The organism is Streptomyces sp. NPDC001770 (assembly GCF_053596135.1).
Window position 1 is genome coordinate 57,545 of the sequence record NZ_JBSFFN010000027.1, and the last position, 55,507, is coordinate 113,051.

At 71.5% G+C, this 55,507-nt stretch carries 52 protein-coding genes, 1 tRNA gene and 1 pseudogene (2 of these 54 cut by a window edge); 25 read left to right on the plus strand and 29 right to left on the minus strand.

Annotated features, from left to right (window positions below):
- The 3 genes from ACWCSV_RS23060 to ACWCSV_RS23070 form a co-directional block, all read right to left on the minus strand.
- Positions 1-91, minus strand: partial view of a phage holin family protein gene (locus ACWCSV_RS23060; RefSeq protein WP_451145076.1) — the start only. 380 nt of this gene lie to the left of the window's left edge; the window shows 91 of its 471 coding nt (coding positions 1-91); the start codon lies at positions 89-91; the stop codon falls past the left edge of the window.
- Between the two features lie 151 nt (positions 92-242).
- Entirely contained in the window at positions 243-830 is a 588-nt protein-coding gene (locus tag ACWCSV_RS23065; RefSeq protein WP_451145078.1) for a phosphatase PAP2 family protein, read from the minus strand.
- Positions 831-898: 68 nt separating this feature from the next.
- Positions 899-2,011 (minus strand): YihY/virulence factor BrkB family protein, encoded by a 1,113-nt coding sequence (locus tag ACWCSV_RS23070; RefSeq protein ID WP_451145080.1) that lies wholly within the window; start codon positions 2,009-2,011, stop codon positions 899-901.
- A gap of 319 nt (positions 2,012-2,330) precedes the next feature.
- Here ACWCSV_RS23070 and ACWCSV_RS23075 point away from each other — a divergent pair, with 319 nt between their 5' ends.
- Together ACWCSV_RS23075 and ACWCSV_RS23080 are read left to right on the plus strand one after the other, a co-directional pair.
- Positions 2,331-3,113: a dienelactone hydrolase family protein gene (locus tag ACWCSV_RS23075; RefSeq protein WP_451145082.1), complete on the plus strand. Its 783-nt coding sequence runs from the start codon at positions 2,331-2,333 to the stop codon at positions 3,111-3,113.
- A 79-nt stretch (positions 3,114-3,192) separates the two neighbouring features.
- The gene (locus ACWCSV_RS23080) at positions 3,193-3,600 is read left to right on the plus strand and encodes an HIT family protein (RefSeq protein ID WP_451145084.1); all 408 of its coding nucleotides are present in this window, start codon (positions 3,193-3,195) and stop codon (positions 3,598-3,600) included.
- Between the two features lie 134 nt (positions 3,601-3,734).
- On the opposite strand, the gene ACWCSV_RS23085 is transcribed toward ACWCSV_RS23080, so the two are convergent.
- On the minus strand, positions 3,735-4,112 hold the full coding sequence (locus ACWCSV_RS23085; protein WP_451145086.1) for a hypothetical protein: 378 nt from the start codon (positions 4,110-4,112) through the stop codon (positions 3,735-3,737).
- Between the two features lie 219 nt (positions 4,113-4,331).
- On the opposite strand from ACWCSV_RS23085, the gene ACWCSV_RS23090 reads away from it, so the two are divergent.
- Entirely contained in the window at positions 4,332-5,021 is a 690-nt protein-coding gene (locus tag ACWCSV_RS23090) for a GNAT family N-acetyltransferase (RefSeq protein WP_451145088.1), read from the plus strand.
- A 79-nt stretch (positions 5,022-5,100) separates the two neighbouring features.
- On the opposite strand, the gene ACWCSV_RS23095 is transcribed toward ACWCSV_RS23090, so the two are convergent.
- Positions 5,101-5,292 (minus strand): DUF397 domain-containing protein, encoded by a 192-nt coding sequence (locus ACWCSV_RS23095; protein ID WP_451145090.1) that lies wholly within the window; start codon positions 5,290-5,292, stop codon positions 5,101-5,103.
- Positions 5,289-6,224: a DUF5753 domain-containing protein gene (locus tag ACWCSV_RS23100; RefSeq protein ID WP_451145092.1), complete on the minus strand. Its 936-nt coding sequence runs from the start codon at positions 6,222-6,224 to the stop codon at positions 5,289-5,291. The genes ACWCSV_RS23095 and ACWCSV_RS23100 overlap by 4 nt, the downstream gene beginning before the upstream one ends.
- A 182-nt stretch (positions 6,225-6,406) precedes the next feature.
- On the opposite strand from ACWCSV_RS23100, the gene ACWCSV_RS23105 reads away from it, so the two are divergent.
- Positions 6,407-6,856: an ATP-binding protein gene (locus ACWCSV_RS23105; protein WP_451145094.1), complete on the plus strand. Its 450-nt coding sequence runs from the start codon at positions 6,407-6,409 to the stop codon at positions 6,854-6,856.
- Positions 6,857-6,957: 101 nt separating this feature from the next.
- Here ACWCSV_RS23105 and ACWCSV_RS23110 read toward each other — a convergent pair whose 3' ends face one another.
- The 3 genes from ACWCSV_RS23110 to pdhA are packed head-to-tail and all read right to left on the minus strand — an operon-like array spanning position 6,958 to position 10,591.
- Complete coding sequence (locus tag ACWCSV_RS23110; RefSeq protein WP_451145174.1) at positions 6,958-8,439, minus strand: dihydrolipoamide acetyltransferase family protein; 1,482 nt, start codon at positions 8,437-8,439, stop codon at positions 6,958-6,960.
- Between the two features lie 17 nt (positions 8,440-8,456).
- Entirely contained in the window at positions 8,457-9,437 is a 981-nt protein-coding gene (locus ACWCSV_RS23115) for an alpha-ketoacid dehydrogenase subunit beta (RefSeq protein ID WP_451145096.1), read from the minus strand.
- Positions 9,438-9,439: 2 nt separating this feature from the next.
- Entirely contained in the window at positions 9,440-10,591 is a 1,152-nt protein-coding gene (pdhA, locus tag ACWCSV_RS23120) for a pyruvate dehydrogenase (acetyl-transferring) E1 component subunit alpha (RefSeq protein ID WP_451145098.1), read from the minus strand.
- 348 nt (positions 10,592-10,939) lie between these two features.
- Between pdhA and ACWCSV_RS23125 the strand changes: the two genes are divergently transcribed.
- The 3 genes from ACWCSV_RS23125 (at position 10,940) to ACWCSV_RS23135 (ending at position 13,196) form a co-directional block, all read left to right on the plus strand.
- Positions 10,940-11,602: a response regulator gene (locus ACWCSV_RS23125; RefSeq protein ID WP_451145100.1), complete on the plus strand. Its 663-nt coding sequence runs from the start codon at positions 10,940-10,942 to the stop codon at positions 11,600-11,602.
- An 85-nt stretch (positions 11,603-11,687) separates the two neighbouring features.
- Positions 11,688-12,113, plus strand: a complete 426-nt coding sequence (locus ACWCSV_RS23130; RefSeq protein WP_451145102.1) for a pyridoxamine 5'-phosphate oxidase family protein — start codon at positions 11,688-11,690, stop codon at positions 12,111-12,113.
- A gap of 66 nt (positions 12,114-12,179) precedes the next feature.
- Positions 12,180-13,196, plus strand: a complete 1,017-nt coding sequence (locus ACWCSV_RS23135; protein ID WP_451145176.1) for a phosphotransferase — start codon at positions 12,180-12,182, stop codon at positions 13,194-13,196.
- Between the two features lie 45 nt (positions 13,197-13,241).
- Here ACWCSV_RS23135 and ACWCSV_RS23140 read toward each other — a convergent pair whose 3' ends face one another.
- Positions 13,242-14,855: a protein kinase domain-containing protein gene (locus ACWCSV_RS23140; RefSeq protein ID WP_451145104.1), complete on the minus strand. Its 1,614-nt coding sequence runs from the start codon at positions 14,853-14,855 to the stop codon at positions 13,242-13,244.
- Positions 14,856-15,283: 428 nt separating this feature from the next.
- On the opposite strand from ACWCSV_RS23140, the gene ACWCSV_RS23145 reads away from it, so the two are divergent.
- The 3 genes from ACWCSV_RS23145 (at position 15,284) to ACWCSV_RS23155 (ending at position 18,649) form a co-directional block, all read left to right on the plus strand.
- On the plus strand, positions 15,284-16,936 hold the full coding sequence (locus tag ACWCSV_RS23145; protein WP_451145106.1) for a protein kinase domain-containing protein: 1,653 nt from the start codon (positions 15,284-15,286) through the stop codon (positions 16,934-16,936).
- Between the two features lie 264 nt (positions 16,937-17,200).
- Entirely contained in the window at positions 17,201-17,869 is a 669-nt protein-coding gene (locus tag ACWCSV_RS23150; RefSeq protein WP_451145108.1) for a hypothetical protein, read from the plus strand.
- 234 nt (positions 17,870-18,103) lie between these two features.
- Positions 18,104-18,649: a bacterial proteasome activator family protein gene (locus ACWCSV_RS23155; RefSeq protein ID WP_451145110.1), complete on the plus strand. Its 546-nt coding sequence runs from the start codon at positions 18,104-18,106 to the stop codon at positions 18,647-18,649.
- Positions 18,650-18,865: 216 nt separating this feature from the next.
- On the opposite strand, the gene ACWCSV_RS23160 is transcribed toward ACWCSV_RS23155, so the two are convergent.
- Together ACWCSV_RS23160 and ACWCSV_RS23165 are read right to left on the minus strand one after the other, a co-directional pair.
- Positions 18,866-19,861: an NAD(P)H-quinone oxidoreductase gene (locus ACWCSV_RS23160; protein WP_451145112.1), complete on the minus strand. Its 996-nt coding sequence runs from the start codon at positions 19,859-19,861 to the stop codon at positions 18,866-18,868.
- 46 nt (positions 19,862-19,907) lie between these two features.
- Positions 19,908-20,633: pseudogene (locus ACWCSV_RS23165) on the minus strand (potassium channel family protein); the annotation flags it as partial.
- Positions 20,634-20,930: 297 nt separating this feature from the next.
- Here ACWCSV_RS23165 and ACWCSV_RS23170 point away from each other — a divergent pair.
- Positions 20,931-22,010: a potassium channel family protein gene (locus tag ACWCSV_RS23170; protein ID WP_451145178.1), complete on the plus strand. Its 1,080-nt coding sequence runs from the start codon at positions 20,931-20,933 to the stop codon at positions 22,008-22,010.
- Positions 22,011-22,156: 146 nt separating this feature from the next.
- On the opposite strand, the gene ACWCSV_RS23175 is transcribed toward ACWCSV_RS23170, so the two are convergent.
- The 5 genes from ACWCSV_RS23175 to ACWCSV_RS23195 all read right to left on the minus strand — a co-directional run bounded on the left by ACWCSV_RS23175 (position 22,157) and on the right by ACWCSV_RS23195 (position 28,407).
- Positions 22,157-23,695 (minus strand): molybdopterin molybdotransferase MoeA, encoded by a 1,539-nt coding sequence (locus tag ACWCSV_RS23175; RefSeq protein ID WP_451145180.1) that lies wholly within the window; start codon positions 23,693-23,695, stop codon positions 22,157-22,159.
- Positions 23,696-23,748: 53 nt separating this feature from the next.
- A complete protein-coding gene (locus tag ACWCSV_RS23180; protein WP_451145114.1) occupies positions 23,749-24,624 on the minus strand; it encodes a DUF6457 domain-containing protein in 876 nt (291 codons plus the stop codon).
- Between the two features lie 101 nt (positions 24,625-24,725).
- Positions 24,726-26,165: a dihydrolipoamide acetyltransferase family protein gene (locus tag ACWCSV_RS23185; RefSeq protein ID WP_451145116.1), complete on the minus strand. Its 1,440-nt coding sequence runs from the start codon at positions 26,163-26,165 to the stop codon at positions 24,726-24,728.
- The gene (locus ACWCSV_RS23190; protein WP_451145118.1) at positions 26,165-27,187 is read right to left on the minus strand and encodes an alpha-ketoacid dehydrogenase subunit beta; all 1,023 of its coding nucleotides are present in this window, start codon (positions 27,185-27,187) and stop codon (positions 26,165-26,167) included. Before ACWCSV_RS23190 ends, ACWCSV_RS23185 begins: the two co-directional genes overlap by 1 nt.
- Entirely contained in the window at positions 27,184-28,407 is a 1,224-nt protein-coding gene (locus tag ACWCSV_RS23195; protein WP_451145120.1) for a thiamine pyrophosphate-dependent dehydrogenase E1 component subunit alpha, read from the minus strand. The genes ACWCSV_RS23190 and ACWCSV_RS23195 overlap by 4 nt, the downstream gene beginning before the upstream one ends.
- Positions 28,408-28,676: 269 nt before the next feature.
- Between ACWCSV_RS23195 and ACWCSV_RS23200 the strand changes: the two genes are divergently transcribed.
- Entirely contained in the window at positions 28,677-29,192 is a 516-nt protein-coding gene (locus ACWCSV_RS23200) for an Lrp/AsnC family transcriptional regulator (RefSeq protein ID WP_451145122.1), read from the plus strand.
- 22 nt (positions 29,193-29,214) lie between these two features.
- Here ACWCSV_RS23200 and ACWCSV_RS23205 read toward each other — a convergent pair whose 3' ends face one another.
- Positions 29,215-29,841: a TetR/AcrR family transcriptional regulator gene (locus tag ACWCSV_RS23205; RefSeq protein ID WP_451145124.1), complete on the minus strand. Its 627-nt coding sequence runs from the start codon at positions 29,839-29,841 to the stop codon at positions 29,215-29,217.
- Between the two features lie 123 nt (positions 29,842-29,964).
- Here ACWCSV_RS23205 and paaN point away from each other — a divergent pair, with 123 nt between their 5' ends.
- Entirely contained in the window at positions 29,965-31,674 is a 1,710-nt protein-coding gene (gene paaN / locus ACWCSV_RS23210) for a phenylacetic acid degradation protein PaaN (RefSeq protein ID WP_451145126.1), read from the plus strand.
- A gap of 56 nt (positions 31,675-31,730) precedes the next feature.
- On the opposite strand, the gene ACWCSV_RS23215 is transcribed toward paaN, so the two are convergent.
- From ACWCSV_RS23215 to ACWCSV_RS23225, 3 genes are read right to left on the minus strand one after another with little or no spacing between them, the layout of a single operon-like run.
- Positions 31,731-32,444, minus strand: coding sequence for a TrmH family RNA methyltransferase (locus ACWCSV_RS23215; protein WP_451145128.1), 714 nt, complete (start codon positions 32,442-32,444; stop codon positions 31,731-31,733).
- Entirely contained in the window at positions 32,441-33,748 is a 1,308-nt protein-coding gene (locus ACWCSV_RS23220) for an HTTM domain-containing protein (RefSeq protein ID WP_451145130.1), read from the minus strand. The genes ACWCSV_RS23215 and ACWCSV_RS23220 overlap by 4 nt, the downstream gene beginning before the upstream one ends.
- Positions 33,745-34,914, minus strand: a complete 1,170-nt coding sequence (locus ACWCSV_RS23225) for a DUF5819 family protein (RefSeq protein WP_451145132.1) — start codon at positions 34,912-34,914, stop codon at positions 33,745-33,747. Before ACWCSV_RS23225 ends, ACWCSV_RS23220 begins: the two co-directional genes overlap by 4 nt.
- Positions 34,915-35,064: 150 nt before the next feature.
- On the opposite strand from ACWCSV_RS23225, the gene paaA reads away from it, so the two are divergent.
- Genes paaA through ACWCSV_RS23250 form a run of 5 tightly spaced genes read left to right on the plus strand, consistent with a single transcriptional unit; the run spans position 35,065 to position 38,778 of the window.
- Positions 35,065-36,141, plus strand: coding sequence for a 1,2-phenylacetyl-CoA epoxidase subunit PaaA (paaA, locus tag ACWCSV_RS23230; protein ID WP_451145134.1), 1,077 nt, complete (start codon positions 35,065-35,067; stop codon positions 36,139-36,141).
- Positions 36,138-36,428: a 1,2-phenylacetyl-CoA epoxidase subunit PaaB gene (gene paaB / locus ACWCSV_RS23235; protein ID WP_390959109.1), complete on the plus strand. Its 291-nt coding sequence runs from the start codon at positions 36,138-36,140 to the stop codon at positions 36,426-36,428. The genes paaA and paaB overlap by 4 nt, the downstream gene beginning before the upstream one ends.
- A gap of 56 nt (positions 36,429-36,484) precedes the next feature.
- On the plus strand, positions 36,485-37,186 hold the full coding sequence (gene paaC / locus ACWCSV_RS23240; RefSeq protein ID WP_451145182.1) for a 1,2-phenylacetyl-CoA epoxidase subunit PaaC: 702 nt from the start codon (positions 36,485-36,487) through the stop codon (positions 37,184-37,186).
- Entirely contained in the window at positions 37,180-37,677 is a 498-nt protein-coding gene (gene paaD / locus ACWCSV_RS23245) for a 1,2-phenylacetyl-CoA epoxidase subunit PaaD (RefSeq protein ID WP_451145136.1), read from the plus strand. Before paaC ends, paaD begins: the two co-directional genes overlap by 7 nt.
- A complete protein-coding gene (locus ACWCSV_RS23250) occupies positions 37,678-38,778 on the plus strand; it encodes a 2Fe-2S iron-sulfur cluster-binding protein (RefSeq protein WP_451145138.1) in 1,101 nt (366 codons plus the stop codon).
- A 174-nt stretch (positions 38,779-38,952) separates the two neighbouring features.
- On the opposite strand, the gene ACWCSV_RS23255 is transcribed toward ACWCSV_RS23250, so the two are convergent.
- The 4 genes from ACWCSV_RS23255 to ACWCSV_RS23270 all read right to left on the minus strand — a co-directional run bounded on the left by ACWCSV_RS23255 (position 38,953) and on the right by ACWCSV_RS23270 (position 43,408).
- Positions 38,953-39,297 carry a rhodanese-like domain-containing protein gene (locus tag ACWCSV_RS23255; RefSeq protein WP_451145140.1) on the minus strand — a complete coding sequence of 115 codons (345 nt, stop codon included), beginning with the start codon at positions 39,295-39,297 and terminating at the stop codon, positions 38,953-38,955.
- Positions 39,298-39,351: 54 nt separating this feature from the next.
- A complete protein-coding gene (locus ACWCSV_RS23260; RefSeq protein WP_451145142.1) occupies positions 39,352-40,380 on the minus strand; it encodes a hypothetical protein in 1,029 nt (342 codons plus the stop codon).
- Between the two features lie 59 nt (positions 40,381-40,439).
- Positions 40,440-42,035: a DUF2252 domain-containing protein gene (locus ACWCSV_RS23265; RefSeq protein WP_451145144.1), complete on the minus strand. Its 1,596-nt coding sequence runs from the start codon at positions 42,033-42,035 to the stop codon at positions 40,440-40,442.
- Positions 42,036-42,268: 233 nt separating this feature from the next.
- Positions 42,269-43,408, minus strand: coding sequence for a hypothetical protein (locus ACWCSV_RS23270; RefSeq protein WP_451145146.1), 1,140 nt, complete (start codon positions 43,406-43,408; stop codon positions 42,269-42,271).
- A gap of 133 nt (positions 43,409-43,541) precedes the next feature.
- On the opposite strand from ACWCSV_RS23270, the gene ACWCSV_RS23275 reads away from it, so the two are divergent.
- On the plus strand, positions 43,542-44,006 hold the full coding sequence (locus ACWCSV_RS23275; protein ID WP_451145148.1) for a MarR family winged helix-turn-helix transcriptional regulator: 465 nt from the start codon (positions 43,542-43,544) through the stop codon (positions 44,004-44,006).
- Positions 44,007-44,245: 239 nt separating this feature from the next.
- Here ACWCSV_RS23275 and ACWCSV_RS23280 read toward each other — a convergent pair.
- A tRNA-Leu gene (locus tag ACWCSV_RS23280) sits at positions 44,246-44,328 on the minus strand.
- 315 nt (positions 44,329-44,643) lie between these two features.
- Here ACWCSV_RS23280 and ACWCSV_RS23285 point away from each other — a divergent pair.
- From ACWCSV_RS23285 to pknB, 6 genes are all read left to right on the plus strand, one after another.
- Positions 44,644-45,558 (plus strand): FhaA domain-containing protein, encoded by a 915-nt coding sequence (locus ACWCSV_RS23285; protein WP_451145150.1) that lies wholly within the window; start codon positions 44,644-44,646, stop codon positions 45,556-45,558.
- A 10-nt stretch (positions 45,559-45,568) separates the two neighbouring features.
- Entirely contained in the window at positions 45,569-46,084 is a 516-nt protein-coding gene (locus ACWCSV_RS23290; RefSeq protein WP_266706652.1) for an FHA domain-containing protein FhaB/FipA, read from the plus strand.
- Positions 46,085-46,216: 132 nt separating this feature from the next.
- Entirely contained in the window at positions 46,217-47,704 is a 1,488-nt protein-coding gene (locus ACWCSV_RS23295; RefSeq protein WP_451145152.1) for a Stp1/IreP family PP2C-type Ser/Thr phosphatase, read from the plus strand.
- Between the two features lie 23 nt (positions 47,705-47,727).
- On the plus strand, positions 47,728-49,146 hold the full coding sequence (locus ACWCSV_RS23300) for an FtsW/RodA/SpoVE family cell cycle protein (protein ID WP_451145154.1): 1,419 nt from the start codon (positions 47,728-47,730) through the stop codon (positions 49,144-49,146).
- Positions 49,143-50,597: a peptidoglycan D,D-transpeptidase FtsI family protein gene (locus ACWCSV_RS23305; protein ID WP_451145156.1), complete on the plus strand. Its 1,455-nt coding sequence runs from the start codon at positions 49,143-49,145 to the stop codon at positions 50,595-50,597. Before ACWCSV_RS23300 ends, ACWCSV_RS23305 begins: the two co-directional genes overlap by 4 nt.
- Before the next feature lie 186 nt (positions 50,598-50,783).
- Positions 50,784-52,787: a Stk1 family PASTA domain-containing Ser/Thr kinase gene (gene pknB, locus ACWCSV_RS23310; RefSeq protein ID WP_451145158.1), complete on the plus strand. Its 2,004-nt coding sequence runs from the start codon at positions 50,784-50,786 to the stop codon at positions 52,785-52,787.
- Positions 52,788-52,929: 142 nt separating this feature from the next.
- Here pknB and ACWCSV_RS23315 read toward each other — a convergent pair whose 3' ends face one another.
- The 3 genes from ACWCSV_RS23315 to ACWCSV_RS23325 form a co-directional block, all read right to left on the minus strand.
- On the minus strand, positions 52,930-53,670 hold the full coding sequence (locus ACWCSV_RS23315; RefSeq protein ID WP_451145160.1) for a class E sortase: 741 nt from the start codon (positions 53,668-53,670) through the stop codon (positions 52,930-52,932).
- Between the two features lie 65 nt (positions 53,671-53,735).
- Positions 53,736-55,088 carry a class E sortase gene (locus ACWCSV_RS23320; RefSeq protein ID WP_451145184.1) on the minus strand — a complete coding sequence of 451 codons (1,353 nt, stop codon included), beginning with the start codon at positions 55,086-55,088 and terminating at the stop codon, positions 53,736-53,738.
- 227 nt (positions 55,089-55,315) lie between these two features.
- A protein-coding gene (locus ACWCSV_RS23325) for an aminodeoxychorismate/anthranilate synthase component II (RefSeq protein WP_451145162.1) crosses the window boundary here: on the minus strand, positions 55,316-55,507 show its 3' portion. It continues 447 nt past the right edge of the window; only the last 192 of its 639 coding nucleotides appear in the window; the start codon falls outside the window, past its right edge; it ends in the stop codon at positions 55,316-55,318.

The window sequence follows — 55,507 nt, forward strand, 5'->3', positions numbered from 1 at the left end:
CCGCCGGGGCGCGCCGGGCGCCGTCCGGTCCGCCGGTCCTGGTGCCGTCTCCGGAACCGCGCGGCCCGGCAGGGTACTCAACCGTGCTCATGTCCGTTCACCACTTTCCCCCGCGGCGCCGGCACCCGGGAAGGAGAAACCATTCGCCGCATATCACTGGATTGTCATGAATGGGTCGCATCGCGGGTACCCCGGGCGGAACGCCGTATGCACGCGCCGGCCGTCGCGGTCGCCGTCCCCGCTCAGAGCAGTCGGCGCCACCAGAGCTTCGGAGCCCGGTGGACCAGCCAGGCGCTCGCCAGACCGAGGGCGGCACCCACGGCCACATCGCTCGGATAGTGCGCCCCGGACTGCACCCGCTCGACCGCCACCGCCGCTGCCGGTACGGCGCAGAGCGCGCCCACGACCGGGGAGACGGCGGCGACCGCGGCGGTGAACCCCACGGCGGCGGCGGTGTGGCCCGAGGGGAACGACGAGCTGTCGGGCCGGTCGTGGACGCCGTCGTGCGGGATCAGCTCGGCGGGCGGTCTCCGCCGCTCGTAGAGCTGCTTGCCCACGCCGTTGGCGAGGAGTTCCGCGAGCCCCATGGCGGCCAGTCCGGCGACCGCCGCCTTCCGCTGCCGGCCGCCGCCGACGGCGGCCATGATCCCGGCGGCGGCCCACCACAGCTTGGTGTGCTCGGCCGCCGACTCCACGGCGGGCAGCACCTCCCGCGTCACCGGTGACCGCCAGCGCGCCACCCGGTGGGTCAGCAGGCGGTCCCCCCGCCGCAGGGCCGCCATCCCGGTCAGGTGGCTCCAGTCCGTGCCGTCGTCCGCTGTCCCGTACACCGGTGCCCCGTCCTTCTCCCGCGCGTCCAGGGGCCCCGGCCGGGTCGGCCGTGGCCCGGGTCGTGGATTCAGCCGAGCCGGCGACGGTCCTCGTCGGACCACTTGGAGGTGTCGCGCGGTTCGACGTACGGCTCCTCCGTCTCCGGGAGCCCGCCGACGATGGCCCGCTCCCGGCTCAGCTCCGCGTCGAATTCGAGGCCGAGGAGAATCGCCAGGTTGGTGATCCACAACCACACCAGAAACACGATTACCCCGGCGAGGGTGCCGTACGTCTTGTTGTACGAAGCGAAGTTGGCGACGTACAGCGCGAACCCCGCCGAGGCGACCAGCCAGATCAGGAGCGCCAGGAAGCTGCCGGGGGTGATCCAGCGGAAGCCCCGGCCGCGGGCGTTGGGCGCGGCCCAGTAGAGGATCGCGATCATCAGGATGACGAGCACGGCGAGTACGGGCCACTTCGCGATCGACCACACCGTCAGCGCGGTGTCCCCGAGGCCGAGCGTCTCGCCCGCCCGGCGGGCGAGGGGGCCGGTGAAGACGACGATCAGCGCGCTGATCACCGCCATCACCATCAGGACCACGGTCAGCCCGAAGCGCAGCGGCAGCACCTTCCACACCGGGCGGCCCTCGGGCAGGTCGTAGACGGCGTTGGAGGAGCGGATGAACGCCGCGACGTAGCCGGAGGCCGACCACACCGCCAGCACCAGGCCCACGACGGCCATGACCGACCCGACGCCGCCGTTGTTCTGCAACTGCTCCACGGCGTCGGTCAGCATGTCGCGGGCCGGTCCGGGCGCGAGCTTCTTCAGGTTGTCCATGACCTTCCGGGTGGTCGACTCCCCGGCGAGGCCGAGGATCGAGACCAGCACCAGCAGGGCCGGGAAGAGCGCCAGGATGCCGTAGTAGGTCAGTCCGGCCGCCCGGTCGGTCAGCTCGTCGTCCTTGAACTCCCTGCCCGTCCGCTTCAGCACCGCCCCCCACGACCGCTTGGGCATGCCGGTCGGGCTGTCGGGGGCGTTGGCCTCCACCTCCGGGCCGGGGCCCACGTTCTCGTCCTCGGGCCCGGACCCGCGCTTCCGTGAGGAAGCCTCCGCGTCCTGGTCCCGGCCGGCGAGGTGGTGTCCCGCGAGATGGTGCCCGCCGGGTTCTTCCTGGTCATCGGGTGATTCGGGGGTCGGTGCCATGCATCACGAGTAACCCCGTCACCGGATCGGAAACGGCCCTGCCCCCCGCACCGGTGAGGCGACCGGCCATCCGGCCCAGCCCGTACCGGCGGCGGAGGCGTGGCCGGGCGGCGGACCGGCGTGGGGGCGGCGGAAAAGGATGTGCGGCAGGGAGGGACGGGCTGATACTTTCTGTTCGAGCCGTGACGCCGTACAAGGAGGTGAGACCCATGAACGCAGTAGCGATGTGGGTGCTCCCCCTGCCGTCACGGCCGGGCGATTGACGTAGGTGTCGCCGGGAGCGCCTTGACATACCAGGCACTCCCGAAGGGCAACACCCATGAACGCTCAGCAGCATCCCCACTCCCTGCGGTTCACCGCCGAGTCCTCCTCGGACGGCGTGCGCGAACGCGACTTCACCGTCGCCGGCGTCCCCGGCGTCCTCTGGTCCCCCGCCTCCGGCACGGCCGGGAACGCACCCCTGATCCTCATGGCCCATGCCGGCGGCAACGACAAGAAGCACCCGGCGATGGCGAACCGCGCCCGCCTCTTCGTGACCGGCTGCGGCTTCCATGTCGCCGTACTCGACGCGCCCAGCCACGGCGACCGGCCGCGCACGGCCCACGACGAGCAGGAGCGGGCCGCGCTGGCCGAGGCGCGGGCGGCCGGCGAACCGGTGATGCCGGTCGTCGTGCGCTACAACCAGCACCTCGCGGAGATCGCCGTACCCGAGATGCGGGCGGCCCTGGACGCGCTCCAGGAACTCCCGGAGATCGGCACCGGACCGGTCGGCTTCTTCGGCATCCGGATGGGTACGGCGTTCGGCGTGCCGCTCGTGGTCGCCGAACCCCGGATCAAGGCGGCGGTCTTCGGCCTGTACTGGTCCGAGCTCGTGCTCACCGCGGCCCAGCGGATCACCATCCCGGTCGAGTTCAGCATCCAGTGGGACGACGAGTACATCCCGCGCGAGGACGCCCTCGCGCTGTTCGACGCCTTCGCCTCCTCGGAGAAGTCCCTGCACGCCAACGCGGGCAAGCAGGGCGACCAGCCCAGGTTCGAGACCGCCGGCGCGGTGGAGTTCTTCGCCCGCCACTTCGGCCGGACGGCCGGCTCCGGGGCCTGAGCCCGGCGGCACGCGGTCGCGGCCGCCCGTCCGGTTCTCCGGGCGGGCGGCCGCGGTCGCGTCTGCCAGGGTCGGACCCATGAACTGTGTCTTCCGCGCCCTCGTCGAGGCCGGCTCGGCCCGGTGGGTCGCTCGCGGGCCGGTGGCCTCCGCCTTCGCCCCGCTCACGCCGACAGCCCCTGGTCACACCCTGGTCGTCCCGACCTCGCACTTCGCCGACCTCTTCGACACCCCGCCGGAGGTCCTCACCGAGACCATGGCGCTGGTGCGGCGGGTCGCCGGCACGATGCGGTCGGCGCTGCGGGCGGACGGGGTCAACGTCCTCGACGCCGGCGGCCCCGGTTCGGAGCAGTCCGTGCCCCACCTGCACTTCCACGTGATCCCCCGGTGGCACGACGACGGCTTCTCGACCTGGCCCACCGGCCGTTCGCGGCACCGGGTCCAGGGCGACCCGATCGCGCGGCTCGCCTCGGCCGTCGCCGGGTGACCGGCGTCCGTCACGCCTTCCGTCGCACCTTCCGGGTCAGAAGAGCGCCAGCGGACCGACCGGGATGCCGGTCGGGCCGTGGATGCGCGGGGGCGCGAGCCGGGCGCCCGCCGGCGGCCTGCGGGAACCGCACCTCACTCCGGCAGGCAGGAGCGAAACCGGCGGAGCAGCTCCAGTGCGGCAGGACTCTCCCCGTCGAAGTTCTGGGCCCGTTGCCCGGCGGGAAGATCCAGCCCCCGCATGCGGGCACCGTGGCAGCGGAAGCAGAACGCGATCTCGAAGAGCTGATCGGCGGAGTCGTACGCACGGATCCCCCAGCCCGGGAGGAAGCAGCGGTGCAGCTCACCGCCCGGCAGGCCGGCGATCAGGGACAGGACCCGCTGGGCCTGGTCGCCCTCCCAGAAGGCGGCGGTGTCGCCCGCCAGGTCCTTCGAAGTGAGGTGCCTGGCGGGATCGGTGATACGGACGACCTCGACGAACTCGGCCTTCCCCCGGGTGAGCGGCGGCATCATCCCCGGACTCTCCGATCACGGCTCTTCGATCACCCTCCGAAACAGACCCTGAGGATCAAGTCCCACCCTATCGGCGGTGGTTGCGGTGAAGATCACGGTCCGGAGCCCAGGTTCGCGAAGTGCGGGCCTGGCAGAACTCCCCACGACGCCCAAGGGCGACGGACAGCGGGGGCCGGTAGCCCGCCCGTACGCTGCTTGCGGTCGTGCTCTAATCGCCCGGTGACGAACACCGAATCAGAGCTGATACGACGCTGGTTGAACGGCTGGTCCGTGGCGCGCTCCCTGCCCGAGGCCGAGCCGGTCGGGACCGCCCGGGGCGGCGACGGCCTGCGGTCCGAGTGCGGCCAACGCAGCCGCGAGGTCGAGGTGTTCGCGCTGCGCGCCGACGAGGATCCCGAGTCCGTGGCGCGGCTGGCGGCAATGGTCGCCGTCACACAGAAGCACACCTGGCTCACGGTGCCCACACTGCGCCCGGGCGCCGTCGAAGCCGTCGTCGCCGCCGCCGGACTGGAGGTGCTCCACCGGTCCGAGTGGCTCATGACGACCGACCTGACCGCGCACCCGCAGCACGCACCCGCCGCGCCGTACGAGCGCGAGATCCACACGGAGGGCCCGGTCACGGTCGTCACCCTCCGCACTCCCTCCGGGGAGCCGGCGGCGAACGGCACCATCGCCGTGGTCGGCGCCGACGCGGTCGCCGATCGCATCGAGACGTACGCGGCACACCAGCGACGCGGCCTGGGCAGCGCCGTGATGAGCACGCTGGCGGAGGCCGCCGTGGCCCAAGGCGCCCGTACCGGTCTCCTCATCGCCAGCGAGGAAGGCCAGCGTCTCTACTCCTCCCTCGGCTGGCGCCGCGAGGCCGACGTCCTGATCGCCCGGGGGCCGGTGGCTCCCGCCAAGGGGTAGGACCACCCCACGCCGGCCCATCCACCCCTGCCGTACGGCGCTACGCACACGGCTCCGGCCGTCCTGGACAGCAGGCCGATCAGGACGCGGGGTTCTCCGAGCGGCACAACCCGGCACCGAAGGCGGCCCAGGCGACGGGCGCGACAACGATCACGGGGCCGTGGGGGCGCTTGGAGTCGCGCACGGCCACGGAGCCGGGGACGTTGCGGGCGACTTCGACGCACTCCTGCTCGGAGCTGCTGTAGCTGGACTTTATAAACCGATAGGTCACTGGTAACCGATCCCTTTGCTCAGTTCCTTGATGAACTCCCCTGTGTCGTGCGGAGACAAGCTGGCTCTACAGAGAGCGGTGAAGGCCTCCACGAATGCGGCGCTCTCCTCCGCGTCCTCAACCCAGATCTCGGAGCGGGGAGCGTCCATGTGAACCACATCCATGGCCTCGTCCTCCCTGAAAGAAAGGATGTTGAACGGGCCCGTCACGCCCATGTGGCCACCCGCTCGAAACGGAAGCACCTGAATATGGATGTGATCCATCTCGGCGAGCTCGCAAAGCCGCTCCAACTGCCTGCGCATCACCTGCGGCCCTCCAATGAGCTGACGAAGCGCCCCCTCCCAGATGACCGCGTGCATGCGCAAGGGGTCATCAGCGAAGAGTCTCTGTTGACGCCTCGCCCGGGTGGCAACGACAGCTTCCAGCCTGGCCGGGTCCTCCCAACGCATCTCAGCAACGCACATGGCCCTCGTGTACTCGGGAGTCTGAAACAACCCCGGAATGAGCGCTAGCTGCCATTGCCTGGTGCGCAGGGCGCCGTCCTCCATGGCGATGTACTCACCGTGCTTACTGGAGTGAACGGTGCCGTTCCACCAGCCCCTGACCTTGCGCCGCTCCCGGTCCAGGGCCGCAACCTCCAACTGGCGTTCGACAAAGTGCTGGTCGTCCACGCCATAGAAGTCGCACAGAGCCCGGATGTCCGGGTCCCGCATCGGAACCCATCCCCGCTCCATCTTCACGATCTTCGAGTTGGTCGCACTGATCGCCTGCGCCGCCTGCTGTTGGGTCTTCCCTGCGGCATCTCGCAAGCGGAGTAGCTCACTACCGAGCCTACGTCCCAGCACAGTTGATGTCCGGTTGCCAAGTTGAGGTGCTCGATTCACGGGCCCAGTGTCTCGTTCTGCCGCCTGGGCGTCGACTACGTCACCCATTGGAGACAATTGTCTCCGTTTCACTTGTGTCGAAGTTCGAGGCATCGCTACTTTCAGTACTCCACCGCTCGCTCAGCGAGGCCACCGGCGGAAGTGCACCGTCCTGCCCTGCGCCGGAGACGTACCGGCCCCAGGCCCCGGCACGGCATCGCCACCGCCCGTTTCCACGGAGGTACGTGTCCATGACGCCCGCCCAGGAGATCCCCGCCCCCGACCCCGTTCTCCGTGAGGACGTGGTCAGTTACACACCCACGGCCGGCAGCGTCAGGCTCAGTCGGCGCCGGGCCGCGCGGCTCGTCGCGGAGTGGGGGCACGACGACCTGGCTGACGACGTGGCGCTGTTGGTCAGCGAGTTGACCACCAACGCGGTGCTGCACGGCGGAGTACAGGGCCGCCTCTTCCGGGTTCGCCTCCTGCTCACCGCGACCACCCTGCGGATCGAGGTCAGCGACGCGCGGACGGAACGGCTGCCGGATACCCGCAAGCCCGTGGACACCGACTGTTTCGGGCGGGGGCTGCTGATCGTGGCGAACCTCGCCGACACGTGGGGCATCGAGCGCCGTACGGTCGGCAAGACGGTTTTCGCCGAGGTGTCCCTCGCAGGAAGGACCGGGCCCCTCTTCCTCCCGTAGATCCGTGCGCCGCCGGGCCGCTCCGCCTCCCGCACCCGGAAACGGAAAGCGGGCCCGCACGCTGCTGCGCGCGGGCCCACCCCTCGTACACGTACCGGCCGTCAGGCCCAGGTGATCAAGCGCTTCGGCTGCTCCAGGATCGCGGCGACGTCCGCCAGGAACCTGGACCCCAGCTCGCCGTCGATCAGGCGGTGATCGAACGACAGCGCCAGCGTGGTGACCTGACGGGGCTTCACCTTGCCCTTGTGGACCCACGGCTGGAGCTTGATCGAGCCGACCGCGAGGATCGCGGACTCGCCCGGGTTGAGGATGGGCGTGCCGGTGTCGACGCCGAAGACACCGACATTGGTGATGGTGAGCGTGCCGCCCGCCATCGCCGCCGGGGAGGTCTTGCCCTCACGGGCGGTTACGACCAACTCGCCTAGGGCGGACGCGAGTTCGGGCAGGGTCTTGTCCTGCGCGTCCTTGATGTTCGGCACGATCAGTCCGCGCGGGGTGGCGGCGGCGATGCCCAGGTTCACGTAGTGCTTCTGGACGATCTCCTGATTCGCCTCGTCCCAGGCCGCGTTGACGCCCGGGTTCCGCTTGACCGCGACGAGCAGGGCCTTCGCGATGAGGAGCAGCGGGTTGACCCGGACCCCGGCGAGGTCCTTGTCCTCCTTCAGCTCCGCGACGAGCTTCATCGTGCGGGTGATGTCGACCGTGACGAACTCGGTGACGTGCGGCGCGGTGAAGGCGCTGGTGACCATCGCCTGCGCGATGGCCTTCCGTACCCCCTTGACCGGGATACGGGTCTCCCGCGCACCCGGTACCGGGGCGACCGGCTGCGGTGCCGACGCCGGGGCGGTCTCGTACGGCGCGCTCTCGTCGAGCGACTCCGCCACCGCGGCCTGGACGGCGGCCGTGCCGTTGACCGACACGGGGGCCGGGGCGGTGGCCGCGGGGGCCGGAGCGGCTGCGGCGTGCACGTCGTCGCGGGTGATGACACCGTCCGGGCCGGTCGGGGTGACCGCCGCCAGGTCGATGCCGAGGTCCTTCGCGAGCTTGCGGACCGGGGGCTTGGCGAGCGGACGGCTCTTCGCCACCGCCTGCGCGGCACCGGTGCCCTGGCCGTTCAGCTCACCCTGGACCGCCTGGACCGCGGCAGCCGCCGGCTGCTGGGCACCCTTGCGGGGGCGGCGCTTGGTGGAGCTCTCGGAGACGCCGTAACCGACCAGTACGGACTGGCGGCCCTTGGGCGCCTCCTCCGCGGCCGGGGCAGGCGCGGCTGCGGGCTCCGCCGGAGCGGTCACCGCCTCCTGGGCGGGCGCGTCGGCGGGCGAACCGGGCGCCACGTCCACCGCGATGATCACCTGGCCCACGTCGACCGTGGTGCCCTCGGGGAAGCGCAGCTCGTGCACCACCCCGTCGAACGGGATCGGCAGCTCCACGGCGGCCTTCGCGGTCTCGACCTCGCAGACGACCTGGCCGTCCGTGACGGTGTCGCCGGGCTGGACGAACCACTTGAGGATCTCCGCCTCGGTGAGTCCCTCGCCCACGTCGGGCATCTTGAACTCACGGAAACGGACCGATGTGTCGGTCATCGTCACGACCCCTCTCCTCAGTACGCCAGCGAGCGGTCGACGGCGTCGAGCACCCGGTCGAGACCCGGCAGGTACTCGTCCTCCAGCCGGGCCGGCGGGTACGGCACGTGGTAGCCGCCGACGCGCAGGACCGGTGCTTCGAGATGGTAGAAACTGCGCTCGGTGATCCGGGCGGCGATCTCCGCGCCGGAGCCGTAGAAGACCGGGGCCTCGTGCACGACGACCAGCCGGCCGGTCTTCTCGACCGAGGTCTGGATGGCGTCGAAGTCGATCGGGGACATCGACCGCAGGTCCAGGACCTCGACCGACTTGCCCTCCTCGGCGGCCGCCGAGGCGGCCTCCAGGCAGACCTTCACCATCGGCCCGTACGCGACGAGCGTGAGGTCGCTGCCCTCGCGGACCGTGACGGCGCGGTGGAGCGGGACCGGGATGGCCTCGGTGTCGACCTCGCCCTTGTCCCAGTAACGCCGCTTCGGCTCGAAGAAGATGATCGGATCGTCGCTCTGGAGAGCCTGCTGCATCATCCAGTAGGCGTCGTGCGCGTTCGACGGCGAGACGACCTTCAGACCGGAGACGTGCGCGAACAGCGCTTCGGGCGACTCGCTGTGGTGCTCGACCGCGCCGATGCCGCCGCCGTAGGGGATGCGGATCACGACGGGCAGCTTGATCGTGCCGAGCGAACGGGCGCGCATCTTCGCGAGCTGCGTGACGATCTGGTCGTACGCGGGGAACACGAAGCCGTCGAACTGGATCTCGACGACGGGGCGGTAGCCGCGCAGGGCCAGGCCGATCGCCGTACCGACGATGCCGGACTCGGCGAGCGGGGTGTCGATCACCCGTCCCTCGCCGAAGTCCTTCTGGAGCCCGTCGGTGATCCGGAAGACGCCGCCGAGCTTGCCGACGTCCTCACCCATGATCAGGACCTTGGGGTCGGTGTCGAGGGCATGGCGCAGCGACTCGTTGAGCGCCTTCGCGATGGACATCTTTTCCGCGGCCATGGTCAGTTCCCCTCCTCGACGAACGATGCCTGGTAGGCGATGAACTCGGCCCGCTCCTCGTCGACGAGCGAGGAGCCGTCGGCGTAGACGTGGTCGAACATCGCCATGGAACCGGGGTCCGGCATGGCGCGGACGGCCTCACGCACGCCCTTGCCGAGGGCCTCGCTCTCCGCCTCCAGGGCGGTGAAGAAGGCCTCGTCCGCGAACTTCTCCTTCTCCATGTACGTGCGCAGCCGCAGGATCGGGTCCTTCGCCTCCCACGCGGCGCGCTCCTCGTCGGCCCGGTACTTCGTCGGGTCGTCGGAGGTGGTGTGCGCGCCCATGCGGTAGGTGAACGCCTCCACGAGGGTGGGGCCCTCACCACTGCGGGCCCGCTCCAGCGAAGCCTTGGTGACCGCGAGGCAGGCGAGCACGTCGTTGCCGTCGACCCGGACGCCGGGGAAGCCGTAGCCCTGGGCGCGCTGGTAGAGCGGCACGCGGGTCTGGCGCGCGGTGGGCTCGGAGATCGCCCACTGGTTGTTCTGGCAGAAGAACACGACGGGGGCGTTGTAGACCGCGGCGTAGGTGAACGCCTCGGCCACGTCGCCCTGGCTGGTGGCGCCGTCACCGAAGTACGCGACCACGGCGGAGTCACCGCCGTCCTTGGCGACACCCATGGCATAGCCGGTGGCGTGCAGGGTCTGCGAGCCGATGACCAGCGTGTACAGGTGGAAGTTGTTGGTGGCCGGGTCCCAGCCGCCGTGGTTCACACCGCGGAACAGGCCGAGCAGGTTCGTCGGGTCCACGCCCCGGCACCAGGCGACGCCGTGCTCGCGGTAGGTGGGGAAGACGTAGTCGTCGTCGCGCAGCGCCCGGCCGGAGCCGATCTGCGCGGCCTCCTGGCCCAGCAGCGAGGCCCACAGGCCCAGCTCGCCCTGGCGCTGGAGGGCGGTCGCCTCGGAGTCGAAACGACGGGTCAGCACCATGTCCCGGTACAGCCCGCGCAGCTCCTCGGGGGAGATGTCGATGCTGTAGTCCGGGTGCTCCACCCGCTCGCCCTCGGGCGTCAGGAGCTGTACGAGCTGAGGCTCGGAACTCTGCGGTGCCTTCGCGGCGCTGGTGCGCCTGCTGCTACTGCGTCGCGGCTTACGCGCGGCAGTGCTCTCCACGGTCACGTGCGTGCTCCTCCGTCGGTCCGGACCCCGGGGTCTGCCGGGATACCAGTGCGGCTCGCCTGTGTCCGGACCCGTGCACGGGGTGGGTGCCGCTCGGCCGGGAACAGGCGTGACAGGTGCCCCGGCGAGCGCCCTGTCACAGGCACGTTACCCAGTGGGCCGCATATACGCGAAACCCTCTCTGACCTGCGATTTTGCTTGGATTTCCAAGTAAATCGCGAAAAACCCGAACTCTCGCTGGTCACAGCACTGGTAACAGCCTCGCAGGCGGCCGGAACAACGGCACGTTATCCCGGGGGACCCGCGCAGGGAAGGGCGGAGCGGAGCGGAGTGTGTGAGACTGCGAATGTGTCCGAAGACGGAAAAATCACCGTATTTCTACTCGACGACCACGAGGTAGTCCGTCGGGGCGTCCACGACCTGCTCGCGGTGGAGGACGACATCGAGGTCGTCGGCGAGGCCGGTACCGCCGCCGACGCCCTGGTCCGCATCCCCGCCACCCGCCCGGACGTGGCCGTGCTGGACGTGCGCCTGCCGGACGGCAGCGGGGTGGAGGTGTGCCGGGAGATCCGCTCCCGGAACGAGAACATCAAGTGCCTGATGCTGACCTCGTACGCCGACGACGAGGCTCTGTTCGACGCGATCATGGCCGGCGCCTCGGGGTACGTACTGAAGGCGATCCGCGGCAACGAGCTGCTCAGCGCGGTACGCGACGTGGCGGCCGGCAAGTCGCTGCTGGACCCCGCGGCCACCGCCCGCGTGCTGGCCCGGCTCCGCGACGGCAAGGACGGCAAGGGCGACGACAGACTCGCCAACCTCACCGAGCAGGAGCGCAAGATTCTCGACCTGATCGGCGAGGGGCTCACCAACCGGGTCATCGGCGAGCGCCTGCACCTCGCGGAGAAGACGATCAAGAACTACGTCTCCAGCCTCCTGTCGAAGCTCGGCATGGAGCGCCGCTCGCAGGCCGCCGCGTACGTCGCCCGGATCCAGGCCGAGGGCGAGCGCTGAGGGACCGGACCGGGGACCTTGGTCCCGGTGCGCCCGGGGCCCCGGACCCTTACGGACGGGCCGGGCGGCATCGGACAGTGGAGGAATGTCTCCAGAGGAATCGCAGGCCATCGAGTTGCTGCACCGGGTCCCTTACGGCCGGCTGGCGACCAGCAGGCGTGCGCTCCCGCTGCTGGCCCCCGCCCGCCACATCGTCCACGACGGGCTCCTCGTGCTGCGCATGCACGGCGGACTCGGCCACCACGAGGCCTGCGACGGCAGCGTCGTCGCCTACGGGGCCGACAACCTGAACACCGCCGCCCCGGGCGACCGGGACCTGTGGGCCGTGCAGTTCACCGGCACCGCCGAGCTCCTCGAACCCTCCCGCGCCCAGCGCGCCCGCTTCGGCGCCCTGCCCGCCGAAGTCAACGGCGAGGCCTTCGTTCCGGTCTACCTCCGGCTGCGTCCGCAGTTCGCCTCAGTGCACACTCTGGGCTGGAATTCAAGTCCGCATCCGGGGCACGTGGGGTGATCTACCATCTGGTAAGTGCCGCGCTCATATGTAACCCACCCTCCCCAGCCTCCGGTCGGCGAGGTCATGCGCCGCTATCCCGCGGTCGGTGAACCGCTCGCCTGCGAGCCGATCACCAAGGGACTTCTCAACCACGGATACCGCGTCTCCACCACGCGCGGCGCGTACTTCCTCAAGCACCACCTCGACAAGCAGCACCTCGACGACGCCACCGGCGAACGCTCCCTCATCGCCCGCCAGCACCGGGCCACCATGCGCCTCCAGTCGATCGGCGTCCCCGTCGCACCGCCGCTGGCCGACACCGACGGCGAGACCGTCACCGTCATCGACGGCCACTGCTTCGCCCTGCACCCCTGGGTCGACGGCCGCCACCGCATCGGCGCCCAGCTGACACCCGCCCAGTCCCAGCGTCTCGGGGCGCTCCTCGGAGCCGTACACACCGGTCTCGAACAGGTCATGGGCCCCGGCAGCGGTACGCCCACCACGCGCCGCGGACACGGCAGCCCGGACCCGGCCGACACCTTCGCCCTCATCGACGAACTGCTCGACGCCGCCCGGGGCGTGCGCCCCCGCGACACCCCGCTGGACGCCTTCGACGAGCTCGCCGTACACCGCCTCGTCGAGCGCCGGGCCCTGCTGGAACGCCACGCCCACCGCCGCCCGCCCACCCCCGTGGGCCCCGCCCACGGCTGGGTGCACGGCGACTTCCACCCGCTGAACCTGCTCTACCGGGGCAGCGACCCCGTCGCGATCGTGGACTGGGACCGGCTCGGCGTCCAGCCCCGAGCCGAGGAGGCGGTACGCGCCGCGGCGATCTTCTTCGTCCAGCCGGCCGGAAAGCTGGAACTCGACAAGGTCAAGGCGTACGCCCGCGCCTACCGCGAGGCAGCCCAAGTCGGCTCGGCGGAACTCGCCGCCGCGGTCCACCGGGTCTGGTGGGAGCGGCTCAACGACTTCTGGATACTGCGCTGGCGCTACGCCCTGGGAGACCGAAGGGCCGACCCGCAGTTCCCTGCGGTGTCGGCCCTGGTGGTGTGGTGGACCCGGGAGTACGAGGCGGTGAACGAGGCGTTCACGGGCTGAGCGCCCCGCACCGGACGGGCGGGGCGCTCGACGGTTGTCCCGGGGTCAGTTGGCGCTGCCGACGGTGGCGGAGGTGCCCGCCGTGTCGGTCGAGCCGGTGGGGTCGGCAGTCGCGCCGCCCCCGATGATGCCGCCCAGCGAGCTGTCGTCCTCGCCGTCGTCCGTCGGGTCCGTGGTCGGCTCCGTGGACGTGTCGCCCGTCGGCTCCCCGGCTCCCCCGCCGTTCGACGTGGCGGGCGCCTCCGTGGTCTGGGTCGGCTTCGGGGTGTACGACGGCTGCGTGTTCGTCGGCGTCGGCGTCCAGGTCGGGTCCTCGGACCACTGCGACTGCCCGCCCGAGGAGTCCTCGGGTGCCTGCGACTCCTTGGTCGGCTCGTCGCTCGGCTCGGCCGACGTCTCGTCCGGGGACGGCGAGGACGACGTGGTCGGCTCGACCCGGCCCTTGTCGGTGTCGCCACCGCCCGCCGCGTTGACGGCGATCGCGACCCCGACACCGATCGCGACCAGCGCCAGCACCACGAAGAGCCACATCTTGCTCTTGCCGCCGCCGTTGCCCTGGCCGCCGTTGTAACCGCCGTAGCCGCCGTCGTCCGGGTTCATCGGAGGCAGGATCGGCCCCTGCGAGGTGTCCCCGTGCGACCCGTAGCCGCCGGCTCCCATCACCTGGGTGGAACCGGCGAAACCCTGCGCCGGAGTGTGGCCGCCGTCGTACCCGGCGACCGGCCCGGTGTTCCACGTACCGGTGTGGCCGCCCTGCACCTGGAGCATCTGCAGGCCGTACTGGACCAGCCCGCGCATCTCCTCCGCGCTCTGGAACCGGTCGTCCGGCTCCTTCGCGAGCGAGCGCATCACCAGACCGTCCAGCTCCGGCGGCACCCCGTCCGAGACCTCGGACGGCGGGACCGGGATGTCCTGGACGTGCTGGTACACCACGGAGAGCGGCGTCTCACCGGTGAACGGGGGCCGCAGCGCCAGCAGTTCGTACAGCAGGCAGCCGGTCGCGTACAGGTCGGAGCGGTGGTCGACGGCCTTGCCGAGCGCCTGCTCCGGGGAGAGGTACTGCGGGGTGCCCATGACCATGCCGGTCTGCGTCATCGTCGACTGCGCGCCGTGCAGCGCGCGGGCGATGCCGAAGTCCATGACCTTGACCGCGCCGGAGTTCGTGATGATGACGTTCGCGGGCTTGATGTCCCGGTGCACGATGCCGTGCTGGTGCGAGTAGGCCAGCGCCTCCAGCACACCGGAGACGATGATGAGCGCCTGCTCGGGCGGCGGCGCCTCCGCGCTGATCAGCAGGTCGCGGATGGTGCGGCCCTCGACCAGCTCCATCACGATGTAGGGGACGGTCTGACCGCCCACGACGTCCTCGCCGGAGTCGTACACGGCGACGATCGCGTGGTGGTTGAGCCCGGCCACCGACTGTGCCTCGCGGGTGAACCGCGCCTTGGACACCGGGTCCTCGGCGAGATCGGAGCGGAGCAGTTTCACCGCGACGGTACGTCCCAGACGGACGTCCTCCGCGGCGTAGACCTCCGCCATTCCGCCCCTGCCGAGGCGGTGGGTCATCCGGTAACGGCCGTCCCCGACGACGCCGCCGACGCCCCAGGAGTCGGTGCCATCCGAGACTCCGCCGCCGTTTGCTTCGGAATCGGGTGCCATCAGTCCTCGCCGTCGTATCTGTCCGCGCGTCCGCGGGTCCTCACGGTGCCTGGTTCCTGCGTCAGCCGCATGGACGGCTGTACTGCCACGCCACGCTACAGCCTCCACCGCGCCCCTCGGTCCGGTGCGAAACCGGTCATCCGATCGGCGGGCGTGGCGCACGCGCACATTCTGGGTGGTTCCTGTAACGCTTCCGAGACGGTTCGTGTGGTCAGGGTCACGGAACCGGCACCTGGCTTGACGTGTCCCACCCCTCGGGCAGACTTGGCACGTACTACGGATCTTCGCGGATTCCGGGGGCCCGGCGCCCCCTGTTCACCGAAGATTCGGTTCGCCGAAGCCTCGGTCGCCGAAGCTCCGGAACAGATTTCCGCGATTGCCGCGACATCGGGGTGACGCGCCACCGGCGCGCCGAGGGGGAGCACGTCATGAGCCAGGACGGTTCGCAGGGCCGCTATGCGGGCGGAGCCGTCGCCGGCGGCCGGTACCAGCTCCGTGATCTGCTCGGCGAAGGCGGCATGGCCTCCGTCTACCTCGCCTACGACGCGGCGCTCGACCGCCAGGTGGCGATCAAGACGCTGCACACCGAGCTCGGACGCGAGCAGTCGTTCCGCGAACGGTTCCGCCGCGAGGCCCAGGCCGTCGCGAAGCTCCAGCACACCAACATCGTCTCCGTCTTCGACACCGGCGAGGACGAACTCGGCGGCGCCCTGATGCCGTACATCGTCATGGAGTACGTGGAGGGCCTGCCGCTCGGTTCGGTGCTGCGCCAGGACATGGCCGCCCAGGGCGCGATGCCCGCCGACAAGGCCCTCAAGGTGACCGCCGACGTGCTGGCCGCCCTGGAGACCAGCCACGAGATGGGGCTCGTCCACCGCGACATCAAGCCCGGCAACGTCATGGTCACCAAGCGCGGCGTCGTCAAGGTCATGGACTTCGGCATCGCCCGCGCCATGCAGTCCGGCGTCACCTCGATGACCCAGACCGGCATGGTCGTCGGCACACCCCAGTACCTCTCCCCCGAGCAGGCCCTCGGCCGCGGTGTGGACGCCCGCTCCGACCTCTACTCGGTCGGCATCATGCTCTTCCAGCTGCTCACCGGGCGCCTCCCCTTCGACGCGGAGTCGCCGCTCGCCATCGCGTACGCGCACGTGCAGGAACAGCCGCCCGTCCCGTCCACGATCAACCGGGCGGTCACCCCCGCGGTGGACGCGCTCGTCGCCCGCGCGCTCCGGAAGAACCCGAACGAACGCTTCCCCAGCGCCGCCGCGATGCGCGACGAGATCTTCCGGGTGCTGAACGCCTCGGGCCAGGCCGCCGCCCCGGTGATCGTCGCCGGCGGTCCCACCAACAGCGGGTCGGGCGTCGGCGCGACGGTCTTCCCGCCGGTCGACCAGCAGGCCGCGCCGGGCCCGTACGGCGTCCAGACCCCGTACCCGGCGCACCAGCAGCAGCCCGGCCCGTACGGAGCGCCGACCCCGGCGCCGAGCTACGGCTACCCGCAGGCCGCTCCTCCGGCGTACCAGCAGACCCCGCCGCCGTACGCGGTGGCGCAGACCTCCCCGGCCGCCGGACAGATGGCACACGGCGGCACGGGCACCGGGGGTACGGGCATCGGGGGCGGGGACGGCAGGTCCCGGCGGAACCCGGTGGTCATGGGCTCGGTCGCCGTCGCCGGCATCGTCGTCCTCGGCGTGGTGGCGACGCTCCTGCTCAGCGGTGGCGACGGCGAGGACCCGACGCCCGGCCCCACCGACGCCTCGGGCAGCAGCGCTCCGGTGGTCGCCGGGGAGCACAAGGGCCCCGAGCGCAACCGCACCATGGACACCCAGGACTGCACGGACCCGAACACGGACGTCCGCGACACCGAGAAGGTCGCCGCGCCGGACTTCGTCTACAAGGACCTGCTCTCCGCGAAGGCCTGCGCCGACGCCGCCGGGTGGACCCTCAAGGTGATCGAGGAGCCCGGCAACACCTACGCCGAGGACCAGGTCGTCAAGCAGTTCCCGACCGCCGGTACGGCCATCGACCCGGTCAACGCCCACATCGAGCTGAGCGTCTCCACGGGCGACCCGTCCTGAGTCGGGCCCCCTCGGGAACGCCCGCTCCGAGCTCCCTCGGCCGGGCCTGGCCCGCCGTTCACGCCTCGACCGGATCGGCCGTTCATACGTGGACCGGATCGGCCGTTCGGTGGGAGGCGGGTCCGCCGTCACCGTGGCGGATGACATCCCTCCATCCGGGATGCCGGGAATGTGCGGGCGTGTGACGCTGAACCCATGGCTCCAGGTCCTCCTCCCCCGCGGTCTCCGTGGACGTCGAGGTCGGTCGTCTCCCTCCTGCTCGCCATGACCGCCGCGCTGGGCCCGGCAGCCTGCGCAGCCGCGTCCCCGTCTCCCCGTACGAGCGCCGCAGCGCCCTCGGGCACCGCCTCCCCGGCGGCGGGCCCCGCCTTCTCCACCTTCTCCGGCGCTCCGGGGACACACCTCCCCCACCGGTCGCCTCCCCCGCCGACCGCGTCGCCGTCGTCGTTCTCCCCGTCTCCGCCCGGTGCCTCAGCGCCCAGGGCGTCCGCCGGCACCCCCGCTCCGGCAGGACAGGCCGCTCCCACGCTCCCGGCCACCACTCCGCCCGTCGCCCCGCCGCCCCTCACCCCGTCCCTCACTCCGCCTCTCGACCCGTCCGCCACGCCGTTCGCCACGCCCTCTCCACGTGAGCAGCCGTTCGCCGGGCGGCCCGCAGGCGAGGGCCGGGTCCGCCCCGGCCGGTCACTGTCGCCCCAGGAGCTCGCCGAGGCCATCGCCGCCCTGGAGGACGAGGAGACCCCGGCCACCCCGTCCGCCCCCGCCTCCGCCGCGCCGCCCTTCCCGTCCTCGGAGCCCGTACCGGCCACGCGCCCGCACGCGCTGGGTGCCCGCGCGACCGAAGGGCTCCGCAGCCTCTCCCTGGGCAGCGGAATCGCCCTGGTCGGCATCGGCCTGGCCTTCCTCGGAGCCCGGATGCGCCGCGCGGACTGAGCGGCGCCCGCGCCGACCCGATGTGCGCCGCACGGGCCGGGGGACAGACGGCACGTAGCCGGGGGACAGACGGCACGTAAGGGGCGGAACGGGATCCGCGTCCGGCCCGGTGCCCGAAGATCTCGGCCACATCCCGGGGGACCGATCACGCATTCAGGTACGTAGGGGACGGTGGATCAAGCCCAAGAAGGGGCACCACCCTTCTGTACGGCGCATGTGCGAGACAATGGCGGCATGGAGATGCCGAGGAATGACCGGTCGCAGGAGCACCCCCAGGTCCTCGTAGTGGGACAGGACGGAATGGCTGTCGGCGGCGGTGCCAGTGGCGACGAGTCCCGCGAGGTCCCAGTGACGGAGATGGTCGAACAGCCCGCGAAGGTCATGCGCATCGGCAGCATGATCAAGCAGCTCCTCGAGGAGGTCAGAGCGGCACCTCTCGACGAGGCGAGCCGCGTCCGGCTCAAGGAGATCCACGCCAGTTCCGTGAAGGAGCTGGAGGACGGTCTCGCGCCGGAGCTGGTGGAGGAGCTGGAACGCCTCTCGCTGCCCTTCACGGAGGAGTCGGTCCCCTCGGAGGCCGAGCTGCGGATCGCACAGGCCCAGCTGGTGGGCTGGCTGGAGGGCCTGTTCCACGGCATCCAGACCGCCCTGTTCGCCCAGCAGATGGCGGCCCGTGCCCAGCTGGAGCAGATGCGGCGCGCTCTGCCCCCCGGCTCCGGCGACGACGAGGGGCCCGCCGGAGACCCGCACGGCGCGATCCGCTCCGGCCCGTACCTGTAGGGACAGCCCTCACCGAACAGCGCGGTCACGCGCGGAGCCCGGAAGAGCCCGGTCCCACACCATCCGGTGCGGGACCGGGCTCTCGTCATGAACTCCGGGCTTCCCGGTCCCGCGGTCGGGCCCGGCTCGTGCGGTCGCGCCTGGCTCGTGCGGTCGGACCCGGCTCGTGATCGTGAGGTCGGGCCTCGTTCGTGCGATCAGAGCTGGCTCGTGCGGTCAGGCCTGGTTCGCGGCGGGTGCCAGGAGCAGGACCTTGCCGATGTGCTCGCTCGACTCCATCACCCGGTGCGCCTCGGCGGCCTCGGCCATCGGCACCGTACGGTCCACGATCGGGCGGACCACTCCGGCCTCGATCAGCGGCCAGACGTGCTCACGCACCGCCGCCACGATCGCCGCCTTCTCGGCGAGCGGGCGGCCCCGCAGCGACGTCGCGGTGACGGCGGCCCGCTTGGTCAGCAGGGCGCCCAGGTTCAGTTCGGCCTTCGCACCGCCCTGGAGGCCGATGATGGCGAGCCGCCCGTTGGTGGCGAGCGCCTCGACGTTCTTCGCCAGGTACTTCGCGCCGACGATGTCCAGGATGACGTCTGCGCCCGCGCCGTCCGTCGCCTTGCGGATCTCCTCCACGAAGTCCTGCTCGCGGTAGTTGATCAGGATGTCCGCGCCCAGTTCCGCGCAGCTCGCCAACTTCTCCGCGCTGCCCGCGGTCACCGCGACCCGGGCGCCGACCGCCTTGGCCAGCTGAATCGCCATGGTGCCGATGCCGCTGGAACCGCCGTGCACGAGCAGCGTCTCGCCAGGGCGCAGGTGGGCCACCATGAAGACGTTGGACCAGACCGTCGACGTCACCTCGGGAAGCGCCGCCGCCGACACCACGTCGAGCCCCGCCGGCACCGGCAGCAGCTGCCCGGACGGCACCGCGACCTTCTCCGCGTACCCGCCACCGGCGAGAAGCGCGCAGACCTCGTCACCCACCGCCCAGCCGCTCACCCCGGGGCCCAGCGCGGCGACCCGCCCCGCGCATTCGAGCCCCGGATACACGGGAGCGCCGGGCGGCGGGTCGTAGAAGCCCTGGCGCTGCATGACGTCGGCGCGGTTCACCGCGCTGGAGAGCACCTCCACGAGGACTTCGCCCTCGCCGGGTACGGGATCTGGCACCTCGGTCCAGACGAGCGCTTCGGGGCCACCGGGTTCCGGGATCGTGATCGCATACATGGCGGCGAGGCTACTCCGTACCTGCCCGTTACGGCCGTTACAGCCGTTACATCCGCTGCGGGCCCTGGGGCGGCCGGTTCGGGATCAGCGGAGAGGGCAGCGGCGAGGCGCGCACGACCACCACCACCCGGTCCGTCATCTGCAAGGGACTCGCGGCCGGATCGTCGTAACTGAGCATCCGGTGGCCCCGCACCACGTTCACCACCAGGTCGTCGGTGTCCCGGACGCTCCGTCCCACCTCGCTCTTTATGACCGGCCGCTCGATCAGATCCAGGCCGCTGCCGTGCTGGATGAGGTCCTCCAGCACCGTGCCCGCGCTGGGACTGAGCGCCGAGAGACCCAGCAGACGGCCGGCCGCGCTGGCGCTCGTGATGACGGCGTCCGCACCGGACTGCCGGAGCAACGGGGCGTTCTCCTCCTCGCGCACCGCGGCGACGATCTTCGCGCTCTGGTTCAACTGCCGTGCCGTCAGCGCCACCAGGACGGCGGTGTCGTCGCGCTGGGTGGCGATGATGATCTGACGCGCCTTCTGGACCTCGGCCCGCAGAAGCACCTCGCTGCGCGTGGCGTCACCCTGTACCCCGGTGAACCCCTGGGCGTTGACCGCGTCGACCACCTTGCCGGACGGATCGACGATGACGATCCGGTCCTTCCGCAGGCCGGTCGCGCAGAGCGTCTGCACGGCCGAACGGCCCTTCGTACCGAAACCGACGACCACACTGTGATCACGCACGTTGCTTCTCCAGCGATTCAGCGATTCAGGGACTCGGGTGCTCGGGCCTCCGGGCGTCCGGCGTCCGGGGGTGTGCGGCGGGCTGCCCTGACCGGTGGGCTGCGCGGTACGGCGCAGCTCTCAGGGTACGGAAGGACGAGGTACCCAACCGCCGCGCGGAACCCTTTACGCTTCTCTCCGCCGGTGACGGTGCACGGCTGGTGGAGACACGGCCCGTGCGACGCACTTCGGCCACCGTCCCCGTCGTCGATCCACGACCATGGGCCACGACGTGACCACCTGCCCGCCGCCGCCAGAGGACATGCCTTGAAGGACGAGAACCAACCAGCAGCCAGGATGGGCAGGTTCTCCATCCTGCGGACCCTCTGGCACCGCTCGCGCTCGGACGCGCGGGAGGACGCCGAGGCCAGCCGCGCCATCACCATGCCCACGCAGGGCGCACTGCCGCCGCTCCAACAGGTGCTCCGGCGACTGACGATGGCGCTGCTGGTGCTGGCGGTGACCGTGGTGATCGTCTGGTCCGACCGATCCGGCTACAACGACACCTCCGACAGCAGCGTCGACCTGCTCGACGCGGTCTACTACGCGACCGTCACCCTCTCCACCACCGGCTACGGCGACATCACCCCGGTCAGCGACGGTGCCCGCCTCATCAACGTCCTGGTCATCACACCCCTTCGGGTGCTTTTCCTGATCATCCTGGTCGGCACCACCCTCGAAGTCCTCACCGAGCGGACCCGTCAGCAGGTACGCATCCACCGGTGGCGTTCCCGTACCCGCGACCACGTCGTGGTGGTCGGCTACGGCACCAAGGGCCGTCACGCCATCGAATCGCTGATCTCCACGGGCATCACCAAGGACAAGATCGTCGTGGTGGACCCGCAGCAGAAGGCCGCACACGCGGCCGGCGACGACGGCCTGGTGGCCGTGGTCGGCGACGCCACGCGCTCCGAGACGCTGCTCAAGGCCGAGGTACCGACCGCCAGCCGGGTCATCATCGCCCCTCAGCGCGATGAGACGGCCACCCTGATCACCCTGACCGCCCGCCAGCTCAACAAGCACGCCACCATCGTCGTCGCGGTCCGCGAGGACGAGAACGTCCCGCTGCTCAAGCAGAGCGGCGCGGACACCGTGGTCACCAGCTCCAGTTCGGCCGGCCGCCTGCTCGGGGTCTCCATGGCCAGCCCTCCGGTGGCCAGGACCCTGGAGGACCTGATGACCCACGGCAGTGGGCTGGACCTCGGAGAACGCGCGGTGACCGAGGAGGAGATCGGCCGCCCGCCGCGCGACTGCGCCGATCTGATCGTCGCGGTGCTCCGCAACAGGAGACTGCTCGACTACACGGACCCCACTCTCACCAGCCTGCAGCGCGAGGACCGTCTCATCACCATCAGCCGTTCGGGACCGGCCCACTGACCCTCTCTCCGGCCCCATGAAGTGGCCGGCATGTTTCACGTGAAACACCCGAACGGCTCCGCCCCGCGACCGTTTCACGTGAAACGGTCGCGGGGCGGGGGCGGACGTGCCCCGGGACGCCCCCGGGACGCGCCCCGGAACGAGCCCTACGCCCAGGGCAGATCCAGGATCTCCACCTCGGTACCGGGCCGCACTCCGCCCGGCGGCACCACCGCCATACCGTCGGCGGTGGCGATCCCCCGCAGCATCGCGGGGCCGTTGTAACGCAGCGGTACCGCATGGTCCCGGACCGCTCCGTGCCCGGCCCGATGCACCACGGGCACGAGCCGGGTGTCGTGCGGGTGCCCCTGCACCGCCTCCTGTACGGGCGCCCGGTACGGCTCCTGCTCGACGCGCCCCGCAAGCCCGCCGAGCAGCGGAAGAGCGAGTGTGAGAAGCCCGGAGACCGCGGCGAGCGGGTTGCCCGGCAGCCCCACCAGCCACGGCCCGTCCGGCGCCAGTCTGGCCAGCAGCATGGGGTGCCCCGGGCGTACCGCCACTCCGTCCACCACCAGTTCGGCGCCGATCTCCGCGAGGATCGGGTGCACATGGTCGACCGGACCGGCCGCCGTACCGCCGGTCGTCAGCACAAGGTCCGCGTCGGTGGTGGTGAGCGCCTGCCGCAAGGCCTCCGGGGCGTCGCCCAGGCGGCGCGGCTCGGCGACATCGGCGCCCGCAGCGCTCAGCCACGGGCCGAGCATGGGCCCGAGCGCGTCCCGGATGAGTCCGCCGTGCGGGAGCCCCGAGGTGAGCAGCTCGTCACCGAGCACCAACACCTCCACTCGGGGACGCGGCACGACGACCAGCGCGTCGTAACCGGCGGCGGCGGCCAGGCCGAGCACCGCAGGGGTCACCAGCGTCCCCGGCGCCAGCAGTTGCTCGCCGGTGCGGCACTCCTGGGCGCGCGGCCGGATGTCCTGGCCGGGAACCACCGCGTGCCGGGCGTGCAGCATCCCCTTGGCCTCGTCCACCTCCGCGTGCTCCGAGCGGATGACCGCCGTCGCCTCCACGGGCATGCGGGCCCCGGTGGCGATCCGTACCGCCTCGCCGTCCGGCAGCCGGCCGAGGCCGCCGTCCCCGGCGAGCAGCCCCGAGCCTCCGTGGAAGTGCCAGGGGCCCGGGCCGGTGACGGCCCAGCCGTCCATGGCCGAGGTGTCGAAGGACGGCAGATCGGTCAGCGCCGCGAGTCCCTCGGCCAGTACATGGCCCAGGGAGCGGTCGAGCGGCAGCCGGATCGCGTGATGCGCGCCCCTGCGTCCGGCGCGCACGGCCAGCGCCCGGGCCTGCTCCCAGGTCGCGGCGGGGAGACGGTGAACGGGCGCGCCACCACGGGCGGGCTCTGCGGCCGCGTCCTTTGCGGGTACGGACGGCTCCGGCGGCCACTCAGGCGAGGGGGCACGGCGCGAGGGTTGGTTCCGCGAGGGTTGGTTCCGCGGGGGTTCGCGGCGCGGGGGTTCCTCGCGCGGGGGTTCCTCGCGCGGGGGTTCCTCGCGCGGTGCGGACGAAGGCTCCTGCGGGGAAACCCGGTTGGCCAGGGCCAGGGCCTGTTCCACGGCCCGTTCGTCCTCCGCCGAGGAGGTCTTCCGCGCGGGCGCCGGGCAGTCGTCCAGCTCCGGAAGCACGAAGAAGTCGCCGGGTGCTCCCATGCCGGAGAGCCGTACGGTCGGGGCCTCCGCCGCCGGGACCGGCTCCCGGCCGGTCACGGGGCTCCGGCTCCCTTGCCATCGCCCGATTCCGCTTCCCACCGCAGGGCGAGCGCGGTCGCCTTGCGGGCCGCCTCGGCCACGGCCCGGGGGCCGTCGCCGGGTTCGGCGTTCGCGCTCGCCAGACCCGCCGCGTACCCGACGAGGAAGGTGGTGAGCGGGGCGGCGGGACGCGCGACACCGTGTGCGGCGTCGCGCGCCAGGTCGAGCAGAACATCGGTGTCGACGTCGAGTTCGAGGCCCAGTTCGGTCTTGACTGCGGTGATCCATTCGTCCAGCACGGCCTCATGCTCCCTGATGTGCGTCCTTGCCACCCTGATGTCGTCCCAAGTGTCGCAGTCGAAGGAGGCGAGTCCCGGTGTGGCCACGGCGGCCAGATCGAGCTCGGCCGTCAGCAGGCGCAGCGGGAGTCCGGCGAGGCCACCGTGTTCCGCCGCGAGCAGGCCGAGCTCTCGCCGCAGCGGTTCGGCACCGTAGACGGCGACCAACGGCTGCCGCCGCCCGTCGGGGTCCGTACAGAGAGCGCCCTCCCGGCCGCCCTCCTCTGCGGCGGCCAGCAACGTACCGACGGTGGCGGCCCCGAGGAACGGCAGATCCGCCGAGAGCACCACGAGCCACGGCGAGGAGGTCTCCCGCACGCCCGCGCCCAACGCGGCCACCGGCCCACCTCCCGCAGGTGCTTCGCGGGTCCAGATCACCGGCCGGACCGTGGGTCTGCGAGGTCCCACCACGACCGTGCTCGCGGCACCGGCGCACGCCGCGAGCACCCGGTCGAGCAGCGCCCGGCCGCCGACGCCGATCCCTGGCTTGTCGGCTCCCCCGAGCCGTCGGGCGGCCCCTCCGGCAAGGACGATGGCGTCATAGGCGGTCATGCGACGAGTATGGGCGCCCGCCTTCGGACGTGGGACCGCCGGGCGGACCAACGCCCGCCCTCGGACGTGGAACCGCCGGGCGGACCGGGCGGGGACAGCCCTCAGAGGGTGCGCAGCAGGACGGCCGGCTGCTCCACGCAGTCGGCGACGTACCGCAGGAAGCCGCCCGCCGTGCCGCCGTCGCAGACCCGGTGGTCGAAGGTGAGCGAGAGCTGCACCACCTGACGTACCGCCAGTTCGCCCCCGTGGACCCAGGGGCGGGGCACGATGCGGCCGACTCCGAGCATGGCCGCCTCGGGGTGGTTGATGATCGGCGTGGAGCCGTCCACCCCGAACACGCCGTAGTTGTTCAGGGTGAAGGTGCCGCCCGTCAGCTCCGCCGGGGTCAGTTTCCCGTCCCGGGACGCCTCGGTGAGCCGGGCGAGTTCGGCTGCCAGCGAGTCCACGGACCGGGCCTGAGCGTCGCGGACCACCGGCACGACCAGCCCCCGGTCCGTCTGCGCGGCGAACCCGAGATGGACGGACGGCAGCCGGACGATCTCCCGGGCCGAGGTGTCCACGACGGAGTTCAGCTCGGGGTACTTCGCCAGCGCCGCCGCACAGATCCGGGCCAGCAGGGCGAGGACCGAGACCTTCGGACCCGCCGTCCTGTTCATCGCCGCGCGAGCCGCCATCAGCTCGGTCGCGTCCGCGTCCACCCAGCAGGTCGCGTCGGGGATCTCGGTCCGGCTGCGGGTCATCTTGTCGGCGACCGCGCCCCGTACCCCGCGCAACGCGATCCGCTCACCGGCCACGGCACCACCGTCCCGCAGGGGTGCGGCGGCACCCGCCACTCCGACGCCCCCCACTCCGACGGTTCCCGGCGCACCGACGGTCCCCACCGCGCCGACGGTTCCCGGCACGCCGACCGCGTGCTCACCGCCCACCGCGGACACCCGGTCGATCACCGCCTCGACATCGCACCGCAGGATCAGTCCCTCGGGCCCCGATCCCGCCAGCTCCCGGAGGTCGAGTCCGTGCTGGCGGGCCAGCCGGCGGACGAGCGGGGAGATGACCGCGACCGGAGCGGCGGAAACAGCCGGAGCGGCCGGGGCGACCGAAACCGCCGGGGCGACCGGACCGGCGCCGGCCGTGGCAGCGGCAGGCGCGGACACCGGACGGACCCGCCGCCGCCGCGCCGCCGGGGCAGCCGTGCCGTACCCGACCAGTACGTTCCCCGAAGCGTCCGACGACGCGGAGGCCGACGCCGAGGGGGCCGAAGCTGAGGCGTCCGAGGCGGAACCCGATGCCGGGCCCGGGGCGACCGCGACCGTCATCAGCGGTGCTCCGACCGGGAGTTCCGCCCCCTCCTCGCCGAAGCGGGCCGTCACCACGCCCCCGTACGGGCACGGCACCTCCACCAGGGCCTTGGCCGTCTCGACCTCGACCACCGGCTGGTCCACGGCGACGACCTCGCCGATCTCCACCAGCCACCGCACGATCAACGCCTCGGTCAGCCCCTCGCCGAGGTCCGGCAACCTGAACTCGAGCACCGTGGGCATCAGCGCGTCGCCTCCCACTGGAGCCGGGCGACCGCGTCGAGCACCCGGTCCACCCCCGGCAGATGGTGCCGCTCCAGCATCGGCGGCGGATACGGGATGTCGAAGCCGGCGACCCGCAGCACCGGCGCCTCCAGATGGTGGAAGCACCGCTCGGTCACCCGCGCGGCGATCTCGCCCCCCGGCCCGCCGAACCCGGCGGACTCGTGGACGATCACCGCGCGCCCGGTCCGCCGCACGGACGCGGCGACCGTGCCGTCGTCGAACGGCACCAGCGACCGCAGATCGACCACCTCCAGGTCCCAGCCCTCCGCCACCGCCGCCTCGGCCGCCTCCAGGCAGACCGGCAGGGACGGGCCGTAGGTGATCAGCGTCGCGCTCGTCCCCGGCCTGCGGACCACCGCCCGGCCGATGGGCTCGACCTCCGCCGGAGCCTGGGGCGACCAGTCGGACTTCGACCAGTACAGCCGCTTCGGCTCCAGGAACACCACCGGGTCGTCCGAGGCGATCGAGGCCCGCAGCAGCCCGTAGGCGTCTTCCACGGTGGCCGGGGTGACGACGTGGAGCCCCGGGGTCGCCATGTAGTACGCCTCCGAGGAATCGCTGTGGTGCTCGACCCCGCCGATCCCGCCGCCGTACGGAATCCGCACGGTCAAGGGCATCGGCAGGGCGCCCCCGGTGCGGTTCCGCATCCGGGCCACATGGCTGACGAGCTGCTCGAACGCCGGATAGGCGAACGCGTCGAACTGCATCTCCACCACCGGCCGCAGGCCGTACATCGCCATCCCGACCGCGGCGCCGAGAATCCCCGCCTCCGCGAGCGGCGTGTCCGTGCACCGCTCGTCGCCGAACTCCGCCGCCAGCCCGTCGGTGACCCGGAAGACACCCCCGAGCGTGCCGACGTCCTCGCCGAGCACATGCACCGACGGGTCCTCCGCCATCGCGTCCCGCAGCGCCCGGCCCAGCGCCTGAGCCATCGTGGCCGGCCCCGTCCGACCCGCCCGCGCCCGCACCGCCGTGGTCATCGCCCGCCCTCCGCGTCCCGCTCGATGATGCCGTCCCGCTCGTGACCGTCCCGCTCGATGCCGCCCCGCCGTTCCTCGGCGTCCTCGTCCTCGTACTCGCTCTCCGCCTCCAGTTCGGCGCGCAACGCGGCCTCCTGCTCGCGCAGTGGTCCCGTCCGGTCCGCGTAGACGTGCGCGAACAGATCCATCGGGTCGAGCACCGGATCGGCGTTCATCCGCTCCCGCAGCGCCGCGGCCATCCGCTCCGCCTCCTGGCGCACCCCGTCGGCGGTGGCCTCGTCCAGCAGGCCGCGCCCGGTCAGCTCGCGCTCCATGAGGAGCACCGGGTCGTGGTCCCGCCAGGACTCCACCTCGTCCCCGGAGCGGTAGCGGGTCGCGTCGTCGGCGTTGGTGTGGGCATCCATGCGGTAGGTCACCGCCTCCACCAGCGTCGGACCGCCACCGCCGCGGGCGCGCGCCACGGCCTCGGCGAGCACCTCGTGCACCGCGACTGCGTCGTTGCCGTCGACCAGCCGGCCGGGCATGCCGTAACCGACCGCCTTGTGGGCGAGGGACGGTGCCGCCGTCTGCTTGGCCAGCGGCACCGAGATGGCGAAGCCGTTGTTCTGCACGAGGAAGACGACCGGCGCCCGCCACACGGCCGCGAAGTTCAGCGCCTCGTGGAAATCGCCCTCGCTGCTCCCGCCGTCCCCGACCATCGCCAGCGCCACCACGTCGTCGCCCTTGAGCCGCGCCGCGTGGGCCAGCCCCACCGCGTGCGGAAGATGCGTGGCCAGCGGAGTGCAGAGCGGCGCGATCCGGTGCTCGCGGGGGTCGTAACCGGTGTGCCGGTCGCCCCGCAGCAGCGTCAGCGCGTCGACCGGATCGAGCCCTCGGGCCACCGCGGCGAGGGTGTCCCGGTAGCTCGGAAAGAGCCAGTCCCGCTCCTCCAGCACCAGCGCCGCGGCCACCTGGCACGCCTCCTGGCCCGTGCTGGACGGGTACACGGCGAGGCGCCCCTGCTTGGTGAGTGCCGTCGCCTGCGCGTTGTACCGGCGGCCCCGCACCAGCTCGGCGTGGAGCCTCAGCAGCAGCCGCGGGTCCGCTCCGGCCGCCGCGTCCGTGCCCAGCACCCGGTACGGCTCCGGGTCCGGGAGCAGCGGGGCGGGGTCGGTGAGCGGCTTCCAGGCCGGGGGCGGCACCGGCCGGTAGCCCGCGCCGGGCAGCTCTTGGACCGTCATGAGAGGCACCTCCTTGGCAACGAGGCGGACACACGGGCCGGCGGAGAACGGAATCCCGCCGGGCCCCCGGCGCCCTACGTCGGGGTGTACGTCGGAGTCGGAGCGGTCGCACGCGGACGCGGCCCGGGGCGAGCCCGGGTGACGCGTCTCACCTACCGATTGTTCGGTCGCGGACGCATTCTGGCTACAGCCGCCCGCGCCCTGTGGACAAACGGTTGTCCACAGCCTGGGATGGAGGCAGCTCGTCCACAACAGGGAGGCGCGGGGGCATGGCAGCTGAACGAATGGCCGAGGGGTCGGGGCCGACACCCCCGGCCCGCCCCCTGGACGCCGTCGACCGGGACATCCTGCGCATCCTCCGTACCGACGGCCGGGCCTCGATACGGGCCGTCGCCGAGCAGGTGCACGTGTCGCGGGCCAACGCCTACGCCCGCATCAACCGGCTGGTCGAGGACGGGGTCATCCGCGGGTTCAGCGCCCGGGTCGACCACGAGCGGGCCGGGCAGGGGGCGTCCGCCTACATCACGCTCAAGATCGTGCAGAACTCCTGGCGGACCGTGCGCGAGGAGCTCCAGGCGCTCCCGGGCGCCACCCACATCGCGCTGGTCAGCGGCGATTTCGACGTACTGCTCCTGGTGCACACACCGGACAACCGGGCCCTGCGCGAGCTCGTCCTCACCCGCATCCAGGCCATTCCCGAGGTGCTCTCCACCCGCACCCTGCTGGTGTTCGAGGAGACCGAACTCGGCCACGGCCGCACCGACCGCCCCACCGAAATCGGCTGACGGCCGGCTGTCACCCGGCCCGTCACCGGCCGGCGGAGCGCATCCCGTCGAAGGCCAGGCGCACGACGGTCCCCGGCAGGTCCTCCGCCCCGGGGACCCCGTCCGGGGCGCCACCGGTACCGCCGGCACCTTCGGGCTGCGGGCGGTACCACTCGACCAGCGAGTTCACCATGCCGAACAGCAGCCGGGTGGCCAGCCGTATGTCCACGTCGGCCCGGAGGTCCCCGTCCGCGACGGCCGCCTTCAGCAGGGCCGCCACCCGCTGGTCGAACTCGCGGCGCCGCTCCAGCGCCCACCGCTCGGTCTTCGTGTTGCCCCGGACCCGCAGCAGCAGGGTGACGTAGGGCAGCTCGGCCATCAGCACCTCGACCGTGCGGCGGGTGACGTACTCGACCCGTTCGACCGCGCGGCCCCGGCTCGCGCCCGGCTCGTCGAGGATCCGGAAGAGCCCGTCGATCGCCCGGCTCACGGCACGGCGCAGGAGCTCCTCCTTGCCCGCCACATGGTGGTAGATCGACGACTTCGAGATGCCCGCCGCCCGGGAGAGGTGCTCCATGGACGTGCCGTCGTATCCGCGCTCGTTGAAGACCCGCACGGCGACGGCCAGCAGCGTCTCCGGGGTGTACGTGTCCCGCTTGGCCGTGGTCATGGACGCGATCCTCCCCCATGAGTTGTCCACAGGTTGTCCGGGCCCCCTTGTCCCGACCGATCGTTCGGTTACTCTAACTCCGTCAGCACGTCCCCGCCCGGCTCGATGAGGAGTTGGTCCGCCATGGCCGCCGCGCTCTCCCTCCAGAAGCTGTCCGAGACCCACCGGCCCACGCTCGACCAGGCCCTCGACGCCATCCGGACCCGCGCCTACTGGTCGCCCCACCCGGAGCACCCCAAGGCGTACGGCGAGGGCGGAGCACCCGGCAGCCTCGGCATGGCCGAGGGCAAGGCGGCGTTCGACGCGCTCCTGCACACCCGGTTCGACCTCGGCCAGCCCGGCACCGACGGCTGGACGGGCGCCGAGATCTCCCCGTACGGCCCCGAGCTGGGCATCGAGTACCCGCACGCCGACCCCGACGTCCTGCTGCCCGCGATGCGCGCCGCCACGGCCGCCTGGCGGGACGCCGGCCCCGAGGCGCGGGCGCTGGTCTGCCTGGAGATCCTGGCGCGCATCGCCGCCCGCACGCACGAGCTGGCGCAGGCCGTCATGCACACCAGCGGACAGGCCTTCCTGATGGCGTTCCAGGCGGGCGGCCCGCACGCCCAGGACCGCGGCCTGGAAGCGGTGGCGTACGCGTACGAAGAGCAGCTCCGCACCCCCGCCGGGGCCGACTGGTCCAAGCCGCAGGGCAAGCGCGACCCGCTCCGGCTGCACAAGTCGTTCACCGCGGTGGGGCGCGGTGTCTCACTGCTGATCGGCTGCAACACCTTCCCCACCTGGAACAGCTACCCGGGCCTCTTCGCCTCGCTCGCCACCGGCAACCCCGTCCTCGTCAAACCGCACCCGCGCGCCGTGCTGCCGCTCGCGCTCACCGTCAGGATCGCGCGCGAGGTGCTCGCCGAGACCGGATTCGACCCGAACCTCGTCGCGCTGACGGCCGAGCGCCCCGGTGAGGGGATCGCCAAGGAGCTGGCGGTGCGCCCGGAGGTCCGGATCATCGACTACACCGGCTCCACCGCCTTCGGCGACTGGCTGGAGACCCACGCCCGCCAGGCCCAGGTGTACACCGAGAAGGCCGGGGTCAACACGGTGGTGATCGACTCCACCGACGACTACGCCGGGATGCTCGCCAACCTCGCGTTCTCGCTCTCCCTCTACAGCGGCCAGATGTGCACCACCCCGCAGAACCTCCTCGTCCCCCGCGACGGCATCAGCACCGACACCGGCCCCAGGACGTACGACGAGGTGGTCGCCGACCTCGCCGCGGCGGTCGACGGACTCCTCGGCGACGACGCACGCGCCACCGCCCTCCTCGGCGCCCTGGTCAACCCGGACGTGCGGAGCCGGCTCGAAGCCGCCCCGGACCTCGGCGACGTGGCCCTGGCCTCGCGCGAGGTGCCGCACCCGGAGTTCCCCGACGCGGTGGTGCGCACGCCGGTCGTCCTCAAGGTCCTCGCCAAGGAGCCCGGCCCGGACGGCGGCGACCCCGTCCACCTCTCCGAGTGCTTCGGTCCGGTGTCCTTCGCCGTCTCGGTGGACTCCGTCGCCGACGCGGTGGAGCTGCTGCGCCGCACCATCCGGGAGAAGGGCGCGATGACGGTCGGCGCCTACACCACCTCACCCGAGGTGGAGCGCGCGATCGAGGAGGTCTGCCTGGAGGAGTCGGCCCAGCTGTCGCTGAACCTGACCGGCGGGGTCTACGTCAACCAGACGGCGGCCTTCTCCGACTTCCACGGCTCGGGCGGCAACCCGGCGGCCAACGCGGCCCTCTGCGACGGCGCCTTCGTCTCGGGCCGCTTCCGCACCATCGAGGTCCGCCGCCAGGCCTGAGAGGGCGCCGGGCCTACGGACGCCGGGCCCGAGGCCTCTTCGTACGGTGCCCGGCGTCAGGCCGCGGGGTCCGGCACGTCCGCGTACCGCTGGATCCACGCGTGCATGGCGACGGCGGCGGCCGCCCCCGCGTTGATCGACCGCGTCGAACCGAACTGCGCGATCGAGCAGACCATCGAGGCGTGGGCCCTGGCCTCCTCCGTGAGGCCCGGACCCTCCTGACCGAAGAGCAGCACACAGCGCCGGGGCAGCACGGTCCGCTCCAGCGGCACGGCCCCGGGGAGGTTGTCGATCCCGATGATCGGCAGCCCCTCCGCCGCCGCCCAGGCGGTCAGGTCGGCGGTGTCGGGGTGGTGGCGCACGTGCTGGTAGCGGTCGGTGACCATGGCACCGCGCCGGTTCCAGCGCCGCCGGCCGACGATGTGGATCTCCTTCGCGAGGAAGGCGTTCGCGGTACGGACGACCGACCCGATGTTGAAGTCGTGGCCCCAGTTCTCCACCGCCACGTGGAAGTCGTGGCGCCGCAGGTCCAGGTCGGCGACGATCGCCTCGCGGGTCCAGTAGCGGTACTCGTCCACCACGTTGCGCCGGTCGCCACCCGCCAGCAGCTCGGGGTCGTACCGCTCGCCCTCCGGCCAGGGGGACGGGTGCGGTCCGACACCGATCCCGTCCCCGAACCCGTCGTCGTACTGGGCCGGTTCCGCGGCCGGATCGGGCCCCTCGGCCACGAAGGGCCCGCATTCCTCTGTACTGCCGGTCTCACTGCTCACCCGACGAGCGTATGGCCCCCGTCGGCGGGACGTTGCGCGGCCTCCCCGCCCGGTCCGGCGGCCCCGGACCCGGCGGGCTCCCGGGGGCCGGGCACGCGGGCCGCGCCCGTACGGCTGCCCACGCGGGCCAGCAGCCCGTCCCGGCCGGCACCGACCCGGCCGCCGAGCCACACCAGGAAGACGGTGGGCAGGAAGACGGCGTCCGCGGAGATCATCGCCATCGAGAAGAAGGGCAGGCCCAGCAGGACCGCGATCCCCGCGTGCTCGCCCATCATCAGGACGAGCAGGACGTTCTTGACCCGCCGGTTGAAGAGCGTGAACGGGAACGCCACCTGCACGATCACCGTCGCGTACGTCACCACCATCACCATCACCGCGCTGCCCGCGAGCAAGTTCGAGAGCTCGGGCCACGGGGCGAAGTAGTCCAGCTTGAGCGGGTAGTACAGCGCGGTGCCGTCCTGCCAGCGCGAGCCCTGGATCTTGTACCAGCCGGCGGTGGCGTAGATCAGGCAGACCTCGGCCATGATCACCACGAGGACCGCGTTGTGGACGAGGTTGGCCACCACGTCGAGCAGCACCCGGTTCTGCCCGTCCGGCGCGTTCCGGTTCGTGATCCACCGGGCGGCGGCCCCCAGCCAGAGCACCCACAGCAGCACCGGCAGCCACCAGGTACCGCCCAGGCCGTCCCGCATCTGAGCGACCAATAGGACCGGTCCGAGCACCGACCAGAGCACCGGGCCGACGACGTCCCGGGCCGGCCGCAGCCCCTCCGCCCGCCGGGCCGCGTCCCGTGCGGCCCGCCGCGCGTCGAGCGACCAGACCTGGGCGCAGCGGGTCAGCACGAGGTAGATCGCCATCAGATGGATGACGTTGTCACCGCCGTCGCCCATGAAGACGTTGCGGTTCTGGATCGAGAGGACTCCGACCATGAACAGGACGGACATCGTCCGGGTGCGCCACCCGATCATCGTGCAGAACGCCGCCCCGAGGGTGAGCGCGTAGACCGCCTCGAACCACGCGGAGCTGTCCGACCACATCAGGACGGAGAAGGCGTGGTTGTCGGATATCAGCCGGTGCGCCAGCTCCCACTGCCAGGGGCCGTCCGGCCCGTAGAGCTCCTGCCGGTGCGGCACTTCCCGCAGCAGGAACAGCAGATACGTGGCGGTGAATCCGATCCGGATCACGGCGCTCTGGTACGGGCCGAGAGCGGCCGCGGTGATCCGCTGGACGGAACGGCCGATCGGCCCCTCGGGCCGGCGGGGGCCGGCGGGGGCGGCGACAGGCGCCGTGGGGGCGGTGCTCACTGCTCGGCCTCCTCGCCGGACGGCGCTGCCGCCCGGGCCGCCGCGCTGCCTTCGGGCAGATCCTCGGTGGACACGTTCCACCACCCGAGCTCGCGGTAGATCGGACGGGTGCTGATCTTCTCGGTGCTCCACGGGGGTGCCGCGACCCGGCGCGACGACGAACGCAGCTGTATGCGTTCGACGGTCCCGCCGTAGTCGTGCCCTTCCAGGCGCAGCATCACGATGCGCCGCAGATAGGCCTCGGCGAGCACGCCGCGCGTTCCGGTCGAACGGTTCTTGTCGTCGTGGCTGTTGACGAAGAAGTCCCAGGCCCTGCGCAGCTCGTTCTGGTCGGCGTGGCTGGGCAGCGGGTTGCTCCGGATCGCCTCGGCGTCCTCGGCCGTGAGGCTCATCCAGGGGGTGGTGCGGCGATCACCGTCGGCGTTGACGACCTCCGCCCGGACATGCACGGAGATGTTCTGCTGGAGCGGATTCGGAGCGAAGAGCTTCCAGTTCTGCTCGAACTCCGGATAGATCCATTCGTTGATGGTCTCCGCGTGCTCCTTGGAGAGCGTGTTCGACGGTGCGACGTGCAGGAAGACCATGCCCAGGTGCACGCAGGCGAGCAGGCCGATTCCCACCATCACCACCCCCGTGACGACCCGGTATCCGGTCGCCAGCCCGGCCATCCCGACACGCGCCGGGCCCGGGGCCGCTCCGGCCGGCGCCCCGGGCGCGGTGCCGGGTCCGTCCGTACCGCCGTCATTGCCCCCGCGCCCGGCAGCCGTCGCGCCGTGCCGGTCGCCCTCCTCGTCCGGGACGTGCGGTGCGGTGCCGGAAGCGGCGGTGTCCCCGTCGTGGTCGCGGCCCGCGTCGAGCCCGTCGGGCCCCGGCGCGGGCTCGTGCCCGTCCGTCCCGGGAGGCCAGGAGGCGGAGACCCCGGCGGCAGCCTCCTTACCGCGGGTCTCTTCAGCAGCGGTTTCTCCGGCGGCGACCCCGTCGCCACCGGCGATGTCGCCGCCGGCGGTGTCACCACCGGCTTCCTCCGGTATGCGGCCCTCGGCAGCGGACTTCCCGGTGGGCGACCCACCCGGCCGCCCACCCGCCCGTTCCGTGGAGAGCCCCGGCGTCTGCTGGGGCGCCGCGTCCGCGGGTACCTCGTCCGATCCCTCGCCCTCGCCGGCCAACCGACGTTCCGGGCGCCCCCTGTGATCCGATTCCATACCGCCCCGATCGTCGTCGATCATCACTCGGCCATCCACAGGGTTGACACCCTACGGTCCGCCGACCGACCATTGAAGTCGATGAACCGAACGATCGGTCGGGACGGAGTGGTCATGGCGACAGTGACCGCAGGTCGGCAGGCACCGGACGGTGCGGACGCCGCGGCAGCGGGGGAGGACGCCCTTGCGGCGGCGTTCGACGCCACCGTGGCGGCGGACGAGCGGATCGAGCCCCGCGACTGGATGCCGGACGCGTACCGCGCCTCACTGGTCCGCCAGATGGCCCAGCACGCGCACTCCGAGATCATCGGAATGCAGCCCGAGGCCAACTGGATCACCCGGGCCCCCTCGCTGCGCCGCAAGGCCATCCTGATGGCCAAGGTGCAGGACGAGGCGGGCCACGGCCTGTACCTCTACAGCGCCGCGGAGACCCTGGGCACCAGCCGGGCGGAGCTGCTCGACAAGCTGCACGCGGGTCGCCAGCGCTATTCGTCGATCTTCAACTACCCGACGCTGACCTGGGCGGACGTGGGCGCGATCGGCTGGCTGGTGGACGGTGCCGCCATCACCAACCAGGTCCCCCTCTGCCGCTGCTCGTACGGCCCGTACGCCCGCGCGATGGTCCGCATCTGCAAGGAGGAGTCCTTCCACCAGCGCCAGGGGTACGAACTCCTGCTGGCGCTGAGCCGGGGCACACCGGCCCAGCACGCGATGGCCCAGGACGCGGTGGACCGCTGGTGGTGGCCGTCACTGATGATGTTCGGTCCGCCGGACGACGCCTCCGCGCACTCCGCGCAGTCGATGGCCTGGAAGATCAAGCGTCACTCGAACGACGAACTCCGCCAGCGGTTCGTGGACATCTGCGTGCCCCAGGCCGAGGCGCTCGGCCTCTCGCTCCCCGATCCCGGCCTCCGGTGGAACGACGCCCGGGGCCGGCACGACTTCGGCGCCATCGACTGGACGGAGTTCCAGGAGGTGCTCAAGGGCAACGGCCCGTGCAACGACCAGCGGCTCGCCCAGCGCCGCGACGCCCACGAGGCCGGCGCCTGGGTCCGCGACGCCGCGGCCGCGTACGCCACCAAGCACGCGCGGTCCGAGCCTCCGCAAACCCCGCCCCCGTCCTCCCCCGGTGCGGGCACCGCGGCGGAAACATCCACCACCCCGGCCCGGAACGCGGAGGCGACGGCATGAGCGACTCGACCGACTGGCCGCTGTGGGAGGTGTTCGTCCGCTCCCGCCGGGGGCTCTCCCACACCCACGCCGGCAGCCTGCACGCCCCCGACGCCACCATGGCGCTGCGCAACGCCCGCGACCTCTACACCCGCCGCGCGGAGGGCGTCTCGATCTGGGTGGTGCCCTCCACCGCGGTCACCGCCTCGTCCCCCGACGAGAAGGACTCCTTCTTCGAACCCGCCGCCGACAAGCCCTACCGCCACCCCACCTTCTACGAGATCCCGGAAGGGGTGAAGCACCTGTGACCGCATCCCCGCACGGCGCGCCGCCCCGCACCGCCGCCTCGTCGCCGCCCGGACTCCTGGCCGGCGCCCTCGCGCTGGGGGACGACGCGCTGGTGCTGTCGCACCGGCTGGGGGAGTGGGCCGGTCACGCCCCGGTGCTGGAGGAGGAGGTCGCCCTCGCCAACATCGCGCTGGACCTCCTCGGCCAGGCCCGCGTCCTCCTCTCCCTGGTGGGCGACGAGGACGAACTCGCCTACCTCCGCGAAGAACGCGCCTTCCGCAACACACAGTTGACCGAGCAGGAGAACGGCGACTTCGCCCGCACGATCGCCCGCCAGCTCTACTTCTCCGTCTACCAGCGCCTCCTGTACGAGCGTCTGGCGGCCGGAACGAGCGCGTTCCAGCCCCTGGCGGCGAAGGCCGTGAAGGAGGTCGCCTACCACCAGGACCACGCCGAGCAGTGGACCCTGCGCCTCGGCGACGGCACCGAGGAGAGCCACCGGAGGATGCGCGAAGGACTGGACGGGCTCTGGAAGTTCACCGGCGAACTCGTCCAGCCCGTCGAGGGCGTCGACATCGACTGGAAGGGCCTGGGCGACGACTGGCTGGCCTCGGTCACGGACGTGGTCGAGCGCGCCACCCTCTCCCTGCCCACCGGCCCGAGGAGCGGCGCCTGGACCGCGGGCGCGGGCCGCCAGGGGCTGCACACCGAGCCCTTCGGGCGGATGATCGCCGAGATGCAGCACCTCCATCGCAGCCACCCGGGGGCGACATGGTGACCACGACCCCGCTGGAGGACGAGCTGCGTGCCGTCGCCGGAGCCGTACCCGACCCGGAGCTTCCGGTGGTGACCCTCGAGGAGCTCGGCGTCCTGCGTGGCGTGCGGGTGGAAGGAACCGACCGCGTCACCGTCACCCTCACCCCCACCTACACCGGCTGCCCCGCCGTGGAGACCATGGCCCACGACATCGAACGCGCCCTCCACGACCGCGGAATGGCCCAGGTCTCGGTGGTCACCGTGCTGACCCCGGCCTGGTCCACGGACGACATCAGCGCGGAGGGCCGCCGCAAGCTCGCCGCCTCCGGGATAGCGCCCCCGCGCCCCGTACACGCTCCCGGCGGAGCGGTGCCGCTCGCCCTCGCCGTGCGCTGCCCGCACTGCGGCTCGACCCGCACCGAACTGCTCAGCAGGTTCTCCTCCACCGCCTGCAAGGCGCTGCGCCGGTGCGCCGACTGCCGCGAACCCTTCGACCACTTCAAGGAGTTGTAGATGTTCCATCCGCTCCGGGTCGGCGCCGTCGAACGCATCACGGACGACGCGGTGGCCGTGACCTTCGAGGTCCCGGACGCCCTGCGGGAGACCTTCCGCCACGTACCGGGCCAGCACCTCAACGTGCGCTACGAAGCGGGCGGCGAGGAGATCCGGCGGTCCTACTCGCTCTGCTCTCCCGCCGCGGCCCCACCGGACCCGCCGGTGCTCCAGGTCGGCATCCGCCTGGTGGACGGCGGCACCTTCTCGACGTACGCGCTCAAGGAACTCGCGGTCGGCGACGAGGTGGAGGCGATGCCACCGAGCGGGCGATTCACGCTGGAGCCCCGGCCGGGTCTCTTCGCGGCGGTGGTCGGCGGCAGCGGCATCACCCCGGTCCTGTCGATCGCCGCGACCCTGCTCGCGCGGGAGCCCCTGGCCCGGTTCTGTCTCGTACGCAGCGACCGGACGGTGGGGTCGACGATGTTCCTCGACGAGGTGGCCGACCTCAAGGACCGTTACCCGGACCGGTTCCACCTCGTCACCGCGCTCTCCCGGGAGGAGCAGGCGGCGGGGCTGCCCACCGGACGGCTCGGCAAGGAACGCCTGACCTCGCTGCTGCCCGCCCTGCTGCCGGTGCCGGAGGTGGCCGCATGGTTCCTCTGCGGACCGCTCGGACTGGTCCGGGAAGCCCAACGGGCCCTGCGCGCGCTGGACGTCGATCGCGGCCGTGTCCACCAGGAGATTTTCCACGTGGCGGACGCCCCTGCCCCGACGACGACCTCTCAGGACGCGGAGGTCGCCAAGGGCGCGGCCCGGGGCACGGCCGGGGTCACCGTCCCCGCGGAGGCCACACTGACGGCGACCCTGCACGGGCGTTCGGGCAGCTGGCCGGTGGAGAACGGCGATTCACTGCTGGAGACGGTGCTCCGCAGGCGGGCCGACGCACCCTACGCCTGCAAGGGCGGGGTCTGCGGCACCTGCCGAGCCTTCCTCGTCCGGGGCGAGGTGCGGATGGACCGGAACTACGCGCTGGAACCGGAGGAGACCGACGCGGGTTTCGTCCTGGCCTGCCAGTCGCACCCGCTCACCCCCGAGGTGGCCATCGACTTCGACCGCTGACCGGCAGCGTCGAGAACCCGGCTGCGGAAACCCGGCTGCGAGTACGGAGGCGGGCGGACCGCGCACCGCCGCCCGCCCTCACCGTCAGCCGTCGGTCTCAGCCGTCAGCCGTCGGTCTCAGCCGTCAGCCGTCGGTCTCATCCGTCAGCCGTCAGTCTCCGCCGTCGGCGGGTGTCAGAGGACGAAGGGCGAGGCGCCGCCGTCCGCGACCATCGGACGGCCGGCCCCGTCCCAGGCGAGCATGCCGCCCTCGATGTTCACCGCGTCGATGCCCTGCTGGACGAGGTACTGGGTGACCTGAGCGGACCGCCCGCCCACGCGGCACATCACGTGCACGCGGCGGCCGTCCTCGGCCGCCTCCGTCAGCTCGCCGAAGCGGCCGACGAAGTCGCTCATCGGGATGTGCAGGGCGCTCTCGACGTGACCGGCCGCCCACTCGTCGTTCTCACGTACGTCCAGCACGAAGCCGTCCGTCGGCACCGCAGCGACGTCCACCGAGGGCAGCGGGGCGAAATTCATGGGTCATGCCTTCTCTCGTACATACGCGCATACGCGACACCGTCGACCGAAACGCTACTGCACCAGCTCCGCGAGCTCCGCTTCCCGCCGGGACACCTCGCCCAGCAACTGGTCGGCGATGTCCACCAGCAGCTGGTCCGGGTCGTCCGGCGCCATCCGCAGCATCGAGCCGATCGCACTCTGCTCCAGCTCCTGCGCCAGCACCGTCAGCAGCTCCTTGCGCCGGCTGAGCCACTCCAGCCGTGCGTAGAGCTCCTCGCTCTCACTCAGCAGCACCGGCGGGCGCACCGGGTCCGCCGCCCACTCGTCGGCGAGCTCCCGCATCAACGGCACGTCGCCCCGGCCGTACGCCGCGTTGACCCGGGCGATGAACTCGTCCCGCCGCTGCCGGTCGGCCTCGTCCCGCGCCAGGTCGGGGTGGGCCTTACGGGCCAGCTCGCGGTAGAGCTTGCGGGCCTCGTCGCTGGGCCGTACCCGCTTCGGCGGCTGAACCGTCTGCTCGGTGAGCATGGCGACGGCCTCGGGGTAGAGCCCGTCCGAATCCATCCAGCCGTGGAACAGCTCGTCCACCCCCGGCATCGGCATGACGGCGGCGCGCTTCTCCCGGGCCTTGCGGGCGTCCTCGGGGTCGCCGGTGCGGGCGGCCGTGGCCTCCGCGATGAGCGCGTCCAGCTCATCGAGGCGGGCGTACATCGGGCCGAGCTTCTGGTGGTGCAGCCGGGAGAAGTTCTCCACCTCGACCCGGAAGGTCTCCACCGCGATCTCGAACTCGATCAGCGCCTGCTCGGCCGCCTGGACGGCCCTGGCGAGCCGCGCCTCCGGTCGTGCGGCGGTCTCCTCCGCACCGGACACCGCCTCCTCCCCGGAAGAAGCCCCGGAAGGAGTTCCGGAAGGAGTTCCGGTGGGAGCCCCGGAGAAGCTTCCGGAGGGAGCCACAGAAGGGTCCCCGGAAGGCTCCGCGCCGGGCGCTTCCCCTTCCGCGGTGGGCTCGCCGCCCGGACTCCCCAGGTCCTGGACGTGGTCGGGGCTCTGCCGGTCATCGTCGTTCCGGGTGGTGTCCACCCCGGCGGCTTCGTCGGTCACCCGTCCAGCGTATGGCCCCGGCGGCCGGGCCGAGGACCCGGCGGGGGCCGCCCCGGCGCTCAGACCCCCAGCTCGGCCGCCACGCGGCCGGACCTGATGGCCTTGAGGAGTTCGGCGTGGTCCGCCTCGGTCCGGTCCGCGTACGTCACGGCGAAGTCCGCCACCGCCTCCTCCAGCTCGTCGTTCTTCCCGCAGTACCCGGCGACGAGGCGCGGATCGGCGCTGTGCGCGTGGGCCCGCGCGAGCAGGGCACCGGTCATCCGCGCGTAGTCGTCCACCTCGTCCGGGGCGAGTGCCGCCGGATCGACGCTGCCCTTGCGGTTCCGGAACTGCCGCACCTGGTAGGGCCGGCCCTCGACCTCGGCCCAGCCGAGCAGATGGTCGCTGACGACCTGCATCCGCTTCTGCCCGAGCACCACCCGGCGCCCCTCGTGCTCCACCACCGGAACCTCGAAACCCGCGGCCGGCAGGTGGGGCGTCAGCGCCGACGGCCGGGCCTCCTTCACCTGGAGCACCAGCGGCTCCCCCCGGTGGTCCAGCAGCAGCACCACGTACGAACGGGTCCCCACGCTGCCCGTCCCGACCACCCGGAACGCCACGTCGTGGATGGCATGGCGGGCGAGCAGCGGCACCCGGTCCTCGGGGAGGGTCTCCAGATAGCCGCCCAGCCCCGCCGCGACCGCCGCCGCCTCCGCGTCCGGGACCCGGCGCAGCACTGGCCGGGCGTCCACGAACCGGCGCCCGCCGTCCTCCGACTCCTCCGTGGACCGGGCGGCGAACCGGGCGCTCGTGTTCTTCCGGGCCTTCGCCGAGACCCGCTCCAGCGTCCCGAGGAGGTCCCGCGCGTCCGCGTGCGAGACGAGCGCCTCGTCCGCGATGGCGTTCCAGGCGTCGAGCGCGGGCAGCCGGGCGAGCAGCCGCATCGTCCGCCGGTACGCGCCCACGGCGTCGTACGCGCCCTTGCGACAGGTGTCCTCGTCGGCGCCGGCCGCCCGACCCGCGAGCACGAAGGAGGCGGCCAGCCGCTTGAGGTCCCATTCCCAGGGACCGAAGACCGTCTCGTCGAAGTCGTTGAGGTCGATGACGAGGTTGCCGCGCGCATCGCCGTACAGACCGAAGTTGGCCGCGTGCGCGTCACCGCAGAGCTGCGCGCCCACCCCGGTGACGGGCGTCCCCGTGAGGTCGTGGGCCATCAGTCCCGCCGCACCGCGCAGGAACGCGAAGGGGGTGGCAGCCATGCGCCCCACCCGTATCGGGGTCAGACCGGCCACCCGGCCCCTGTTCGACTCCTCGACCGCCCGCACCGCGTCGGGCCGCCCCGCCGGAAGCACCAGCGAGCCGTGGGCTCCACGCGGCACCCGCTCCCGCAACGCACGGCCCGCCGCCTTGCGCGACGACTCCTCCGCCCGCCGCGCGAAACCCGGGACCGCCGGAATGCGCGGACCGGGCGCACGACGAACCGGAACCCCCGGGGCGAGTACGGCCGTCTCCAGGCCGCCCGCAGCCGTAGCCTCGGCCGCGCCCACGCCGCCCACACCGCCCACACCGTCCACGCCGTCCGCGCCTCCCACGGACACCGGAGCGCCCGTCAGAGTCACCTCCAACAGGCCCCGGACCTCGGTCCCGGCAACGAATCCAGCATCGGTCCCTCTCATGGAAAACCGCCTCCCCCGCCCACCAGCGGTCCTCGTACGCCCTCAATGGGCCATGACCGTACCGCCGTTCGCCCCGGCCCGCCGGTCCCTGTGGACAACTACCGCTCCAACCTGTGGACAAGTCGCTGAACAGGCCAAAGAGCGAGTAAAGCCGCGAGGTGATGTGCCGTTCGTCGAGGGTCCCGCCCGTCCTGCGGACCAAGGCCGGACGGGCGGGACCTTCGACGAGCGGCCTACACGCCCACGGCTTCCTCCAGCTCCTCCTCCGCCTCCTCGCGTTCCGCCGCCGTCCGCGCGTCCCCGGCGGGGACGCCGTTCCCACCGGCAGCGGCCGAGGGACTCGGGGCCACCGACGCGGGCACGGCCGCGACCGCCCGGCGCCGCCGTGCTTCCGCCGCTCCCGCGATACCCATGACCACAGCTCCGGCCACCAGCCAGAGCGCCAGCACCAGCACGTCGCGGCCGAGGCCGTGGCCCCCGAAGTAGACGTGGCCGCGCACCCCTTCGACGAAGCCCGCACCGTTCCAGAAGGAGTGCAGCGCGCCGAAGAAGCCGGGCTGGAGTTCGGGCCGGAAGATGCCGCCCGAACTGGTGAAGTTGAGCATCACGAAGAGGACCATCACCCCGAGCGTCGTCCACCGCTTGAGGAAGGTGTGCAGCCCGACGCCGATCAGCAGGATGCCCGCCGAGTACAGCCACGCCATCGCCCAGAGCCCGCCGAAACCGTGGTCCACCAGCCCGAACACCGGTCCGGCGAAGGCCACTCCGATCAGACTCACCAGCAGCGACATTCCGGCCACCAGCGCGGCCCGCAGCCGCAGCGGCAGCACCCCGCCGACGCCGCCCACGACCGCCACGGAAGCGTACGAACCGATGCTGACGGCGACGAGCAGGAAGAAGATGCCCTGCCCGGTCGGGTCACCGGCCGCCGTGGGAGCGACGTCCGTGACCTTCAACGGCGCACCCTGGTCGGCCGCCACCTCGGTGAAGACCTTCTGGACCACCGTGGCGGTGGTGTCCGAGGAGGCCGAAGCCACCATGAGTTCGGGGCGGGCTCCCGGCAGGAAGGCACCGTAGCTGTCCTGGGTCCGCAGGTGCTCCGCCGCTGCGGCCCGGTCCGGCACCGTACGCACGTCGAGCGCGCCGTCCCCCTTGTCCTGAAGGGTCTGCGCCAGCACTTGGGCGCTCGCGCCCGAGCCCACGACGTCGACGCGGAGGTCGTGCGGCTCCGGCGCGTGGAAGGCCCCCAGATAGGCGAGCCCCATACCGATGCACATCAGCAGAGGCGTGACCAGGTGGGTCAGTACATGCCGCAGCGCGGCGGCGTTGGCGCCGGCGGAGGGACCTCCGGCGGCAGTCGGTCCTGTGGACATCAGCACGATCTCTCATGGTTGCGTTTTACAACTTCTACTTAAGTTGTATCCTACAACTTGTTTCGGGTGCTGGAGCGAGTACGACGACAGCGCGACAGAAACACGTGGCGATACACACAGAGAGGCGGACCTCGTGACGGACGACACCGTGGCGCAGGGCACCGGCGGGCGCGCGGAATCCTTCGACATCATCCAGCGCGAGCTGACCGCTTTCTCGCGCCGGGCCAGGGCCACCGCCGCCCGGCTCCATCCGGAACTGCCCCTGGTCTCCCAGTCCCTGCTCTCGTACATCCACGAACAGCAGGGCTGCCGGGCCACCGACCTCGCCGCCCACTACATGCTGGACAAGTCGACGGTCAGCCGTCAGGTCACCTCCCTGGAGAAACTCGGACTGATCGAACGCCACCCGGACCCCGAAGACCAGCGGATCCACGTCCTGCGTCCCACACCGGCCGGGCTCAGAGCGCTGGTCTCGACCCAGGCCAGTCGCCGAGCGGCGTACCAGGAACGCCTCGCCGAGTGGACCACCGAGGACCTCGCCGCCTTCGCCCGGTACTTGCTGCGCTACAACGTCGCGAGCAACTCCACGGACGAGTAACCCGGCACTGTCCGGCCGGTCCGCGAACTCCGCCGCGCAGGCGAACGGGCTCTGTTTCACGTGAAACAGAGCACAGCCATCACATGCGTCCCAAGGGACCGGCCGCCGCCGAACCCGGCCATGAACCCGGCCATGAACACGAGCCGGGACGCGGGCACAACGAAGAACCCCCGCACCGGATCTCTCCGGTGCGGGGGTTCTGTCGAACCAACCCAGCAGCTGTTTCCAGCTACTCGTTGTGCGCGAGGGGGGATTTGAACCCCCACGTCCCTAAGGACACTGGCACCTGAAGCCAGCGCGTCTGCCGTTCCGCCACTCGCGCAAGAGTGGTGTTTCCAGTTCGTCCCGCCGTTTCGGCGCTTCTCCCTGGCGACAACCGAAGATTAGCACGCTGATCGGGGAGGATTCACATCCGTTGTTTCGGTGACCCCCGAGCGGGAAGCGGGAACGCGGAACCCTCTCCCCAGTCCTGCCGAGAGCACCCCGTGTGCGGGACACTGTGATGTGGCCACCTCTACGATCCGTGTGAGGGGGGACACTCGTCCACCGGCCGGACAAGGGGAACCAGCCGTTTTCCCCGGGCGTGGATACGATCAGTAAGCAGTACAGGGACGATGACACCGGAGGAGGTGCCCCCATGGGAGTCATGAAGCGTTTCGAGCAGCGTCTCGAAGGTCTGGTCAACGGCACCTTCGCCAAGGTCTTCAAGTCCGAGGTCCAGCCGGTCGAGATCGCGGGTGCGCTCCAGCGCGAGTGCGACAACAACGCGACGATCTGGAACCGCGAGCGGACCGTCGTCCCCAACGACTTCATCGTCGAGCTGAGCGCTCCCGACTACGAGCGGCTCAGCCCGTACTCCGGACAGCTCGGCGACGAGTTGTCCGGACTCGTACGGGACTACGCGAAGCAGCAGCGCTACACCTTCATGGGACCGATCAAGGTCCACCTGGAGAAGGCCGAGGACCTGGACACGGGCCTCTACCGCGTACGCAGCCGCACCCTCGCGTCGAGCACGTCGCAGCAGGAACCCGCCGATCCCCAGGGCAGGCCCGACCAGCCCCGCGGCGGACGCCCCGACCCCTACGGCGCCCAGCGCCAGGCACCGGGCAGGCCCGCGGCCCCGCAGGGGCAGCAGCCCCCCGGCGGCTACGGCTACCCGCCCCCCGCAGCCCCGCCGATGCCCGCGGCCCCGCCGCCGGGCGGACGCGGAGCGGGCCCCGCGAGCGACCGGCGCCGACCGCCCGTGCCCTCCGGCCCCCTGCCGGAGACACAGGTCAGGCGCTGGATCGAAATCAACGGCACCCGCCATCAGATCTCCCGCCCGACGCTGGTGCTGGGACGCAGCACCGAAGCCGACGTGCGGATCGACGACCCCGGCGTATCCCGCCGGCACTGTGAGATCCGGACCGGAACGCCCTCGACGATCCAGGATCTCGGGTCCACCAACGGCATCGTGGTGGACGGGCAGCACACCACCCGCGCTACGCTCCGCGACGGCTCGCGGATCGTCGTGGGCAGTACCACCATCGTTTACCGGCAAGCCGAAGGGTGAAGCGGGGGCAATGTCAGAGCTGACCCTGACGGTCATGCGGCTAGGTTTCCTAGCCGTTCTGTGGCTGTTCGTGATCGTGGCCGTACAGGTCATCCGCAGCGATCTGTTCGGAACGCGCGTGACCCAGCGCGGCTCACGCCGCACGGGCACCGAAACGCGTCCGCAGCAGGCTCGCCAACAGGCGGCAGCACCACCGCAGCAGCGCCAGCAGCCGGCGCGTCAGCGCCGCGGCGCACCCACCAAGCTGGTCGTCTCCGAAGGCTCCCTCACGGGCACCACGGTCGCGCTCCAGGGCCAGACCATCACGCTGGGCCGGGCCCACGATTCAACGATCGTGCTGGACGACGACTACGCGTCCAGCCGGCATGCCAGGATCTACCCCGACCGGGACGGCCAGTGGATCGTCGAGGATCTCGGGTCCACCAACGGCACGTATCTCGACCGGACCCGTCTCACCACCCCGACGCCTGTTCCGCTGGGTGCGCCGATCCGTATCGGCAAGACCGTCATCGAGCTGCGGAAGTAGTACGACAATGAGCGAGCGGAGCGAGCGAGCCGCGGCGGTCCTGACGAAGGACGCGGCCCGGTTCCCGACCGGAGGGTGGGCAGTGTGGCTCGACAGGACCGGCTGTACCCCGAACCGACGGGCGAGGTGCGCATGAGTCTGTCCCTGCGTTTCGCCGCCGGATCGCACAAGGGCATGATCCGGGAGGGCAACGAGGACTCCGGCTATGCCGGTCCCCGCCTCCTCGCGATCGCCGACGGCATGGGCGGCCAGGCCGCCGGTGAGGTCGCCAGCTCCGAGGTGATCTCCACGCTCGTCCAGCTCGACGACGACGTCCCCGGTTCGGACATCCTCACGTCGCTCGGCACCGCCGTGCAGCGTGCCAACGACCAGCTCCGCGTCATGGTCGAGGAGGACCCCCAGCTGGAGGGCATGGGCACCACGCTCACCGCCCTGCTCTGGACGGGCCAGCGCCTCGGCCTGGTGCACGTCGGCGACTCCCGCGCGTACCTGCTGCGCGACGGACTCCTGACCCAGATCACCCAGGACCACACCTGGGTGCAGCGGCTGGTGGACGAGGGCCGGATCACCGAGGAGGAGGCCACCACCCACCCGCAGCGCTCCCTGCTGATGCGGGCCCTGGGCAGTGGCGACCACGTCGAACCCGACCTATCCATCCGCGAGGTCCGGGCCGGCGACCGCTACCTCATCTGCTCCGACGGCCTCTCCGGCGTCGTCTCGCACCAGACGATGGAAGAGACGCTCGCCAGCTACCAGGGCCCCCAGGAGACCATCCAGGAGCTCATCCAGCTCGCCCTGCGCGGCGGTGGACCGGACAACATCACCTGCATCGTCGCCGACGTCCTGGACGTCGACAGCAACGACACCCTGGCCGGCCACCTCAACGACACCCCGGTGATCGTCGGCGCGGTCGCGGAGAACCAGGCGCAGCTCAGCGACGGCGGGGCCATGCAGACCCCGGCCGGACGCGCGGCCGGCCTCGGCCGCTCCGTGCCGCCGCCGGCCGGCGGTTTCGGCCCGCCCGGCAGCGGCGGCGACTCCGGTTACGGCGACGGCCCGCACGGCTCCTTCGACTCGTACACCGAGGACGACTTCGTCAAGCCCGGCGGGCGCAGGTGGCTCAAGCGGTCGCTGTACTGCGTGCTCGCCCTGGCGATCGTCGGCGGCGGCCTGTACGGCGGCTACCGCTGGACGCAGACGCAGTTCTACGTGGGTGCCCAGAACGAGAACGTCGCCCTGTTCCGCGGCATCAGCCAGGACCTCGGCTGGGTCTCGCTCTCGAAGGTCGAGAAGGACCACCCGGAGATCGAACTCAAGTACCTGCCGCCGTACCAGCGCAAGCAGGTCGAGGAGACGATCGCCGAGGGCAACCTCAGCGACGCCCGCAAGAAGGTCGACCAGCTGTCGACCCTGGCCAGCGCCTGCAAGAAGGACGCTCAGCGCCGAGCGGCCGAGAAGCAGGCCGCGGAGAGCAACGCCGCTTCCGCCGACAAGACCTCCGAAGCGGGCTCCGACAAGGAGACCGCCAAGGAGACGAAGCCGACCGCAGCGACCCCCACTCCCGGCCCCAGCCTCTCGGAGGAAGAGCAGAAGCTGGTCCCGCAGTGCGGTAAGCAGTAAGGCCGTAGGGGGCCCACAGCACCATGAGCGTTGTCACCAACACGACCACCATCGGCGCGATCGACGCACCGAGCCGCCGCAACACCGAGCTGATGATGATGGTGTTCGCCATCGCCATCTCGGTTTTCGCGTACGCCAACGTCGGTCTCGCCATCGACGGCAAACTGCCGTCCGGAATGCTCGGCTACGGCGCCGGGCTCGTCCTGCTCGGCGGCGTCGCCCACCTCGTGGTGCGCAAATTCGCGCCGTACGCCGACCCGCTGCTGCTGCCGCTGGCCACCCTGCTCAACGGCCTTGGCCTGGTGCTGATCTGGCGCCTCGACCAGTCGCAACGACTGATCCAGAACGCGGAGCAGCGATGGGGGTCGTACAGCCCGGACGCGCCCAAGCAGCTGCTGTACTCGGCGATCGGCGTCGCCTTCTTCGTCGCCGTGCTGATGGTCCTCAAGGACCACCGGGTCCTCCAGCGCTACACGTACATCTCCATGGTCGTGGCCCTGGTCCTGCTGATCACGCCGATCTTCTTCCCCGCCGTCAACGGCGCGAAGATCTGGATCAGCCTTGGTCCCTTCTCCATCCAGCCAGGGGAGTTCGCGAAGATCTTCATCGCGATCTTCTTCTCCGGCTATCTCATGGTGAAGCGGGACGCGCTGGCCCTGGCGAGCCGCCGGTTCATGGGGATGTACCTGCCCCGCGGCCGTGACCTCGGCCCGATCCTGACGATCTGGGCTCTGTCGATCCTGATCCTGGTCTTCGAGACCGACCTCGGCACCTCGCTGCTCTTCTTCGGCCTCTTCATCGTCATGCTCTACGTGGCGACCGAGCGGACCAGCTGGATCGTCTTCGGTCTGCTGATGTCCTCGGCCGGCGCGGTCGGTGTCGCCACCTTCGAGCCGCACGTCCAGCAGCGCGTGGACGCCTGGATGGACCCGTTCAAGGGCTTCGGCCAGGGCGGGAGCGGCGCGAGCGAGCAGATCGCCCAGTCCCTGATGTCGTTCGGTTCCGGCGGCACCCTCGGCTCCGGCCTCGGCCAGGGCCACTCGGACCTGATCATGTTCGCCGCCAACGCCGACTTCATCCTCTCCACCGTCGGCGAGGAGCTCGGTCTGGCCGGAATGATGGCGGTCCTGCTGGTCTACGGCCTGATCGTCGAGCGTGGTATCCGTACGGCGCTCGCCGCCCGTGACCCGTTCGGCAAGCTCCTCGCGGTCGGCCTCTCCGGTGCCTTCGCCATCCAGGTCTTCGTCGTCGCCGGCGGTGTGATGGGCCTCATCCCGCTCAGCGGTATGACGATGCCGTTCCTGGCGTACGGCGGTTCGTCCGTGCTCGCCAACTGGGCGCTGATCGCCGTACTCATCCGGATCAGCGACACCGCGCGCCGCCCGGCGCCCGCCCCCGCCCCTTCGCCCGACGCCGAGATGACTCAGGTGGTCCGTCCGTGAACAAGCCCCTGCGCCGGATCGCGATCTTCTGCGGGGTCCTCATCCTGGCCCTGCTGGTCCGTACGAACTACCTCCAGTACGTCCGCGCCGACGAGCTGAACTCGCGCGACGAGAACCGCCGCGTCCGGATCGAGCGGTACGCCCACGAGCGCGGCGACATCATCGTCGACGGCAAGGCCGTCACCGGCTCCGTCGAGACGGACGGCAGCGACTTCAAGTACAAGCGGGTCTGGAAGGACGGGCCCATGTGGGCCCCCGTCACCGGGTACTCCTCTCAGGCCTTCGACTCCACGCAGCTGGAGAACATCGAGGACGGCATCCTCACGGGCAACGACGACCAGCTCTTCTTCAACCGCACCCTGTCGATGTTCACCGGGGACCAGAAGAAGGGCGGCAACGTCGTCACCACGCTCAACGGCGCCGCCCAGAGGGCCGCCTTCAAGGGGCTCGGCAACCAGAAGGGTGCGGCCGTCGCGCTCGACCCGCAGACCGGCGCCATCCTGGCCCTGGCCAGCACGCCGTCCTACGACCCCTCGGTCTTCGCCGGCAACTCCAACAAGGACTCCGAAGCCCGCGCGAAACTCCTCGCGGACAAGGACAAGCCCATGCTCAACCGGGCGCTGCGCGAGACCTACCCGCCGGGTTCGACGTTCAAGGTCGTCACCGCCGCAGCCGCCCTGGAGAACGGTCTCTACGACAACATCGACGACCCGACCAAGTCCCCGCTCCCCTGGGAACTCCCCGGAACCACGCTCCCGCTCAAGAACGAGGGCAACATCCCCTGCGAGAACGCCTCGCTCCGTGAGGCGTTGCGCTGGTCCTGCAACAGCGTCTTCGGCAAGGTGAGCGCCGACCTCGGCAACAAGAAGATGATCGAGGAGGCCGACAAGTTCGGCTTCAACCAGGAGATCTTCACCCCGGTCCGTGCCGACAAGAGCGTCTTCCCCGAGGACATCCCGTCGCAGAGCGCCATGGCGGGCATCGGCCAGGCGTCCAACCGCGCCACCCCGCTCCAGATGGCCATGGTGGCTTCGGCCGTCGCCAACGACGGCAAGCTCATGCAGCCGTACATGGTCGCCTCGCGTCAGGCGCCGAACACGGACACCATCTACACGGCCGAGCCGAAGGAGATGAGCCAGCCTCTCTCGGCCGAGAACGCGCAGAAGATCCAGCAGATGATGGAGACCGTCGTCGAGAAGGGCACGGGAACCATGGCCAAGATCGACGGCGTCACCGTCGGCGGCAAGACGGGTACCGCGCAGCACGGTCTGAACAACAGCGAGAAGCCGTACGCCTGGTTCATCTCCTACGCGAAGACCGACAAGGGCTCGCCCGTCGCCGTCGCGGTCGTGGTCGAGGACGGCAAGGCCAACCGGGACGACATCTCCGGTGGCGGTCTGGCCGCCCCGATCGCGAAGGCCGTCATGAAGGCGGTCATCGACAGCAAGTAGGGGCGGGACGGCCCCGGACAAGGCCCGAGGCCCGACCGTCATACCGGACATCGGGATACCGGTCGGATATCGGCTGACGGGTGCGGGCCGAACGCGTCGCGCGTGCCCGGTAGCGTATGCGCGAACAGCGCACCGCCGGACCACACACGGGTGCGGTCGGGACTGACGGAGAGGGCTGGAACAGTGATGGAAGAGCCGCGTCGCCTCGGCGGCCGGTACGAGCTGGGCTCGGTGCTCGGCCGTGGTGGCATGGCCGAGGTCTACCTCGCGCACGACACCCGGCTCGGCCGCACCGTAGCCGTGAAGACGCTCCGGGCCGATCTGGCCCGCGATCCGTCCTTCCAGGCCCGGTTCCGCCGAGAGGCCCAGTCTGCGGCCTCGCTCAACCACCCCGCGATCGTCGCCGTCTACGACACCGGCGAGGACTACGTGGACGGGGTCTCGATCCCGTACATCGTGATGGAGTACGTGGACGGCTCCACGCTCCGGGAACTCCTGCACTCCGGCCGCAGACTGCTGCCCGAGCGCACCCTGGAGATGACGGTCGGCATCCTCCAGGCGCTGGAGTACTCGCACCGCGCCCAGATCGTGCACCGCGACATCAAGCCGGCCAACGTCATGCTGACGCGCACCGGCCAGGTCAAGGTCATGGACTTCGGCATCGCCCGTGCGATGGGTGACTCCGGCATGACGATGACGCAGACCGCCGCGGTCATCGGCACCGCCCAGTACCTCTCCCCGGAGCAGGCCAAGGGCGAGCAGGTCGACGCGCGCTCCGACCTCTACTCCACCGGCTGCCTGCTGTACGAACTGCTCGCGGTGCGGCCGCCCTTCATCGGGGACTCGCCCGTCGCGGTGGCCTACCAGCATGTCCGCGAGGAGCCGCAGCCGCCGAGCAACTTCGACCCCGAGATCACGCCCGAGATGGACGCGATCGTGCTGAAGGCGCTCACCAAGGACCCCGACTACCGCTACCAGTCCGCCGACGAGATGCGTGCCGACATCGAGGCCTGCCTCGACGGCCGCCCGGTCGCCGCGGCCGCCGCCATGGGCGCGGCGGGGTACGGGGGCTACGGCGGGTACGACGGCGGCTACGGAGGCGACCAGCCCACCACCGCCCTGCGCGCCGCGGACAACCCCGGCGGCCCGCAGACGTCGATGATGCCGCCGCTCAACCCCGACGACGGCGGCTACGGCTACGACGACCGCCCCGGACGGCGGCGCCAGAACCAGAAGAAGAGCAACACCTCGACGATCCTCCTCGTCCTGGGCGGCGTCCTCGTACTGATCGGCGCCATCCTGATCGGCCGCACCGTCTTCACCGACAACAAGGACTCCGGCACGGTCCCGGTGCCGAACATGGTCGGATCGACGGTCGCGGAGGCCCAACGGCTCGCGGACAACTCCGACCTCGTCCTCAAGGTCGGCGACGAGAAGCCGTGCGAGGACCAGGAGAAGGGCAAGATCTGCGATCAGGACCCCTCCAGCGGTGAGCTGCAGAAGAACGACACCGTCACGGTCCACGTCTCCTCCGGCGCGCCGAAGGTCGAGGTCCCGGACGTCACCGAGAAGTCCAAGGACAACGCCCGCGCGCAGCTGGAGGAGAAGGGCTTCACCGTGAAGGTGGAGAGCGAGGAGTCGGACGCGACCCCGGGCACGGTCACCAAGCAGAGCCCCGAGGGCGGCGCCCAGGCGGAGAAGGATTCCGAGGTGACGATCACCGTCGCCACGGAGAAGCTCATCTCCATGCCGGACGTCTCGACGTCGGGCCGTACGTTCGAGCAGGCCCAGAGCCAGCTGAACGGTCTCGGGTTCACCAACGTCTCGCAGGCGGAGACCGACTCGACGGCCCCCGCGGGCACCGTGGTCGAGCAGACCCCGGCGCCCGGCACCGAGCAGGCCAAGGACGTCCAGATCGTGCTGAAGGTCTCCAAGGGACCGCCGCAGCCCGAGAAGGTGGCCGTCCCCGAGATCAGGAACCAGACACTGGCGGCGGCCAAGGCCCTGCTCGCCCAGAACGGACTGGTGCTCGGCAGCGTCGACGGCTCCTCCGACGACAACGCCATGGTCTTCATCGTCAATCCGGACGTCGGGCAGCAGGTCGACAAGGGCAGCGCGGTCAACGTGAAGACGATGGGCGGCAACGGCGGCGGAGGCGGCGGCAACGTCGCGGCCGGCCTCTTCGGCTGATCCCACCCGGCGCACCTCCCGCGCGCAGCACGACGAAGGGGCCCGGACCACCTCACGGTGGTCCGGGCCCCTTCATATGTTCTACGGGTGATACGCCGGACCGGCGGTTACCCCGCCTGCGGCCGGCCGCGGCCCGCCGCGGTCAGCGCAGCTCGGCCGGGGGCGTACGGTCGCTGTCGACCTTCTCCGTGCGCTGCAGCTCGCCCCAGACGATGTAGCGGTACTTCGAGGTGTAGACCGGGGTGCAGGTCGTCAGGGTGATGTAGCGGCCGGGCTTGGTCACGCCGGCCTCCTTCGGCACCTGCTGGAGCACGTCCACGTTGTACTTCGAGGTCTCCGGGAGCGTCTTGAACACCTTGTAGACGTACCAGGTGTCCTGCGTCTCGAAGACGATCGCGTCACCGGTGTGCACCTTGTCGATGTTGTGGAACTTCGCGCCGTGGCCGTCTCGGTGCGCGGCGAGCGTGAAGTTCCCCCGGGCGGCGGACGGCAGCGCGGCCGGGATCGGGTCGGTGTAGTAGCCGGCGACGCCGTCGTTGAGGACGGAGGTGTCGGTGCCCTTCCTGACCAGCACCTCACCGTTCTTCATGGCCGGTACGTGCAGGAAGCCGATGCCGCCCTCTATGTCCAGCGCGCCCGGTCCGGTGGCCGCCTTCCAGCCGTCGCGGACGGCGTGGCTCTGCTTGTCGGCCTCGTGGTCGGCGACCACGTTGGTCCACCACAGGGAGTACACGACGAAGAGACCGAGCACCAGCCCCGCGGTGATGAGGAGTTCACCGAGGACGCTGACGGCCGCCGCGACCACATGGCGCCGGACCGGCTCCGCCGCGAGGGGCGGAGCGGGTTCGCCGGCCGGCGCCTCGTGCTCGGTCCTCGTTACCACCGCAACCGTCCCTTGTCGTGGGGTTGTCCGCCGCCGGGAGGGGTCCGCCCGCGAGCGCGCTGTCGTCAGTCCAGGAGAGCGTCGGGCTTGCCCTTGCTCCGCGGCCGCTCGTCGACCATCTTGCCCCACACGATCAGGCGGTAGGTACTGGTGAATTCCGGCGTACAGGTCGTCAGAGTGATGTAGCGGCCGGGCGCGGTGAATCCGGACCCGGCCGGCACCGGACTGATCACCGACACGTTGGACGGCGAGGTCTGCGCGAGCGTCTTCGTCATCTCGTACGTGTAGTACGCGTCCTGGGTCTCGACCACGACCTTGTCGCCCGGACTCAGCCTGTTGATGTAACGGAACGGCTCACCATGGGTGTTGCGGTGCCCGGCCAACGCGAAGTTGCCCTGGGCGGCCGAGGGCATCGCGGTCTTCAGCGCGCCCTCGCCGTAGTGGCCGACCATGCCCCGGTCGAGCACCTTCTCCTTGCTGGTGCCCTCGGCGATGGGCGCGACGATGTCGAGTTTCGGGATGTGGATGATCGCGAAGCCCTGACCCGGCTCGAAGACCCCGGGGTCCCGGTCGCCGGCCGCCCACTGGTCCTGGATCTTGTGGGTCTCCTGGCCCGCGATCCGGTCGGCCCGGACGTTGGTCCACCAGAGCTGGTAAGCGACGAACAGCAGCATCAGCACGCCGAGCGATATGAAGAGTTCACCGACGACCCGGCTGGCCACGACCGCCGGGCTGTCCTTGGCCGCGCGGGCCGCCCGGCGCGCCTCCACCCGCGACATCGGACGGGCGGGCCCCGCGCCCTCCGGTCCGTCCCCGGGGCCGCTCCCCACGGGCGCCGGCGGCGGGGGCGGACGGCGGCGACCGCCCGCCTTGGCCGCCCGGCGCCGCTCCGCCCGTCCGCCCGGAGCCGGCCCGTCCTCGGGGGCCCCGGTGGTCTCGGTGGTTCCAGGCCGGTCCGGGGCTGCGGGGCGCACCGTCCGCAGGGCGACGGTCTCGTCGTGCGTCGGGAGTTGACCGTGGTGGCCGGGCGTGTCCAGGGGAGGGAGGACGGTGGTCGCCGCCTCATCCGCGGACCCGCCGGGGAACGCCTGGGCGCCGCCACCCGGCCCGGTCCCGTCACCGGGGGGCGTACCGAAGCCGGAGACGGTGGCCCCTGCCGGTCCGGCGGGCCCGGTCCGGGCGGTCGGCCCGGTGGCCCCGGCCGGCCCGGGTGCGGGCGTCTGCCGGTCCTGTCCGCCGTACCAGTCGCGGCGGTAGCCCTCGGGGTCGTACCACTCACTGGGCCCACCGGGCTGCCGGAGGCCCTCCTGCGGCCCGTACGGGGGCTGTTGGGGGTTCTGGTACTCCTGGGACCCCACCGGCCGCCGTGGTGGCCGTGGCCGCCCCGTACGGGCTCTTAGGGAGCTCTCCACGACCACGCCCTCCACGACGCGTCCGCCCGCGGGCGGACGTTCGGCGGGCGGGCTGCCCGGCGCGCTCTCCACCGGGCCGTCCCCGGCATGGCGCGCCGGGGGCGGGGCGTAGCCCCCCGGAAGCGGGTCGTTCAGCGGATCCGCCAGCCGGCCCACCGCGTCCTCGAACGAACCGCCCGTCCCGCGCCTCGGCGGGTACTCCTCACCGGCGTCGTGCCCGGGACGGAGTGCGGTCACGCGACGGCCTTGCCCACCACCGGCGTGAGCCCCGCCGATCTGTCGACCGCGCCCGCGTCCCCGCACCGGACGAGCCAGTTGGCCAGCATCAGGTGGCCGTGCTCGGTGAGCACCGACTCGGGGTGGAACTGCACGCCCTCGACCGGCAGATCGCGGTGGCGCAGCCCCATGACGATGCCGTCGGCGGT

Excerpts from the sequence above, each read along its gene's own strand:
- ACWCSV_RS23195 (WP_451145120.1), bottom strand. The coding sequence starts at position 28,407 with ATGACGGTCCAAGAGCTGCCCGGCGCGGGCTACCGGCCGGTGCCGCCC.
- ACWCSV_RS23205 (WP_451145124.1), bottom strand. The coding sequence starts at position 29,841 with ATGACCACGGCCAAGCGGGACACGTACACCCCGGAGACGCTGCTGGCC.
- paaD (WP_451145136.1), top strand. The coding sequence starts at position 37,180 with ATGGTGACCACGACCCCGCTGGAGGACGAGCTGCGTGCCGTCGCCGGA.
- ACWCSV_RS23290 (WP_266706652.1), top strand. The coding sequence starts at position 45,569 with ATGTCAGAGCTGACCCTGACGGTCATGCGGCTAGGTTTCCTAGCCGTT.
- ACWCSV_RS23150 (WP_451145108.1), top strand. The coding sequence starts at position 17,201 with ATGACCGCCGCGCTGGGCCCGGCAGCCTGCGCAGCCGCGTCCCCGTCT.
- ACWCSV_RS23295 (WP_451145152.1), top strand. The coding sequence starts at position 46,217 with ATGAGTCTGTCCCTGCGTTTCGCCGCCGGATCGCACAAGGGCATGATC.
- ACWCSV_RS23140 (WP_451145104.1), bottom strand. The coding sequence starts at position 14,855 with ATGGCACCCGATTCCGAAGCAAACGGCGGCGGAGTCTCGGATGGCACC.
- ACWCSV_RS23135 (WP_451145176.1), top strand. The coding sequence starts at position 12,180 with ATGCGCCGCTATCCCGCGGTCGGTGAACCGCTCGCCTGCGAGCCGATC.
- ACWCSV_RS23115 (WP_451145096.1), bottom strand. The coding sequence starts at position 9,437 with ATGGCCGCGGAAAAGATGTCCATCGCGAAGGCGCTCAACGAGTCGCTG.
- ACWCSV_RS23270 (WP_451145146.1), bottom strand. The coding sequence starts at position 43,408 with ATGTCCACAGGACCGACTGCCGCCGGAGGTCCCTCCGCCGGCGCCAAC.
- ACWCSV_RS23110 (WP_451145174.1), bottom strand. The coding sequence starts at position 8,439 with ATGACCGACACATCGGTCCGTTTCCGTGAGTTCAAGATGCCCGACGTG.
- ACWCSV_RS23200 (WP_451145122.1), top strand. The coding sequence starts at position 28,677 with ATGGCAGCTGAACGAATGGCCGAGGGGTCGGGGCCGACACCCCCGGCC.
- pknB (WP_451145158.1), top strand. The coding sequence starts at position 50,784 with ATGGAAGAGCCGCGTCGCCTCGGCGGCCGGTACGAGCTGGGCTCGGTG.
- paaN (WP_451145126.1), top strand. The coding sequence starts at position 29,965 with ATGGCCGCCGCGCTCTCCCTCCAGAAGCTGTCCGAGACCCACCGGCCC.
- ACWCSV_RS23300 (WP_451145154.1), top strand. The coding sequence starts at position 47,728 with ATGAGCGTTGTCACCAACACGACCACCATCGGCGCGATCGACGCACCG.
- ACWCSV_RS23145 (WP_451145106.1), top strand. The coding sequence starts at position 15,284 with ATGAGCCAGGACGGTTCGCAGGGCCGCTATGCGGGCGGAGCCGTCGCC.
- ACWCSV_RS23170 (WP_451145178.1), top strand. The coding sequence starts at position 20,931 with ATGGGCAGGTTCTCCATCCTGCGGACCCTCTGGCACCGCTCGCGCTCG.
- ACWCSV_RS23285 (WP_451145150.1), top strand. The coding sequence starts at position 44,644 with ATGGGAGTCATGAAGCGTTTCGAGCAGCGTCTCGAAGGTCTGGTCAAC.
- ACWCSV_RS23105 (WP_451145094.1), top strand. The coding sequence starts at position 6,407 with ATGACGCCCGCCCAGGAGATCCCCGCCCCCGACCCCGTTCTCCGTGAG.
- ACWCSV_RS23100 (WP_451145092.1), bottom strand. The coding sequence starts at position 6,224 with ATGGGTGACGTAGTCGACGCCCAGGCGGCAGAACGAGACACTGGGCCC.
- ACWCSV_RS23155 (WP_451145110.1), top strand. The coding sequence starts at position 18,104 with ATGGAGATGCCGAGGAATGACCGGTCGCAGGAGCACCCCCAGGTCCTC.
- ACWCSV_RS23070 (WP_451145080.1), bottom strand. The coding sequence starts at position 2,011 with ATGGCACCGACCCCCGAATCACCCGATGACCAGGAAGAACCCGGCGGG.
- ACWCSV_RS23265 (WP_451145144.1), bottom strand. The coding sequence starts at position 42,035 with ATGAGAGGGACCGATGCTGGATTCGTTGCCGGGACCGAGGTCCGGGGC.
- ACWCSV_RS23255 (WP_451145140.1), bottom strand. The coding sequence starts at position 39,297 with ATGAATTTCGCCCCGCTGCCCTCGGTGGACGTCGCTGCGGTGCCGACG.
- ACWCSV_RS23175 (WP_451145180.1), bottom strand. The coding sequence starts at position 23,695 with ATGGGAGCACCCGGCGACTTCTTCGTGCTTCCGGAGCTGGACGACTGC.
- ACWCSV_RS23130 (WP_451145102.1), top strand. The coding sequence starts at position 11,688 with ATGTCTCCAGAGGAATCGCAGGCCATCGAGTTGCTGCACCGGGTCCCT.
- paaB (WP_390959109.1), top strand. The coding sequence starts at position 36,138 with ATGAGCGACTCGACCGACTGGCCGCTGTGGGAGGTGTTCGTCCGCTCC.
- ACWCSV_RS23180 (WP_451145114.1), bottom strand. The coding sequence starts at position 24,624 with ATGACCGCCTATGACGCCATCGTCCTTGCCGGAGGGGCCGCCCGACGG.
- ACWCSV_RS23085 (WP_451145086.1), bottom strand. The coding sequence starts at position 4,112 with ATGATGCCGCCGCTCACCCGGGGGAAGGCCGAGTTCGTCGAGGTCGTC.
- ACWCSV_RS23250 (WP_451145138.1), top strand. The coding sequence starts at position 37,678 with ATGTTCCATCCGCTCCGGGTCGGCGCCGTCGAACGCATCACGGACGAC.
- paaA (WP_451145134.1), top strand. The coding sequence starts at position 35,065 with ATGGCGACAGTGACCGCAGGTCGGCAGGCACCGGACGGTGCGGACGCC.
- ACWCSV_RS23080 (WP_451145084.1), top strand. The coding sequence starts at position 3,193 with ATGAACTGTGTCTTCCGCGCCCTCGTCGAGGCCGGCTCGGCCCGGTGG.
- ACWCSV_RS23185 (WP_451145116.1), bottom strand. The coding sequence starts at position 26,165 with ATGCCCACGGTGCTCGAGTTCAGGTTGCCGGACCTCGGCGAGGGGCTG.
- ACWCSV_RS23075 (WP_451145082.1), top strand. The coding sequence starts at position 2,331 with ATGAACGCTCAGCAGCATCCCCACTCCCTGCGGTTCACCGCCGAGTCC.
- ACWCSV_RS23190 (WP_451145118.1), bottom strand. The coding sequence starts at position 27,187 with ATGACCACGGCGGTGCGGGCGCGGGCGGGTCGGACGGGGCCGGCCACG.
- ACWCSV_RS23160 (WP_451145112.1), bottom strand. The coding sequence starts at position 19,861 with ATGTATGCGATCACGATCCCGGAACCCGGTGGCCCCGAAGCGCTCGTC.